Raw genomic sequence first — 56,299 nt, 5'->3', positions numbered from 1 at the left:
AATCTCGCGTTGATCCTTCGTCATGAACATCTCCTTCTTCCCAAACCTGGGAGATTAAAGGAAATGTCCCGCGAGTAACGGCATATCTACACTCGGGCCTGGGCATTACCGAGGCGTCGTTGGTCATGCAGGAGATCGGTCGCTACGGCGCGGCGGCCGGTTCCTCGGTGCATATCAATATCTTCGGGCTGCAACCGGTGGTTGGCTTCGGCACCGACGAGCAAAAGGCCCGGATGCAGCCGCCTCTGATCCGGGGCGAGCACCGCTCCTGCTTCGGCGTGACTGAACCGGACGCGGGCCTTGACACCACATATATCTCCACCTTCGCGCGCCGCCGCGAAGGCGGGGGATATGTGGTCAACGGGCGCAAGGTCTGGACCTCGACGGCACAGCGCGCAGATCACATCCTGTTGGTTACCAGGACCAGCCGATCGAGGAATGCAAGCGACCGACCGACGGCATGTCGGTATTCTACACAGATTTCGACCGCAGCAAGATCGACGTGCATGAAATTGCTGAGATGGGACGCAAGGCAGTCGATTCCAACGCCATCTTCATTGACGGGCTGGAGGTTCCGGAGGAAAATCAGATCGGAGCAGAAGGGAGGGTTTCAAGGTTCTGCTGCACGGGCTGAACGCCGAGCGGATTATTGTCGCCGCGGCTGCGGTCGGGTTCGGGATGCATGTTCTGGAGAAGGCGGCGGCCTATGCGCGCGAACGTGTCGTCTTCGGCCGTCCGATCGGTCAGAACCAGGCGATCCAGCACCCGTTGGCTTCGGTCTGGATGCGCCTTCAGGCGGTGGAACTGATGACCTACAAAGCCGCCGCGCTTTACGATCAGGGCAGGCCCTGTGGGCTGGAGGCCAATACCGCGCGCAACCTCGCAGGCTCGGTAGCCTACGAAGCGGCGTTCCGGGCGGTGCGCACCCATGGCGGCTTTGGCTTCGCGCAGGAATACCACGTCGAGCGCTACTTCCGCGAAAGCGTGCTGAACTTCATCGCACCGGTCAGCGAGGAGCTGATCCTCTCCTACGTGGCCGAAAAGGCACTGGGGATGCCCAAGTCCTACTGACCCTTCGCCCGTATCGCGATTCCGCCTAGTCGTGCCCACCCTCGACGCTGACGAGCGCCGACGGTGGGGCGGCCAAGGCCCTTTTCAGAACGCGTTCAACCCGGTCAGGTTTCGCCCGATCACCAGCTTCTGAATTTCGGTGGTGCCATCCGGGATCGGCATGACCTTCGCATTGCGGAAGTGCCGTTCAACGGGGAACTCCTTGGTGATGCCGTTGCCGCCGTGGATTTGCACCGCTTTGCCGGCGATTTCGACGGCCATCTCGGTCGCATACCATTTTGCCATCGAGGTCTGGGTGTCGCAGCGCACGCCCAGATCCAGAAGTTGCAGCCCGCGCTGGCACAAAAGCCGCCCGGCATCGAGATGGGTGGCCATGTCGGCCAGATAGCCCTGGATCAACTGATGCCCGCCAATCGGCTTGCCATGCTGCTCGCGTTCCTGCGCATATTCGACCGCACATTCCAGCGCCGCCTGGGCGATGCCGATGCTGGTCAGGCCAACAAATACTCGCGCGCTTTCAAACAGCTTCAAGGTCTGGAACAGTCCGCCGCCGGAGTTGCCCAGAACATGCGCCTCCGTGGTTTCGGCCTGATCAAAGAACAATTCGCAGGTCGAGGCACCGACAAGCCCCATCTTGCGCAACTCGCGGCTTTCATAACCGCCGGTGTCGCGGTCGACGATGACCATGGAAATCCCGTCGTCCAGATTGCAGACCACGATGGCAAAGTCCGACTGCGCCCCATTAGAAATCCAGAGCTTCTGTCCGGTGACGAAAATTTTGCCCCCCTTGCGTTCCGCGCGGGTCTTGACCTCGCGCACGTTCGAGCCGACTTCCGGCTCGGAAATGCAGGTGGCGCAAATGCGCTCGCTGCGCAGGAGCGGCTTCAGATAGGCTTCTTTTTGCGCGGCGTCGCCCAGAAGGTTGACCGCGAATACGGCGTGACCCTGGATCAGCACCGCAATCGCCAGATCGGCCCAGATGCGAGCCAGTTCCTCGTAGAGGATGCCATAGGTCATCCGGTCGATCCCGGTGCCGCCGTCCTCTTCGGGAATCAGGCCGCTGATCAGCCCGAATTCCTCGACCTTGGCGAACAGGGATTTCAGCGTTTCCGCATCGGGCGGGTGCCCGAGATCCTCGTATTTCTCGGCCAGCGGCGCGAACTCCGCCTCGGCCATCTTGCGGAAGTTTTCCAGCAACATGCTTTGCTCTTCTGTATAAATTGCCTGAGCGGCGGCGATCACATTTTCCATTTTCTTTTCCTTGTTTCAGCGGCCCAGAATGGTGACGCAAGCGACGGCTTCCTCGACGCCGTGCAGGCCGCCGCCGTTTTCGGCAATGGCGTTTTGCGCGCCGTCAACCTGGCGTGCGCCAGCCTCGCCGCGCAGCTGCGTGACCAGTTCAAAAACCTGGCCGATCCCGGTGGCACCGACCGGGTGTCCCTTGGATTCCAGCCCGCCCGAGGGGTTCACCGGGATCCGTCCGCCGATTTTGGTTTCACCGCGCAGGCTGGCCGGGCCGCCTTCGCCGAATTCGACAAAGCCGAGGTTTTCGATCTGAATCACCTCGCCCACGGCGGTGGCGTCGTGCACTTCCGCCACCGACATATCCTTGGGGCCAAGCCCGGCCTGTTCATAGGCCTGAAGCGCGGCAAGGCGGGTCAGGTGATTTTCGTAGTCTTCCGGCGGACGGTCGGTGCCGGAACGCAGGATCGCGGCCTTGACCTTGATCGCTCGGGCGGGAACGAGCCCCAGCCGCTTCAGCCCCTCACCAGTGCAGAGCACCGCTGCCGCCGCGCCATCGGAGATCGGCGCGCACATCGGCAGGGTCAGCGGGTAGGTGATGGGCGGCGCGTGCAGAACCTGTTCGATGGTCATCGCATCGCGGTATTGCGCCAGTGGATTATGCGCCGAATGCGCGTGGTTCTTGGCAGAAACGGCGGCGAACTGTTCCTGCGTGGTGCCGAAGGTCTTCATGTGGAGCCGCGCGAAGCCTGCATAGACATCCATGAACACGCTATAGGGTTTGGGCGATTTCGACCCTTCGGCTTCCTCGACCCCTGCGCCCAGATCGGCCAGACGCTGCGCGACCTCCTCGACGTTGCTGACGTCCCAGCCGCTGTCGAAGGCCGAGAACATCAGCACGCGGTCGTCGGAATACATTTTCTCGGCGCCTGCGGCCAGGCAGAAATCGCCGTTGCCCGCCTTGAGGAAATCCACCGCCAGCTTGAACCCGGTCGAGGCGCTGGCACAGGCATTTTCGACATTGACCACCGGAATGCCCTGAATGCCCATCCCGCGCAGCGCGATTTCGCCCCGGATCATGTGCTGGCCTTCCATATGGCCCTGCACGGCGTTCGAGAAGAACGCGCCGTCGATGCGATCAGAGGTCAGCCCGGCATCGGTCAGTGCGGCGGCGACGGCCTCGCCTGTCATGTCCTTGATGGATTTGTTCCGGTATTTCCCGAACCGCGTCATCCCGACGCCAACAACGTAGATATCCTGCATCTTGCAGTCTCCCTATTCAGTAGCCGCGAAACCGCGGTTTGCGCTTTTCATTGAAAGCCGCCAGCCCTTCGCGCATGTCCCAGGAACGCATATGCGCGCGCAGGTTCAGCATCTCTTCGGCCAGGGCGGCGGCTTCGTCCACGTTCAGCGACCGGTTCGCGACGGCCTTCATGCGGCGCAGCACGGTCGGGCTTTTGTCGGCCAGCCGGTCGGTGAAGGCCTGCACGGCGTCGCGCAACTCTGCGTCCGGCACGACCTTGTTCACCAACCCCCAGTCCATCATGTCCTGGGCCGAAATGTTCTCGCCCGAGAATAACAGGTATTTCGCGCGGTTCAGCCCGACCCGCCGTGGCAGGATCGCCGCGCCCCCCGCGCCCGGAAAGACGCCGAAATTGGAGTGAGCATCACCCAGTTGCGCGCTTTCGGCGGCAAAGACCAGATCGCAGGCCATCACCATTTCCAGACCGCCCGCCATGGCCAGCCCGTTCACGGCGGCGATCACTGGCTTGGGACCGTGACGCATCAGCCCGAAGGTGTGTTCGACGAGATCGAGAAGGTCGGGTTCGCCGGGTTCGTGCTTGGCACCGACCACCTCCTTGAGGTCCGCACCGGCGCAGAACGCCCGCCCCGAGCCGGTCAGGACGATGGCGCGCACCGCGTCGTCGGCAATTGCCGATTCCAGTGCAGCGGTCATCTCGCGCAGCATCTGCATCGACATGGCGTTCAACTGGTCGGTCCGCTGGAAGGTGATCCATTCGGTTCTCTCCACCCGTTCGACGGACAGGGTTTTTGGTGCTTCAGTCATGCTATCCTCCTGAAGAACAATAATAATTTTCAACTTCGGCTTGCTTTTTCCGACGGATCGAGTTGCTATGGACGGGACCCGCACGCGGGAAAAACGAGACATGGAGCCCGATATGAGCACTGCACCCCTGGCCGACCTGAAAATCCTCAGCCTCGCCGAACAATTCCCCGGTCCCTATGCGACGATGCTGCTGTCGGACATGGGGGCTGAGGTGATCATGATCGAACGACCGGGTGTCGGCGATCCGGCCCGTCAGTTTCCGCCCCTGTTTAGCGCCCTGAACCGCGGCAAGCGCAGCGTGGCGCTCGACCTGAAATCCGCCGAGGGGCCGGCGCGGTTTCGCGATTTGGCGAAAAGTGCCGATGTCATTGTCGAAGGGTTCCGCCCCGGCAAACTCGCGGCGCTCGGCATCGGCTTCGAGGACATGCGCAGGGTCAATCCGCGCCTCGTTTACGTGTCGATCTCGGGATACGGGCAGGACGGGCCTTATCGCGACAGGGCGGGGCACGATCTGAGTTATGAAGGCGTCAGTGGCCTGCTGGCCGATCAGGCGGACGCCGGACGCCCCGGACAGTTGCCCGCCATTCCCCTCGCGGATATTGGCGCGGCGCTGTTTGCGGCCATCGCGATTCTGTCGGCGGTCGTTTCCAGCCAGCGCACGGGGCAGGGGCGGTACGTGGACGTCTCGATGTCGGACGCGGTGGTCTCCATGCTCACGGCCTTCCTCGTTCCGGCGGCCAATGGTACGCCGCTCGGCGAGTTCATCTCCGAACCGGCCTATGGCGTTTTCACCTGCAAGGACGGCAAGCTGATGACGCTGTCCATCGCGCATGAGGACTGGTTCTGGAAGCCGTTCTGCGGAGTGATCGGCAAGCCGGACCTTGTCGGGTTGAAAGGCCGCGATCGTGTGGCGCAAAAGGACGCGCTGCGCGAAGAGATTGCGGCGGTGCTGGTCAGCAAGTCGCGCGCCGACTGGGGCGATCTGTTCGACAAGGCGGGCGTGCCTTGGGGACCGCTCAATTCGTTGGTCGAAACGCTGGAGGACCCGCATGTGCGCGCCCGCCGGTTGTTGCGCACCATCGCGCATGACAGCGGCAAGACAGAGACTTTCCTGGTCCAGCCGCTGAAGTTCGACGATTTTGACTCCGAGATTTCGGGCCTGCCGCCGGAGATCGGCGCCGACAATGAAAGCGTATTTGCGGGCGGCTCCGATTGATGGCCACCCTCCGCATTTGGCTCTAGCAGGCAAAGGAATACCCGCCATTCACCGGATAGGTCTGTCCGGTGATCCAGCTGGCGGCATCCGAGCAGAGAAACAGGATCATGCCAGCCGGGTCTTCCGGCTCGCCCAGCCGTCGAATCACATATTGCGACAGCGCCCGCTTCTCGGTTTCCGCATCGGGGATCAAATCGGCGACCGCCGGAGTTCTCGTGCCGCCCAGGGCGACGCAATTCGCGGTGATCCCGAACCGGCCACCTGCCTTTGCAATGGCGCGCATGAAACCCGCCGCACCGGCCTTGGCACCGGAGTACACCGCCAGATGCGGCTCGCCCACGCGGCCCGCGTCCGAGATGACCGTCACGATACGCCCATAGCCGCCCTTGACCATCAGCGGCATGGCGTGGCGGGTGCAATTCAGCACACCGTCGAAATTGGTGTCCATCCAGCGGCGCCATTCGGCGGGGTCGGATTCCCAGAACGGAACAAGATCGTCAAGCCGCGACGTCGGACCAGCGTTGCCCGCGTTGTTGACGAGGATATCCACGCTGCCGAAGGTTTCCTGTGCCTTGGCAAAGGCCGCGCCGACCGCTTCGAAATCGGACACGTCGAAAGCGAGCGGAAGCGCCTTTGCGCCCGCCGCTTTCACTTCCGCGGCGACGCTTTCGGCGCGCTCGGCGTGGAAATCGTTGACCACAACGGCGCCCGCGCCGTGCTGGGCCAGATACAGCGCAACCTGACGGCCCACGCCTTGCCCGGCCCCGGTTACAAATGCGGTGCGGCCCTTGATGTCGAGCAGTTCACTCATTGTCTTTCCTTTTCTATCCCAGCCACCTTTTGCGGCGCCGATAGTGTTTGATCTCGCGATAGCTTTTGCGTTCACCGGAGGCGGTGACACCGAGATAGAATTCCTTGATGTCCTCGTTATCGGCGAGCTTGTCGGCCGCGCCGTCCATCACGATACGCCCGTTCTCCATCACATAGGCATAATCCGCGATCGACAGCGCAGCGGCGCTGTTCTGTTCGACAAGGAAGAACGTCGTGCCTTCCGATTTGAGTCGCTTGAGCACCTCGTAGACATCCCGGATCATCATCGGGGCGAGCCCCAGAGACGGTTCGTCGATGGCGATGATTTTAGGGTTCGCCATCATGGCCCGGCCGATCAGAAGCAATTGCTGTTCGCCGCCGGACATGAAGCCGGCGGTGCGGCTGCGCAGCTCGGTCAGGCGCGGCATTAGTGTATAGACATGATCCAGCCGGCTTTTCAGCTCGGTGGAGTTGGACACCATATGCCCGCCGACGATCAGATTCTGCTCAGAGGTGAGATGCCGCAAAACGCGCCGACCTTCCATCACATGGATCAGACCGTTCTTGACCACGTTCGAGGCTTCCATGTTCTGAATCGAGGTGCCGTTCAGCATGATGGACCCCGCCGAAACGGTTCCGTCTTCGGACTTCAGCGTCCCGGAAATGGCTTTGAGCGTCGTGCTTTTTCCCGCGCCATTGCCGCCAAGCAGCGCAACACATTGACCGGCCTGGACAGACATCGACACGCCTTTGAGCGCCAGGATGACGTCGGAATAGGTCACTTCTACGTTGTTGAGTTCCAGCATGGTACTGCGCCCGGAGCTAAGGATCTGGACGGGCGCCGCAATTGCGGCGCCCGGTTGTGTTCACCACTTTTGAACGTCGGGAACATCGACACCGGTTGCTTCGATGGCGATCTTGCCGTCCCTGACGGTGCCGACATTCACCTTGAGACCCTCCAGAGGGAAGGGCGCTTCGGGGGTGAACGTCAGGGTCGGCAGGAACCCGTGCGTTTCCTCGGTGGTGATAGGCTCGGCAAAGAGCGCCTCGCGCACCTTCTCGCCGGTCAGACCATCGGCGCCGTACTCCTTGATCGCGTGCTCGATCACGGCCACGGTGTACAGACCTTGGGAAATGCCCATCGCGGTGACGACGTTCCACGGCGCTTCGAGGCCATAATTCGTAACCAGTGTTTCATAGAATTGCCGCGCGGGAGTTTCCTGGTCGGCCGCAACGGCCATACCGTAGGCTTCGTAATCGCCTTCGAGCTGCTCGAGTCCGCCAAGCGCACCGCCGGAGGCGGGCAGCCCGTTATGCGAACTCATCATGATCGGGATGTCGGCGCCGTTGGCCTGCAATCCACGTTTCGCCGCAACCACGATCGAGGTGTTTGTCTGGATGACCAAAGCCTCGGCTCCGGCCCGCGCGACGCGGCGCATTTGCGCTGTCAGATCGGTCGGTTGCACTTCGGTATAGATGACCTCGACCAGGTCGAGTTCGTCCGGATGCTCCTCGGCATAAAGTTCGAGACCTTTTGCCATGTCGACATAGGCAGGCGATGCTTCGGAGGCCAGGATCGCAACCTTGAGCGGTTCGTCTCCGCCCCGCTGTTCGCGCATCCAGCTCAGGAAGCCCGCGCTCTCGTGCGAATAGGTCGGACGCGGATTGAAAATCCAGGCATCGGGCTGCCAGGCATAGCCGTATGCGGCTGTCGCCATGAACATCGGGATCTTGTCTTCCGGAAGGCGTTCGGACAGGGCGGCAACGTCCGGTCCGCCAAGGCCGACAACAGCAATCGGGTCCAGTTCCGATTTGATCCCCGGCCAAAGGCTCGCGACCTGTGCCGCGTCATAGCGGGTTTCGTAGTTCTTGTAGTTCAGTGTCACGCCATGGCCCTGGCCGCTGGTTTCATTCCACCAGTCGAAAATGGCTTCCCGGCTTGCCGCCAGAATTGGCATGATATCGGCATACGGGCCCGAAAAGTCCGAAAGCAGAGCCAGATTGTATGTCGTTTCCGCCTGCGCCTTGAGCGGCATGGCTGCCGTGACTGCTAGGGCACCGGCTGCCAGCAGGCTGCGGAGCCCGTGTCTTGCCTTGTAGGTCATAGTTTTTTCCTCCCAGGTTGAAAGCCGCCCTGTTTATCAGTAGGGGAACGGCCAGATACGGTAAGATGATTTCAGGATATTCCAGCGGTGCATCAGCCCCTTGGGTTCAAGGATCATGAACAAGGCGATCACGCCGCCGAGAATGACATTCATGCCGGCGAACACGATGTCGCCTCCCAGAAAGGAGACCGAGTCGGCGATATAGGGGCCGACCGTGGCGATGATTTCCTGAATGATACGGATGACGAAGACACCGACCAAAGCGCCCACGATTGACCCCATTCCGCCGACGATGATCATTGCCACGAAAAAGATCGAGTGAAAGAGGGTGAATTGATCCACGCCGACAAAGCGGATCAGATAGGCCCAAAGCGCCCCACCGACACCGGCATAGAAAGCGCCGATCAGGAAGGCATTTGCCTTGGTCGCCGCGACATTAATCCCCATGATCCCCGCCGCCACGTCATCGTCCCTGACGGCCACGAAGGCACGGCCAAAACGCGACCGCACGATCCCGAAAGCGCCGGCGATCATGATCGAAGTAACCACGAGATTCATGTAAAATTGCGCTGTTTCGCCGACAATGCGCAGTCCGAAAAGTTCCGCAGGGGGAACTGTGATGCCGTTTGACCCACCCATCCAGGCCGATGGCAGGTTCAGGACCGCAAAGTGAAAGATGAACTGGGCCGCGATGGTAGTCAGGGCCAGGTAGAACCCCTTGATCCGTGCCGCAGTCAGGCCAAAGAGAAACCCGAACAACGCCGCCGAGCACCCGGCCAGCGGTATCGTCAGCAATAATGTAAGGCCGGTTTTCGAGGCCAGAATGGAGGCGGTATAGGCACCGACCCCCATAAACGCGGCTTGGCCGAGATTGATCTGCCCGGCATAGCCTGTGCAAATCTGAAGCCCGACGGCGATGACCGCACTGATCATCATCATGTTCAGCACCGCAATAGTGCGCCCGCTGAACATATAGGGCGCCAGCAGTATGAAAACGGCGAACAAGGCAAGCGCCAGCAGTTGCCAGCGGGTACGGACAATGCGTCTGTCGGCGCGATAGCTTGTCGGGAAAATGCCGGAAGGATCCATGGTTTACACCCGCTCGATTGTGCGCCAGCCGAACAGACCCGTGGGACGGATCAGCAAAATGGCAAGCATGATGATGTAAGGCACGACACTGCCCAGAGAGCCGCCGATCAGCGGATCAAGGTAGTTGGTGGTCAGGCTCTGGGCGACGCCGATGATCACCCCGGCCAGAATCAGCCCGCCGATAGACTCCAACCCGGCAAACAGCGCCACCGGCAGCGCCGCAAACCCGATGTCCGAGGCCAGGAAGGTCAGCGACTTGCCGCTGAGAAAGATCATCGCGCCGATGGTGGACAGGATCGCACCGAGCACCCAGGCGAAGGCAATCGAGCCCGTCACGGAAATCCCCATCGAGGAAGCGACAACATGATCCTCTGCCACTGCGGTCATTCGCAAGCCGGACCGGGTCCGGTTGAAGAACCACGACAGGCCGACGGCGGCGACAATGGTGATGATGCCGCCAATCAGCAGGTTCATCGGGATCAGCATATCGCCGAGGAACAGCGGCTTGAGCGGGAAAATGATCGGGAAGGGTCGGACGGCCGGGCCAAACAGCAGCAGTACAACCCCGCGCAACAGGATCAGCAGGCCAATCGTGACCATGACCATCGAAAACACCGATTCACCGATCAGCTTCGTCAGGAAAATCCGCTCGATCGCATAACCCACCAAACCGGCCAGAACCAGCGACAGCGGTACCGACAACCACAGGCTGAGTCCGAGCTGCATGGTCGTGAACCAGACGATAAAACCGCCGATAATGACGAGCTCGCCCTGCGCGAAATTGAAGACCTTACTGGCCCGGTAGATCACGACGAACCCCATGGCGACCAATGCGTAGAGCAGGCCGATCAAAGCCCCGGTTATGATGTCATTGATGAAATAAACCATTGTCGCCGGCCTCCTTCAAGTTTTGGACTGCCTGTTGGCAGCCTTCGATGCGTTTTCAACATCCGATACATGAACCGTGGCCTTGAGCACGCCCTGGCGGCCATCCTGATAGGTCACGGCGATTTCAAGGTCGGTCTTGTCATTGCCGGCATAAATCGCCTCGACAAGTTTCGCATATCGTTCTTCCAGAAAGGCGCGCCTGAGTTTCCGGCTGCGGGTCAGCTCGCCTTCGTCCGGGTCGAGTTCCTTTGGAAAGTTCGCAAACCGCGCCACGCGCGAACCCTCGGGCAGAAGCGCATTGATGCGTGCCACTTCGTCCTTGATGAGTTCGAGAATCTCGGGCTTTTGCGACAGATCGGTATAGGTCGAGAAACTGATCTTGTTCTCTTCCGCCCAACGGCCGAGAACTTCCATGTCGATATTGATCAGCGCGCTGACAAAGTCCCGGGTTTCGTCGCCCAGGGTCATGAGATCCTTGATGAAGGGGCTATAGCGCAGCCGCGTCTCGATGAACTGCGGCGGGTAGCTGTGCCCGTTTGCCAGTTGGCGCATGTCCTTGACCCGATCGAAGAACACGAGCTCTCCGTCGTCGGTCATCGAAACAGCGTCGCCGGTTGCGTACCAGCCGTCTTCGGTCAGCGCCTCGGAGGTCTTTTCGGCTTTGCCGTGATAGCCGCCGAAACCCGATCCGCCGCGGACCTGAAGTTCCCCTTCCGGCGAAACCCGGTATTCAAGCGGGTCGCCATAGGCGGGGTTGCTTTGCATCCAGCTGCCGCTTGTTTCAAGCTGATAGCTTTCACCTACATGGGCGGTCAGAAGCCCGATCTCGGTGGCCCCGTAAACGTTGCGCAGCTTGACGCCCATCGCGTGGAACATGCGAAAGACATCCGGCGCCATCAGGGCACCGCCGCTCAGGGCGTTCCTGGCCTTGCCGAGTCCGAGATTGTCGCGCAGGTGATGCAGGACCAGCGCCTCGGCAAAGGGGAGTTGCAGGCGCGCGGCAAGGCTTGGCTTGCGCCCTTCCAGCCGTTCGACATAGACGCCGCGGCCGACCTTCATACCCCAGTTGTACATCGCCTTGCGGATCTTGCCGGCCCCCAGCATCCGGGCCTGAACGATGGAGGCGAGATTTTCCCACTGGCGCGGGCTGAACACCAAGGCGTCAACCGCCAGTTCGCGGATGTTGTCCAGCACTTCCTCGGGACCTTCGGGAAAGTTCACGACCATCGGCCCGATCAGCCCGATCGACAGGCCGAAGATCTGTTCGGTCACCCAGGCCGGTGAAATATAGGTCAGGTATTCCGTGCCAGGCGCGATTTTGATCGCGCCCATCACCCGCGAGCAGTTGTCGAACAGATAGCGATGGCTGATGACGACGCCCTTGGGTTTTCCGGTGGTCCCGGACGTGTAGGACAGCAAAGCCGTGTCTCCGGCACGACCACGTTTCACATAATCTTCGAACCGGGAGGGGTTTTCAGCGTGTATTCGACGCCCCGCCTCGATCAAGCTTTCGAAGGAATGCAACAGCGGGTGATCATAGCCCCACAGACCCGAACTGTCCCAGTAAACGATAGCCAGCGCGCCCTGGAACCGATCCGCGATCTCGATGCATTTATCGACCTGTTCCTGATCCTGCGCCAGAAATACCCGAGTCTGGGAATCTTCTGCCAGATAGAGAATTTCCTCAGCGGTCTGATCGGGATAGACAGACAGGACCTTCCCGCCCAGTGACTGTACTGCGTATTCGGACCAGAAATGCTCGGGCTCGTTCTCTCCAATCATCATCACGGAGTCGCCGGCTTTCAGGCCTTTGCCCTCCAGCCCGAGCGCCAGAGCCCGGACCTTGTCAAGCACATCGGCCCAGGTGAATTCGCGCCAGATACCAAGGCGCTTGTGGCGCTGGGCAAGCGCGTCGGGCTCCGAAAGCGCGCGCGCCAGCAAGACCTGGGGCAGGGTTTCGCTCTGCGTGACGGCCGAGTCGGAATAGACCATTGCTGTTCGTTGTTTGACCATTCCGCTACCCCAGATATGCCTTGATCACAGCCGGGTTTTTCTGGATTTCCTCGGGCGTGCCTTCGGCGATCACCCTCCCGAAATCCAGCACCACGATCCGGTCGGCAAGATCCATCACAACGCCCATGTCGTGCTCCACCAGAACCACCGGCATCTTGCGCGCCTCGCGCACATCGAGAACGAAGCGCGCCAGGTCTTCCTTCTCTTCCGAGTTCATGCCAGCCATCGGCTCGTCCATCAGCAGGATCGACGGTTCCTGCGCCAGCGCCCGCCCCAGATCGACCCGCTTGCGCAACCCGTAGCCCAATGTGCCCACGGGCCTGCTCCGGATCGCCTCGATTTCCAGAAAATCAATGATTTCCTCTGCCGCTTCGCGATGCTCCGACTCTTCGCGCATCACAGGGCCAAACTGGAAAAAGGCCTGAATCACATTCGATTTCATCAGCATGTGTCGGCCGATCATGATGTTTTCCACCACGGTCTGCCCGGCGAACAGATGGGTGCCCTGAAAGGTACGCGCCAGACCTCGTCGGGCGATCTGGTCGACACGCAGTCCCGTGACGTTCTTGCCGGACAGTTCGACACGTCCCTTCTGCGGGCGATAAAACCCTGCGGTAACGTTCAGAAGAGACGTTTTCCCGGCACCGTTCGGGCCTATGATCGCAAGCAATTCGTCGTCATTCACGGTGATGCTCACATCGTCGAGCGCAGTCACACCGCCGAATTTCAATGTCGCGCCACGAACCGCCAGCGGCGCCAATCCTGAAGCTGTGGTCATGACGTGATCCATGCCTGGTCTTGGCATGCTGTGCGGTCAATCACCGCGGCACGGACTGCCACCCGATTGACGTCGAGGTCTCCCCGCATCAACGCTCCTCCCCGCGATCTTCACAGAATTTGCCTGGCCCCTTTTTTCCAGGCCCTTCTCTGAAACTAACACACGTTAGAAAAATAAATCAACAACTGACTCCCGTGCCCTCACAGAAATATTCAGGTCGCAGAGTAGTCGGCGGAAAAACAGCACAGGCCGGTTTCGTCCTGACACCAGACTGTCCCCGTGGCACCATCTTGGCGGCAGTTCAGCTGCATCTCGCAGGGCAGCGTCAACGGAGCGAGGCCCCGGAAGGAAAATCCATGAGGGGTCTCGTTCAAGGCATCTGCCGCAAGATTTAAAAGCAGCGTCGCCTGCAAGGGGCCATGCACGACAAGCCCAGGATAGGCTTCGGCCTCGGTCGCGTAGATGTGGTCATAGTGGATGCGATGTGCGTTGAACGTCAGCGCCGAATAGCGAAACAACAGCACCGAATCCGGGGTAAGGCGCGATCTGAACGCCGTCGGGTCCGGCGCGACGGGCGTGCGCATTTCAGATTGGGATCGGGTGATGTCCCGATAAACAATGGTCTGCTTTTCCCGAATGCAGACCTTATTGCCATTCGAATACTCGTGATTTACGACAACAAAGACCAACGCTCCACTGCGGCCTTGCTTGGGCGTTATGTCCCCGATTGTCGAACGGCGAGTGACGGTTTGCCCGACCGCGAGCGGCGCGAAATACGTGAGGTCGCCACCGGCCCACATCCGGGCGGGGAGCGGGACAGGCGGCAGAAACCCGCCCCGTGCGGCATGGCCATCCTCCGAGAGAGAGGAACCTGGCGCGGCATAAAGCGTCAGACACCAATGGATCCCCAGCGGGACATCGCCCGCCCCGTCCCAAAGATGCGCGCCGAACGTGGCACGGAACCTGTCGATCAGGCCTGGCGTCAGGATGTCTTCCCTGGTCTCGGTCCGTCCCAGCCAAGGCTTGAGCGACTCAAGATCGACTTGTATCACGGTCGCTCCTCAGAAAGATCGCGGCATACCCAGGATATGCTCGCCGACATAAGACAGGATCAGGTTGGTCGAGATCGGAGCCACCTGATACAGCCGCGCCTCGCGGAACTTGCGCTCGACGTCGTATTCGCGCGCGAAACCAAAGCCACCGTGGGTCTGGATACAGGCATTTGCCGCTTCCCAACTGGCCTCGGACGCCAGAAGCTTGGCCATATTCGCCTGGGCCCCGCAATCCTGCCCCGCATCATAGCGCTTGCAGGCCTCGAAGCGCATCAGGTTGGCGGCCTCGACATTCACGAAGGCCTTGGCGATGGGAAACTGCACACCCTGATTCTGCCCGATGGGGCGGTCGAAAACGATGCGCTCACCGGCATAGGCGCGGGCCTTGTCCACGAACCAATAGCCGTCGCCGATACATTCCGCCGCGATCAGCGTCCGCTCGGCGTTCAGACCGTCAAGGATATGATAGAAACCGCTCCCCTCGGTGCCAATCAGATTCTCGGCGGGGATTTCGAGGTTGTCGAAGAACACTTCGTTGGTCTCGTGGCCGGGCATGTTGGCGATGGGGCGGATTTCCATGCCATTGCCGATGGCCTCTTTCAGATCGACCATGAAGATGGACAAGCCCTGGGATTTCTTCTTGACCTCTTTCAGCGGCGTGGTGCGCGCCAGCAGGATCATCAGGTCCGAATGCTGGATACGGCTGATCCAGACCTTCTGACCGTTGATCATGTAACGGTCGCCCTTCTTGACCCCCGTGGTCTTGAGCTTGGTGGTGTCCGTTCCGGTCGTCGGTTCGGTCACGGCCATGGATTGCAGGCGCAAGGCGCCACTGGCGATGCCGGGCAGATATTTCTGCTTCTGTTCGTCCGAGCCGTGCCGCAAAAGCGTGCCCATGTTATACATTTGACCGTGGAAGTGACCGGCATTTGCGCCACAGCGATTTGCCTCTTCCATGATGATCGAGGCCTCGGTCAGGCCAAGGCCCGAACCGCCATATTCCTCGGGGATCATCGCCGCTAGCCAGCCTTCGCGGGTCAGCGCATCGACGAACTCTTCGGGATAGGTTTCATCCTCGCCGAACTTGCGATGATACTCCGGCGGGAACTGCGCGCAAAGCGCACGCAGCGCGTCGCGCAGATCGTTATGGGTGTCGGGTGCGGATGTCTGCATCGCTCATGCCGCTCCGGGGCCGGAGGTTTCGAGGATTTCCTCTTCGGTGCGCTGCCACAGTTCATAGGAAATCGGGTTCTCGCTTTCCTCGAGGATATGACCGACCAGCCCGATGGCGCGCGCCATGACGCCAAAACCGCGCACGATCTTCCAGGGAAAGCCGAACTCGCAGCAGATCGCGCCGATGGCGCCGGTGGCGTTGATCGGCAGCATCTTGCCCGACTTTTCCTCGGCGACGGCCTGGATCTTCTGGATCAGTGCGATGTATTCACCGGACTTGCCATTCTCGGCCGCGATTTCGAACAGGCGCGGGGCGCGCGGATCGACCGGCTTGTGCACCGGATGGCCCAGGCCGGGCACGATGGCCTTTCCGGCGCGGCACTTCTCGACCGTCTCTAGCGCGATGGCGTCCAGATCGGCGCCGGTGCCCAGCTTGTCCTCGGGAAGCGCTTCGTAGAGCATCTTCGACGCGCCTTCCATCGAGCCGACAAACACCGTGCCCAGCCCGCAAAGCCCGGCCGCGACAGCCGCCTGAAGCGATTCCGGCGCGCCCATATAGGTCATCCGCGCGGCCAGGGCCGACGGCGTGATGCCATGTTCGACCAGGGTGATGATGATGGCGTTGAAGACATGGCTTTCCTCGGGCGTGGCCTTGCGGCCCGTCAGTTGCAGAAAGGCAAGATCGCCGAGGTTCATGTGCCCCAGTATCTCGTTGGGCAGGTCGAGCCCGCGTACGCTGATCTTGTCGGGGGTGCTCCAGCCGATGTCGGAGCTGATTTTCTTCTTGCGCTTGGCCATCAGACCGGATCCCAGGAAAAGACATCCGCCGAAACTTCGAGCGGTGTGAATTGCGACTTGAGCGCGGGAATGGCGCGCTCGGCGATTTCATCGGCGGTCCAGCCCTCGCCGGAGTGGACGGAACGCAGCGGGCGGGGCTGGTTGAACAGGAAAATCTCGTTCTTGCGCACCGCGAAGATCTGCCCCGACACATCCGCCGCGCGGTCGCTCATCAGGAAACAGGCCATTGGCGCGACCTTGGCCGGGGTCATCTCCTTGATCTTCTCGACGCGGGCCTGCTGTTCCGGCGTGTCGGTCTTGATCGACGAGATCATCCGGCTCCAGGCGAAGGGCGCGATGCAGTTCGACCGCACGTTCCAGCGCTTGAGGTCGAGCGCCACCGATTTCGAGAAGGCGGCGATGCCCAGCTTGGCGGCGGAGTAATTCGCCTGGGCGAAATTGCCGATCAGCCCCGAGGTCGAGGTCATGTGCACCAGCGCGCCGCTTTCCTGTTCGCGGAAATGGTCGGCGGCGGCGCGGCTGGTGTTGAAGGCGCCGTAAAGATGGACCTTCACCACCGCGTCGAAATCCTCGAAAGACATCTTGTGGAAGAAGCAGTCGCGCAGGATGCCGGCGTTGTTTACCACGGCGTCGATGCGACCGAACTCCTTCACCCCGGCCTCGATCATCGCGCGCGCGGCGTCGGGATCGGTGACGCTGCCGCCATCGGCAATCGCATCGCCGCCAGCGGCTCTGATTTCCTCGACCACCTTCTGCGCTGCGGTCTCAGTCTGGCCGGTGCCCTTCAGCGATGCGCCCAGATCGTTAACCACCACGGCGGCGCCTTCGGACGCGGCCATCAGCGCGATATCGCGACCGATTCCGCCGCCCGCGCCGGTGACCAGAACCACCTTTCCATCAAGTGCCTTTGCCATCTTCATCCTCCCTCAGCTTGCCTTGCGGTACTTGTCGAGCCCGCCTGTGTGCATGACGCGACCCATGAGCGGCGCGCCGATGATCTCTTCCGCCTTGAGGGCCGCCGCGATCAGCTTGTCCAGATCGATGCCGGTCTCGATGCCCAACTCGTGACACAGGAACACGGCGTCCTCGGTGCAGACATTGCCGGCGGCGCGCGCGTGGCCGTGGCCCGCGAAAGGACAGCCGCCAAGTCCGGCGACCGAACTTTCGAACATGTCCACGCCCATTGACAGGGCAGCATGGACATTGGCGATGCCCAGCCCGCGCGTGTCGTGAATGTGCATGCCTACGCGGGCCTCTGGTGCCAGGTCGCGCAGCGCGCCGATCATCCGCTTGACCGCCTCCGGGTTGCCCCAGCCCATCGTGTCGGCGACCACGAGGATCGGCACCGGAATCTCCTCTTCCTCGCAAAGTTGCAGGATGAAGCGGAAATCGTCCAGGATGCGCTCTTGCGGGATGGGGCCTTCGAAATTGCAGCCGAAGGCCGTCATCACATAGGCGGCGTCCACGGTGTAACCTTCTTCCTTGTAAAGCCGGACCCATTCGCGCTGTTTCTCGCGCATTTCGGCGGAGGAACAATTGTTGTTGGATTGCGCAAAGGCCTCGGAGGGGTAGAACAGCAGGCGCGGGTCGATATCGACCTCATGCGCCGTCAGCGCCTTGCGAAAGCCCTTGTCGTTCAGCCAGAGCGACGTGTAGTTGACGCCGGGCTTGCGCTTGATGCGCTGGAACAGTTCACCGGTGTCGGCCATTTGCGGCACGTATTTCGGGCTGACGAAGCTGCCGACCTGAATGCGTTTCAATCCGGTCTCGCTGAGCATGTCGATCAGTTCGATCCGCTCCTCGATCGGATAGATCTTCTTTTCGATCTGGAAGCCCTCGCGCGGGCCTTCTTCGCGAAACTCGACGAATTTGGGAAAGTCGTTCATCTCATCACTCCTCGGGTGGCAGGATCTCGGCGATGACCTGGCCGCGATCGACCATGTCTCCGTTCGAGACGGATATGTTGCTGCTGATCCCGGTCGCGGCCGCGCGGATCGAGATCTCAAGTTTCATCGATTCCATGACCGCAATCACGTCGCCTTCGGTGACGGGCTGACCCTCGGTCACCTTGATCTCGACGATCATCCCGGTCAGCGGAGAGGCCACGGCACGGTCCGCCGCAGCATCGCCGCCGGCGTAATCCAGAGGCGCGGCCGGATGGAAGATCAGGCGGCCCTCGGGCGTGTCCAGCTCGATCACGCCCGCATGAAGCCGCGCGTCGATGAGGTGGACCGTGTCACCCTCGCTCACACGCCAGCGGCCCGGCGTGGTTTCACGCACCGACAGGGTCGCCGCGTCGCGGTTTTCCGCCAGGACGGTGTATCGGTCTCCGTGCTTGACGGGTCCGACCAGCAACTCCTCGGAGGCCCCGGCGGAATCGGTCAGCGTCACAGGCTGTCCCGCTTCGATTTGATCGCCCCCCAGTCCAAGCCGCCAGCCGGTGAAGGTGTCGCGGTTGGTCCAGGGGTCGGCATCGGTATCGCGGCGCGACGTGGCCACGAAAAGGATGGCGGCAGCGGCCTTCCATAACTCGGGGCGGGCAAGGGGGCCTGCCTGTGTCAGCGCGTCAAGCCTGCCGTCGATCCAGCGTGTGTGAACCTGCATCCGCTCGAATTCAGGATTGCGCGCCAGCGCGGTTAGAAAGGCGCGGTTGGTTTGCACCCCCTCCACCGCGACGTGATCCAGCGCCGTGGCCAGCCGCGCCAGCGCGGTTTCCCGGTCGGGCGCGTGAACGATCAGCTTGGCGATCATGGGATCGTAATAGGGCGTGACCACGTCGCCTTCTTCGACGCCGCTGTCAATGCGCAGACCACCCGGCAGGCTGAGCGTGGTCAAAGTGCCGGTCGAGGGGGCGAACTGCATCGCGGGGTCTTCGGCATAGAGACGCGCCTCGACCGCGTGGCCGCTGATCTTTAGATCCTCCTGCACCAGGCCAAGGCCCACGCCTTCGGCAATGCGCAGATGCAGCGCAACGAGGTCCAGGCCGGTGATCACCTCGGTGACGGGGTGCTCGACCTGAATGCGGGGGTTCACCTCAAGAAAGAAGTAGTCCTCGCCCGCGACCAGAAATTCCACCGTGCCGAGGCCGCGATAATCGAGCGTCTCGCCCAGACGCACCGCATCCTGCGCAATTTGGTCCAACAGCGTGCGGGGCAGGCCCCAGGCCGGGGCTTCTTCGATAACCTTCTGGTGACGGCGCTGAAGCGTGCAGTCACGCTCGAAGAGGTGCACCACATGCCCCTTGCCGTCGCCGGCGATCTGCACTTCGACATGGCGCGCCTCGGGCAGGAACTTTTCCAGCAAAAGCCCTTCGGAGCCAAAGGTGGATTTTGCCTCGCGTAGCGCGCCTTCGATGTCTTCGACAAGCGTGGTCTCGTCGGTCACCAGACGTTGACCACGTCCGCCACCGCCGCCGATCGCCTTGAGCAGGACGGGCAGGCACATTTCGCGCACCACGTCTGCGATTTCCTGCGGATCGGACCGCGCGCCTTCCGCGCCCGAGATCACCGGGACGCCGGCGGCCACGGCGGCCTCCTTGGCGCTGGCCTTGTCACCGAAACTTTCGAGCGTTTCCGGCGTCGGCCCCATGAAGATCATGCCGGCGGCCTCGACCGCGCGGACGAAATCAGGGTTCTCGGCCAGAAAGCCGTAGCCGGGATGGATTGCATCCGCGCCGACCGACCTTGCGGCGGCAATCACAGCGGCGATATTCAGATAGCTTTCCGCAGCAGGGCCGGCACCGATGCAGACGGAGTGACCGATCTCGCGGACATGAAGGGCATTGGCGTCGGCCTGGGAATGCACGCCGACAGGGGTAATGCCACTGGCCCGCGCGGTGCGCGCGATCCGGCAGGCTATTTCGCCGCGATTGGCGATGAGAAGCGTTTTGATTTTCATGACTCGCGCCTCACATCCTGAACACGCCGAAATGGGTTTCGACCTTGGGCCTGCGCGACGTCACATCCAGCATGAGCGCCATGACATCGCGCGTCTCGCAAGGCTCGATCACGCTGTCGATCCAGAGATTCGAGGCAAAATTGTAGGCCCCTTGGAAATCTTCGTATTCCTTGCGGATCGGGGCCTTGAAGGCGTCCTCCTCCTCGGGCGTCCAGCTCTTGCCTTCGCGTTCGTTGATCTGGGCGCGGACCTGCGCCAGCACGCTGGCGGCCTGCTCGGGGCCCATGATGGCGGCGCGGCCCGTGGGCCAGGCAAAGGTCGCATCCGGCTGGAACGGACGGCCCAGCATGGCCAAGTATCCCGCGCCGTAGGACCCGCCGGTGATGATGGTGAACTTGGGCACCCGGGCCGAGGACATGGCGGTGATCATCTTGGCCCCGGCCTTGGCGATGCCCATCTGCTCGACCTCGCGGCCCACCATGAAGCCGTTCACATCGGCCAAAAACAGCAGCGGAGTATCGCGCTGGACGCAGAGATTGATGAAATGGGAGGCCTTCAGCGCTGCCTCCACGAACAGCACGCCGGTATTGGCCAGAATGCCTACTTCGTGTCCGTGCATACGGCCCCAGCCGGTCATGATGGTGTCGCCATAAAGCGGCTTGAACTCGTGAAAATCGCTGTCATCTACCAGTCGCGCTACGATCTCGCGGTTGTCGGTCGGCACCTTGGGGTCGCGGCTGACAATGCCGTAGATTTCTTCGACTGGATAGGCTGGCGTGCGCGGTGCGGCAGGCGTCTTGCGGGGCAGTGGCTTTTCGCCCAGATGACTGACAATCTCGCGGGTGATGGCCAGGGCGTGCGCGTCATCCTCGGCCAGATGGTCGGTCACGCCGGACACCGACGAATGCATCTTTCCGCCACCCAGCGTCTCGGCATCGACCTTTTCGCCTGTCGCCGCGAAGGTCAACTCAGGCCCACCCAGATACATGAAGCCCTGACCGCGCACGATCACCACCTCGTCGCAGAGCGCAGGAATATAGGCGCCCCCCGCCGTGCAGGGCCCCATGACCACGGCGATCTGCGGCACGCCGTCGCCCGACATGCCGACCTGCTGATGGAAGATCGAGCCGAACTGGCCCTCGTCGGGGAAGATATTCTCCTGATCGGGCAGGAACGCGCCGCCGGAATCGACCAGTGTGATCACCGGAAGACGGTTCTTCCAGGCGATTTTCTGGGCGCGCACATGCTTGCGCGAGGTCAAGCCGAAATAGGTGCCGCCCTTCACCGTGGCATCGTTGGCGATGATCATGCACTGACGACCCTCGATCACACCGATGCCGGTGATAATGCCTGCACCCGGCGGCACGCCATCATATTTGTTCAACCCGGCAAGCTCGCCGAGTTCGAGAAAGGGCGTGCCTGGGTCAATCAACCGTTCAATTCGCTCACGTGGCAGGATCTTGCCTTTTGATTTGTGGCGTTCGCGCGCGTTTTCAGGGCCACCAACGCGCTGCGTCAGCCGAAGGGCATGCAGTTCGTTGATTTTCTCGCGATACAGCGCATCGTTTTCCCGGAAGTCGTCGGACCCGGTGTCGAGGAGGGACTTAAGTTTTGTCATGGCAGATATGGATATTCTCTCAGAACAAAGGCGACCTTGGCGGCGCCGGGTTTTTCAAAGGTGTCGGGGGCCACCAGCTGAACGTCGGCCTTGAAAACAAGCGCGTCGCGCAAGCGCTGTTCGATTTTCCTCTTGAGGGCATCGTCATCGGCTGGATCGCGGTCGGGGCCGCGTTCCACGATCACCTTCAGCGCGCCCTGCGTGGTATGGCCTTCGAAATCGGCCACGATGCGCATGATGCCGTTGGTGTCCGGCACCATTTCGGCGATCACGCTGTTGATCGCGGAGGGGAATACATTGGCCCCGCGCACGATCAGCATGTCGTCGGTCCGGCCGGTGCAGCGGATTTTCGGCCCGGTGCGCCCGCAAGTGCAGTCGGTGTCGAGGACCTCGATATAATCGCCAGACCGGAAGCGCACGACCGGGCTCGCCTGACGGCCAATCGCGGTATAGATCATCTCGCCCTCGGCACCCCTTTCCCAGGGAATGATTTCGCCGCTTTCAGGATCCAGCAGTTCGGTGATGATATAATCCATGTTGACCATATGCATCCCCGACTGTGCATCGCATTCGGCCCAGTAGGTCACGCCCAGATCGGTGCCGCCCAGCATTTCACAGCATTTCGCACCCCAGGCCGCTTCGATCTTGGCACGAATGGCCGGGATGCCGCCACCAGGCTCGCCACCGACGACGACCTGTTCAACGCCCAGTTCGGTGGCCTCGCAGCCAAGCACTTCCGGCGCTTTCTCCGCTAGGTGCAGAACGAAGTTCGGAGCTCCCACGATACATCGCGGGCGCGTGTCGGCACAGGCCCGGAGCAGCCGTTCCGCGCCGCCATCCGCCCCCACAGGCACGTCGATCGCGCCCATGTACTGCAGCCCCTGCATCACCGGGATGCCGCCGACAAAGCCCTTGGCCAGCGAAAACGCGTGCAGCACAATATCGCCGGGACGTACCCCATTGGCAAAGAAACAGCGCGCCGTCATCTCGTGCCACATCTCCGTATCCGCTTCGGTCAGCGCCACATAGGACGGGCTGCCGGTCGTGCCCGATGAGGCCTGCATCTGGATAATGTCCGCCATCGCCGCCGCCCGGTGCTTGCCAAAGGGCGGCTCTGCCGCGAGGCTTTCGCGGATCTCTGTTTTGTAGGTGAAGGGCAGTTTTTGCAGATCTTCGATGCTGCGGATGTCGTCGAAATCGACACCCGCCTCGGCCAGCTTCTCCTGATAGAAGGTCGAGTTCCCCTTTAGATAGGCCATCTGATTGCGCAGCCGCTCTTCCTGAATGCAGCGCACCTCGTCGAGCGGCAGGCCCTCGATCTCGTGCCAGAAGCGATCATTCGCCTTGCCAGCGGCGTCCTGACGCCGGAAGCGCATTCCAAATTGCATGTCGTCCTCCCTTCCGGGCCGCGCGATCAGTAGGATCGCGGCAGGCCCATGACCTTTTCGCCGATAAAGCTGAGGCACAGTTCGCGGTTCACGGGTGCTGTGCGCAGCAGTCGTACCAGCGGATACATTTCGTAGAGCCCCGTATCTTCGGTAAAGCCCGACCCGCCATGGGCCTGAAGCGCCGCGTCCACGGCGTCGATCCCGGCCTCGGCAGCGGCGTATTTGGCCATGTTCGAAGACGCCCCTGCCGGCAGCTTGTTGTCGAACTCCCATGCCGCGCGACGGGTCATCAGACTGGCCATCTCTACCGCCGTATGGGCCTTGGCCATCGGATGCTGCACGCCCTGATGCGCCCCGATCGGCTGGCCGAAGACGTTGCGCTCGGAGGCATAGGCCACGCCCTTGTTCAGGGCGAACCGGCCGATGCCGCAGCACAGCGCGGCGAGGATGATCCGCTCGGGGTTGAGGCTGTCGAACAGGATCGAGAATCCTTCGTCCACCTCGCCGACAATATCCTCGGGGCCCAGGTCCACCTCGTCGAAGAACAGCGTCCATTGCTCCTCTGGCAGGGGGATCGAGATCTTCACCCGCTGCTTGTCGACGCCCTTTTTCTTCAGGTCGACAGCAAAGAGGGTGAAGCCGTCGGTCTTGCGGCTGACCTCGGTATGCGGCTTGGTCCGTGCCACCACCAGGCAATAATCCGACACCTCGGCGCCGGTGATGAAGGTCTTTTCGCCCGACAGGCTGAACCGGTTGCCCCTGCGTTTGGCCAGCGTGGTGGCCTTCATCGTGTTCGATCCGGCCCCCGGTTCGGTGATCGCGAAGCAGAACTGGATATCGCCCCGGCAGGCGGCCGGCAGCAGCTCTTTCTTTTGGAACTCGGTGCCGTGGCTGGCGATATGGGCCAGCGACATGGTCGGACCGACCACCATCATCAGCAGCGGGATGCCGTGATTGGCGGTGCCTTCCATGAACAGCGCCATTTCGGTCATGCCAAGACCGGCACCGCCGTATTCCACGGGCACCATGATCCCCAGAAAACCGTCATCGGCAATCTTCCGGAACATCTCTTGCGGGAATTCATGCCTGCGGGCGTGATCCAGCCAATAGGCATTGTCGAATTTCTGCGCCAGCTGGCCGCCATAGTCGTAAATCTGGCGTTGTTCGTCGTTCAGAATGAAATCCATGGTGTCTTCTCAGCCCTTGAAAGCGGGGGTCCGGCGGTTTTCGAAAGCATCAAGCCCTTCGGCGACATCATCGCCGGGCAGGGCGCGCACGGCGGCGTCGCGCTCAAGCCGCATCTGCTGGTCGATGCCAAGGTCTGTCCCTTCCCGTGCCAGACGCTTCATCTCGGCGATACCGGGGCGCGACCGGGTGGCGATCTTCTGGCAATACTCCAGCGCGGCCTGATGCAGATCCGCATCCGGTACGACATAGTTGACCAGGCCGGCCTCCCTGGCCTCGTCCGCCTTGAGCCAGCGGGCCGAGAACATCAGATCGAGCGCCCAGCGCTGACCCATCAATCGTGTCAGCCGCTGCGAGCCGCCCCAGCCGGGGATCAGACCGAATTGCGCATGCTGATCGCCGAATTGCGCGGTCTCGGCCCCGAAGCACACGTCGCATGCCAACATCAGTTCGATCCCGCCGGCCAGACACAACCCCTGCACCGCCACGACGACAGGGAGGGAGGAGGTTTCGAGCGCGCGCAGGTTATTCATGCCGAAAGCAATGAAATGGTCCAGCGCGGCGGGATCGTTCAGTTTGCCTTTCACCTCGGTCAGGTCGGCGCCGGTGCAGAAGTGCTTTCCTTGCGCCCGGATCAGAATCGACCGGATGTCCCAATCGGCCTCGAACCTTTCGCGCGCGGCAGCGATGCACTCATGCACTTGCAGGGACAGGCAATTAAATTTCTCGGGGCGCGCCAGCTCTATAATGCCGACGTTGCCTTCGGTAGTTACTGCGACCGGATCACTCACTTCGCCGCTCCCTTCGCCTTCTTATCGTATTGCAGTGCCATCCGTCCGGCTTTTTCGCGGGCAATCACCAGCTTCTGGATCTGCGCGGTGCCGTCGCCTATTTGCAGCCCGAGAACGTCGTTGTAGCGCTGATGGTGCGGCAGGTCGGTGGTATAGCCATAATGCCCGTGCAGGATCAGGCACTGGTGCAGGATCTCGCAGGCAGTTTTGGGCAGGTACCATTTGCACATCGCCGCCTCGGAGGTGTGGGGCAGGCCGCGGTCGCGCAAATCCAGCGTATAATAGCAAAGCTGGCGCATCATGGTCAGCTGGGTTTCGGCCTCGGCCAGCGGAAAGCTGACGCCCTGATACTGCACGATGGGCGCGCCGAACGCCTCGCGTTCCTGGACATAGGCCCAGGTCTCGTCCACCGACGCCTGCGCCGCGCCAAGGCATTCCAGCCCGATCAGCGCGCGGGAATAGTCGAACCCCGCCATGATCGTGCCGAAGGCGCGGTCCTGTTCGGCCATCATGTTTTCGGCCGGCACGAAGACATCGTCGAAGAACACCGATCCGCGCCCGACGGGCTTGGTGCCGATGTCGTCGAAATGGGTGCGCCTGATGCTGTCCTGATTCAGGTCGACGAAAAAGGCGCTGACCCCGCGCGCCCCGCCGTCAGGGTTGCCGGTGCGTGCGAACACCACGGCGGCATCGGCCTGACTGGCAAAGCTCATGGAGGTCTTCTCGCCATTCAGCCGCCAGCCGTTTCCGGACTTTTCCGCCTTCAGGATCAGGTTCGCCGCATCCGATCCGCCGCGCGGTTCGGTCAGGCCCAAGCCGATGACGGCGTCCCCCGAAACAACCTTGGGCACCCATTCCGAAGCGATGTCCTTGGAGGCGTGCTCGGCAACCATCCCGCCCATCAGAGAGCCCAGAAGCTGGATATAGCTTGCGTTGAAATCCGCGTAGGCGATCTCTTCGACGATCAACCCGGAGGTGACCGATGTTTCGCCAAGCCCGCCGAATTCTTCGGGCAAATCGGCGCCGATCAGACCCAGTGCACCCATCTCCTTGATCAGCGCACGATCAAAATTGTGGCCGCTTGCGCGCTCCTGATAGCTTGGTGCCAGTTTCTCGGTGGCAAAGCGCTTCGCGGTTTCGCGAAACGCCTTTTGATCTTCTGCTGGCTGGAATTGCATCGGCACCACTCCCCATGACCGAAATTTTGTTCTTCCCATAAATCTAACAAGTGTTAGAATGCAGATCAAGCGAATTTGTGAGGAGGATGTTCATAATGACAGACACTCAAGAGGAAAGCTTCGGGACCATGCTTTCGCCGATCCGCGCGGGCCAGCGCATGTTGCGAAACCGGGTTATCATGGGATCGATGCATACCCGGCTGGAGTCCGAGCCTGACGGCATTGCCAAGCAGATCGCCTTTTACGCCGAACGGGCGCGGGGAGAGGCGGCCATTCTGGTCACGGGCGGGTTTTCTCCTAATGCCGACGGCATATTCGATCCCGAAGGTCCACGTATCGACGATCCGGAGGAGGCGGAAAGCCTGCGCCCGATCTGCGAGGCGGTCCAGGCCGAAGGCAGCCTGCTCTGCGCGCAGATTTTACATGCAGGGCGCTATGCCAAGATCGAAGACTGCGTCGCCCCAAGCCCGATTCGCGCGCCGATCAACCGTTTTGTCCCACGAGAAATGACCGATGCCGACATCCGCCGCACCATCGAAGATTTCGCTAATGCGGCCGCCAATGCGCAGGCAGCGGGGTTCGATGGCGTCGAAATCATGGGCTCCGAGGGCTATCTGATCAACGAATTCACCGTCACCCATACCAACAAGCGTGACGACGACTGGGGTGGCAGCGCCGAGAACCGCCACCGCTTTCCGGTCGAGATCGTCCGCGCGGTGCGCGAACGCTGCGGGCGCGACTTTCTCATCATCTACCGGATTTCGGCCGCCGATCTGGTCGAGGGCGGCGCGCCCGCCGGTGAAATCGCAGACCTGGCCCGCAAGATCGAGGCAGCGGGCGCGGATATTCTGAACACCGGGATCGGCTGGCACGAGGCGCGCGTGCCGACCATCGCCTATCCGGTTCCGCGCGGCGCCTGGCGTCAGGCGGCGGCCAACGTAAAGGCTGCGGTGTCCATCCCGGTGGTCGCCTCAAACCGAATCAACACGCCCGCGCTTGCAGAGGATATCCTTGCCTCTGGCGAGGCCGACATGATCTCAATGGCCCGGCCCTTTCTGGCCGATCCGCATTTCGTGAGAAAGACACGCGAGGGCGGCGCCGACGAGATCAATACCTGTATCGCCTGCAATCAAGCCTGTCTGGACTTCATCTTTTCGGATCGGCCGGTCAGCTGTTTGGTCAACCCGCGGGCCGGGCGCGAAACCGAATTCCGCGACACGCCGACAGACTCTCCGCAGAAGGTCGCCGTGGTCGGCGGCGGAGCCGCTGGCATGGCCACGGCCGCCGAGGCCGCCAGGCTGGGCCATGACGTTACCCTGTTCGAAGCGCAAGACAAGCTGGGCGGTCAGTTGACGCTGGCGCGCGCGGCACCGGGCAAGGACGAATTCGACGAAACCCTGCGGTATTATTTCGGCCAGATGGAAAAGCACAGCGTCAAGCTGCGCCTAGGGCAGCGGGCCGGGCCGGACGATCTGACCGGCTTTGACCATGTCGTCATCTCCACCGGGGTCACGCCGCGTATTCCCGATCTGCCGGGCGTCGATCATCCCAGTGTGGCGACCTACGCCGAGATTCTGTCCGGCGCGCACCCGGCGGGCGACACCGTCGCGGTGATGGGGGCAGGGGGCATCGGCCATGACGTGGCCGAGTTCTTGGTGACCAAACCGGCCGAGGCCCACGACACCGACGCGTTCTGCAAGACATGGGGCGTGGACCCGGAGTTCGCCACGTCGGGCGCTCTGGCGGGCGATCCGCTGGCCCCGAAATCATCGCGTCGCAAGGTTGTGATGCTTCAGCGAAAAACCTCGAAACCGGGCGCGGGGCTTGGCGTCTCCACGGGCTGGATCCTGCGCAACGCACTGCGCAAGCATGGAGTCGCGGCTCTGGGCGGCGTGGTTTATGAACGCATCGACGACGCAGGGCTGCATATTCTGATGGACGGAGAACCGAAGATCATTGCCGCCGATACGATCGTGCTCTGCACCGGGCAGGAACCGGAGCGCGCCCTGGCCGACGAACTTGGCGCGCGCGGCGTCACCGTCACGATGATCGGCGGGGCGAAGGAGGCCGCCGAACTCGACGCGCTGCGCGCGATCGATGAAGGGGTGCGTCTGGCGCAAAGTCTCTGAAACATCAGAGCGAGGGAGGATGCGATACCGCCCGAGGCCATGCGGGCTGGGCGCGCCATCTTCAGAACGATATGGCCGGGCGACAGTTCGGCAATGCCGATCCCCAGGATGTGCATCACCCTCTGGCGGTTGAAACTGACGCGCGCGCGTCAAAGTCGGGGTTCTTGGGCTCGAATTGCGTCACGGCGTGATGTCATTTCTTGAGTCGGAACCCCGGAACCCGAATGGATAATCGCCCAGGGCGCCTGCATTCGCAGACCGGGCAGGTTCGCGGTATCGCGGCGCCGCCGTTAGGTCACTGGACGAAAGCATCCCGATTCTCGGCGACGAATTCGCGCAACCGGAGCGCCGGGCGTCCGAGCACGTCGCTGACCGTGGTCTCGATGCTCCCGAGGTAGCCTTTGGGCGCGATGGAAGCCAGTTCCACCATGGCCGCGGCGACCTCGTCCTGCATCCGGTTCGCGACCATCGCTGCTTTGGCGTCCTCAGGCGCGAGAGGCGCAGAGGTGATGGATCGGCCTGTCACTTCGGACAGGACAGCGGCGATATCCTCGCCGGTCAGGGCTTCGGGGCCGGTCAGGCCATAGCCCTTGCCCACGTGGCCCGCGCAGGTCAGCGCCTCGGCGGCGACATCGGCTATGTCGCGGGCGTCGATCCAGGCCACGGGTCCGCCCAGATCGTCGTAATACACCCCGTCCCTTGCGATGCTGTCGGCCTGCCACAGCAGGTTCTGCATGAAATAGGTCGGCTGGATGAAGGTCCAGTCAAGGCCGCTTTCCTTCAGCAATTCCTGGGTTTCGGAATGCCACTTGCCGAAGGTCAGCCCCGCCTTGGGCGACGCCCCAAGCCCGGTGGCCAGAACGACATGGCGAACGCCTGCGGCCTTGGCTGCAGCGATCGCATTGGCTTTCCAGCGGCGCATGTCCAGATGCGCGGGCGTCACCAGATAGATCCTGTCCGCCCCGGCACAGGCCCGTTCCAGCGCAGCGGGGTCGGTGAAATTCGCTAGGACGGCCTCGCATCCCTTGGCCTTGAGTTTTTCGAGCTTGGACGGATCGCTGGTGACGGCACGCGTTTTCCCGCCCTTTTCCAGTAGCCTATCGACAAGGGGGGCACCGGTGGTGCCGGTGGCTCCGAAGACAGTAATCATTCCGTTTCCTTTCCAAGAGCAGCGATGGCAACCATCGTCTCGGGATTGCTCACCGCTGACAGATTACCCGGGTCTTCACCCAGGAAGGCCGCGCGCACGATCCGGCGCATCGTTTTCATGGTGCGGGTTTTCGGCAGCGCGTCGACAAAATGGATCTCGCGCGGGCGGAAGGGCTTGGAGACGACCTCTCCGACCCGGTCCTTGAGCTGTTCGACGAGGGCAGCGTCGGGCGACACACCCGGAGCCGCCACACAGATACAGATCACGGCCACGCCCTTGATCTCGTCGGGCGCGGCAATGGCGGCGGCATCCACCACCCGTCCCGTCCCGGTCAGGGCCGCCTCGATCTCGGGCGGGCCGATGCGTTTGCCGGCGATGTTCAGCGTGTCGTCGGAACGCCCCAAGATATACCATGTGCCGTCCGCATCGCGGCGCACCCAGTCGCCGTGCCGCCAGATGCCGGGGAAGGTGGACCAGTAGGTCTCGATATACCGCTCGCGGTCGCCCCGGATGGCCGGGGTCAGGCCCAAGGGCGGCTGCGTCACCACCAGTTCGCCCACTTCGCCCGGCGCGGCTTCGCTGCCGTCCTCGCGCAGCACTTTCGCTCCGACACCCAGCGCCTCGGCGGAGAACCCGCCGGGTTTGATTTCGTGCAGCACGGTCGAGGTCAGGATCGCGCCGAAAAGCTCGGTCCCGCCGGAGATATTCAGCGGCACCGCGCGGCGGCGGCAAATATGGTCAAGTTGCCAAAGCCAGGCGTCATCGGTCCAGGGCTCGCCGGTCGAGCCGACAATGCGCAGCGCCGACAGGTCATAGTCAGCCAGCGGTGCGCGATCCTGCGTCATGAACTGCCGCACCAGGGTCGGGGCGACGCCCATGTGGGTCACCTCCATATCCGAGGCGAGCCGCAACAACCGAAACGGATCGCCGGGCATCGACGGCGCGCCCTCGGCCAGCACCAGCGTCGCGCCCGACAGCAGCACGGACAAAAGGGTAAGCGGCCCCATCACCCAGCCCATGTCGGTCATCCAGAGGTGCCGGTCATCCTGTTTCATGTCGAGACACAGCAGGAAATCGGCCGTGGCCTTGGCCTGCACACCCAAATGGGTATGCACGACGCCCTTGGGCCGACCCGTCGTACCCGAGGTATAGGTGATCAGGAAGATGTCTTCGGACGCGACGGGAACAGCCGCAAAATCCGGGCTGGCAGCCCCCACGGTTTCGGTCCAGTCGAGATCGCGGGCAGGATCGGCCACGGCACCGCCGAACCGGCGCAGGCTGAACACCGTATGAACCGAAGGCACCTCTCTCAACGCCTCGGTCAGCCTGGCCTCCATCCAGACCGGCTTGCCCCGTCTGGGGGTTGCATCCGTCGTCAACACCGCCACCGCCCCGGCATCGTTCAGACGCGACACGATGGCGGGGGGCGAGAAGCCGGAAAACAGCGGCACGGCGATGGCGCCAAGCCGCGCGATGCCCAGAAGCGCGGCCTGAATCTCGGGGATCATCGACATGTAGATACCCACCGCCTGACCCGGCCCTACCCCCCGCGCGGCAAGGGCTGAAGCGACGCGCGCGGCTTCGGCGGCGAGTTCGGCATAAGTCCAGCGGCGGCGGCTTCCATCCTCGCCGACCCAGTCGATCGCGGTCTTGTCGCCCAGACCTGTCTCGATGCGGGCATCGAGACAGGTCTCCGTCAAGTTCAGGGCAGCGCCGACGGCCCATCGGATCGATTCCGGCCCCTCGGACATATCCCGTAACCGCGTGTAGGGGCGATTGAACCGGATGCCGGTAAAGTCGATGATCCGGCCCCAGAACCAGTCCGGGTCGGTGTTGGCCCGGCTGGCAAGATCCTCGTAACTGTCCGTATGACAATCTTTCAGGAAAGCGGCCAGTGTGCTTGAACGCCGAATGTCAGTGTCTGGTCGAAACATTCATCACCTTTCTTCACCGCAAAAAGGGCCGCACCTTGGGCACGGCCAGTCAGGGAGGTAACTTCTGGCCGGCCTGGCGGCGGCGCCTTGTGACAGACGCTGCCACCAGCGTTCAACCGTGCATCGACAGGCCACCCGAAACCGAAATAACCTGGCCGGTAATGAACCCGGCGTCGTCAGACGACAGGAAGCAGATGATACCAGGGTAATCCGTTGGCTGTGCCAGGCGCTTCATCGGAATGGCCCGCTTGAGGCCCTCGGCGATCTTTTCACCGGCGTCACCCTGGGCCACCTGGGCAAACAGCGGCGTATCGGTCGGTCCGGGCGCCACAGCGTTCAACTGAACGCCCTTGCGCGCCAGTTCCCGCGCCACGGTCTTGGTGAACGAGATGATGCCGCCCTTGCAGGCCGAATAGACCGCTTCGCCGGATGACCCGACACGCCCGGCATCGGAGGCGATGTTGACCACCCGGCCTCCACCGTTCTCGACCATGCCCGGAAGCACCGCGTGATGCATGTTCAGCGGGCCGTAAAGGTTGATGTCGATGACCTTTTTCCACAGATCGGCATCGGTATCGAGGAACGGCTTGATCACGTCCCAGCCGGCATTGTTCACCAGTACGTCGACCGGACCCCAAGCCTCGAACTCGGCGACAGCCTTGTCGACCTGGGCACGGTCGGTGATGTCCACCTTGAAGGCCTGCGCCTTGCCGCCGGCCTCGGTGATCAGGCGAACCGCTTCCTTCGCCCCGTCTTCGCTCATGTCAAAGATCGCAACCTCGGCGCCTTCTTCGCCGAACCGTTCGCAAACCGCGCGCCCGATGCCGCTGCCGCCGCCGGTCACGATCACGCGTTTTCCACTCAACCCTCGCATATGGAGGACCTCCTCTTCCGCTATCATCTTGGCAAAGATCTTGATTCGACGCCTTCGATGGACTCTTCTAACATTTGTTAGATTTATTGCAATAGACAGTCTCGGTGCTTACAGGTAACAAAGTTCATGATGAGACAATCCGACGCCATCAAGCAATCCGACGATGATTTGAGCAAGTCGGAGAGGACCCGCCGCAGCATCCTCGCTACGGCCGCTCGCCTGTTCCGGTATGAAGGATATTACGCGACGACGATGCGCGACATAGCGCAGGAATCCGGCATCGAAGCGGGGAGCATTTATTACCATTTTCAATCCAAAGACCAGATTCTGAGCGAAGTTCTCGATCTTGGTGTGAGGCAACTTTACGAGAAGGTTCGTGAAATTGTTCGGATGGCAAAGACAAATCCAGAGGATTTCCGCAAGACCTTCGCATTGCTCATTGAAACGCATCTGACCTATCTGTTGACCGAGAGCGACTTTACATCGGCCAATATCCGCAACTATCCGATGTTGCCGGATGAGGCACGCGCGCCGCACCGCGATTTGCGGGCGTCCTATGCGGGCGTCTGGAGCGATTTTCTGAACGAGGCGAAACGTTCCGGCCAACTTCGAAGTGACATTTCGGTAACCGTGATCCGCCAGTTCATACTGAGTGCCATGAACTGGACCGTGGAATGGTATGATGTGGACCGGTATTCGGTGAGCATCCTCGCGGAACGGATGAGCAAACTGATCCTCGACGGGATGTGCTCGCGGTACGTCGTTGATACGGAAGGCCTGAAGGCCGTTGCCACCATTTCCGTCAAGACCCCCGAATCTTTCGGCAAGGCCGAAAAAACCCGCGCGGAGATATTGAGGGCTGCAGCCTACATGCTCAGGGAGAATGGTTACAAGGCTACGACGCTGAGACAGATCGCGGAACAAGCGGATATGAAGGCGGGCAGCGTCTATTACCACTTCAAGTCCAAAGAGACGATCGTGGACGAGGTCCTGAACGCCGGGTTGCACGACCTGCTATCGGGTGTCAGCGCCGCGGTCCAGGAATTCAAAGCCCCGTATGATCACCATACGAGGATCGCGACGGCAATCTGGACGCATCTGGACTTTCTTTTCAAGGCAAGTGAATTCACGTCCGCGAACATCAGAAGCTACGGAATGCTGCCCAATCACTTCAGGAAGAGACACGGGCGTATTCGTCACGAGTACGGCAGGCTCTGGGACAGAATCCTGCGCGAAGCGCAGGAAGACGATGCCATAAGATCGGATATCAAGATTGTGCCGTTGCGTCAGGTCATGTTGGGTGCCCTGAATTGGACGGTGGAATGGTTTGACCCGAACAAAGCGGGCGACGAGGGGTATCTTTCCCTGCCCGAATTCTCCGGCATGCTTGTCAAGTTGCTTTTCGAAGGGATTTGCGACAGGCAGAATGCCACCTGCGCCGAACGTGCCGAGGCTTGCTGATCGCAGCCACCATCACGATCAAACCAACAGGAAATGATACAGCCCTTCCGCAACCGGTTTCTCGCGGGCGGTCTGCCAGGACATCACGCTGACGCTCGCGATGCGTTTTCCCTTGCGCGTTACATTTGCGCAGGCAAACAACGGTCCCCTGGTGGCGGGTCTGAGGTAATCCACTGTCAGATTGACCGGCTTGGCCGGGACTTCTGCGAATTCGGGATGAACCGCGATGGCGGCCGTGGCTTCCATGAAGCTTGCAATGATGCCGCCATGATAAAGCTCCATGACAGGGTTTCCGATATGGCGTGATTCGAAGGTCATCTCCGTGTTGGCACGGAGGCTATCCACGCCCTGAACCTCGAAGTTTAGAAATCGAAAGAACGGCACCCGGGATACGTTGGCATTGACGGTTTGCAAGTCCATCACGAGGCGACTCCTGTCCATCACGAGGCGTCTCCTTCTGTCATCGCGCCAAACAGGCCGGTCTCGCCGCGCGTCAATGCAAACGAGGCGGTTCCGCGGGCGATTTCCGCTTCTTCATGACCATCGAACCAGATGCTGCCGGCATTGAAGGCAATGTGGCGGGTTTGCCGAAAGCAATGCGCGCGCACGATGACATCCGCGCGCGACCGTGCCGCGCGCAGATAGTCAACGCGGAGGTCAAGGGTCGCCATGGTGCTGATCCCCTCTATGGCCACGAAGTTCGCCAAACCGAAAACACTGTCCAGAAGGGCGGTCAGGATACCGCCATGAAGCAGGGTCTGGTCTTCATCGATGCAGAAGTCCGGATTGAACGGCATCCGGACCCGCACGCCGTCGCGCGATACGTCTTCGATATCAAGTGCCATGTGGGTAATCAGACCCTTGCCGCGCGCATTCCACAGCCGCGCGATCTGCGCCATCTCCTGTTTGGTGACTTCTGCCATGCGTTCTTTTCCTCAGCGCCCCGTAAAGTTGGGTTTTCGCTTCTCGATGAACGCAGCGACCGCCTCGTGGTGGTCTTCGGTCTGATGCATCAGGGCCTGATAGGCCGCCGCGGAATTCAGGAAATCCGGCAGATCCATCCGCTCGGCGTTGCGCATCAGGCGCTTGGCGACGCGCACCGCGCGCGGTGCTTTCGCGGCGATCACAGCTGCCCGTTCCCGCGCCCGTTCCATCAACCTGTCATCGGGCACGACCTCGAGCACCATGCCAAGTTCCAGCGCCTCGTTTGCCTCGACCATGCGGCCGGTAAAGGTCAGATCGGCGGCCTTCTGATGGCCCAGACGGCGCAGCAGGAACCAGCTGCCCGCATCGCCCGGGATGATGCCGAGGTTCAGGAATACCTCGCCGAACTTCGCCTTCTCCGACGCGATGCGCATGTCGCACATCATGGTCAGATCACATCCCGCGCCGACCGCCGGGCCGTTGACCGCCGCGATGGTCGGGATGTCGAGGTTGTAAAGCGCCAGTGGCAGACGCTGCACGCCGTCGACATAGCTCTGCGCCGCCGCCAGTGGCTCCTTGCGGAAGATGCTCTCGGGGTCGTGCATTTCCTTGATGTCGCCGCCGGCACAAAAGGCCGTGCCGGCACCTGTCAGGATCATGACGCTGACCTCCGGGTCCGCCTGCACCTTGGCGAAGGTGTCCAGAAGGGCGGCGATCATGTCGTTGCCGGTGATCGGGTTGCGGCGTTCCGGATCGTTCAGCGTAACCGTGGCGATGCGATCGGAGATATCCAGAAGGACATGTGGCTCACTCATTTATACCGTCTCCGCGTTCGCGTTTGTCGAACATGTCGGGATTGATCATGTCACGGGCATCGTGGCCCATATGCAGGGTTTCCCCGCCGTCTACATAGATGTCTTCGCCGGTTATGAAATCTCCCAGATCGGATGCAAGGAAAATAATCGTGCCGGCGATGTCTTCGGCCAGGCCCATCCGGTTCAGGACAGAGCGGTTCAGTTCTTTCCACCGTTCCGGGGGAATGGGATAGCGGCCAAGCGCCTCGGTCTTGATCGTTCCCGGCGCAACGCAGTTCAGACGGATGCCGTATTCGCCCCATTCGGCGGCCAGCGTTTTCATCATCCCGGTCACCCCCGCCCGCGCGGCAACGGTGTGGGCAAAGCCGGTCAGCGCCGTCCGCCCCGAAATGGCGGTGACGAAGACCACCGAACCGCCATTGTCATACATGAAATGATCCGCCGCCGCGCGGGTCATCTGCCATGATCCGACCAGGTTGTTGCGGATCACCGCCTCGAAGCCCTTGTTGGTGATGTCACGCGCAGCGGCGATATACTGGCCACCCGCATTGTTCACCAGAACGTCAAGCTGCCCGTAATGGTCCTTGATGCGGCCCATCGCGGCTTCGATGCTGTCCTCGTCACGGGTGTCGCCGGGCACGACGAACGCCTCGCCCCCAGCCGCGCGGATCATTTCGGCGGTTTCTTCCAACGGCTCTTCGCGGCGCGCGAACAGCGCCAGCCTGGCCCCGCAAGACGCCATTTCAAGCGCCGTCGCCCGCCCCATTCCCGAACCGGATCCGGTCACAAGGGCCACCTGGCCCGCCATCAGATCCGGAGCATAACGCGATGTTCTTTTCTCGCTCATGGTTCCCCCCTCAGTTTTTCAGAAGTTCGCCGGAGATGATCAGCTTGCGCACCTCCTGAGTGCCCGCACCGACCTCGAGCACACGGCCGGTCCGGTAAAGCCGGTTCACTTCCGTGTCGCGCATGTACCCCGACCCGCCGTGGATCTGGACGGCTTTGTCCAGCACGAATGAGGTCACCTCGGCGGCCTTGAAGATCGCCGCCGCCGTCAGCTTGTGAATTTCGCCGCGCCCGCCTTCGCCCTCTTCCAGACCCTCGCACATGGCGACCGTCTTGAGCGACAGGCTGCGCGCCGCCTCGATCCGCGTGTACATGTCGGCCAGCATCGCCTGCACCATCTGGAAGCTGGCGATGGGCTTGCCGAACTGCTGGCGCGTCTTGGCGTAATCGACGGAGATATCCAGCGCGCGCTGCGCAATGCCGAGCGCGTTGAAGCAGACGATGGCCCGTTCAAGGTCGAGCCCCGACATCGTGACCGCCACGCCGCCGTCCAGCTTGCCGACCATGTTCCTGGCGGGCACGCGGCAATCCTCGAACACCAATTCGCCGGTTGGCGAGCCGCGGAATCCCATCTTGTTGAGCTTCTGCGCCACCTTGAAGCCGGGCGTGTCGGTTTCCACTATGAAGGCGGAAATGCCCTTGGCGCCTTTTTCCGGCGAGGTCTTGGCATAGACCAGCACCAGATCGGCAATCGGCCCGTTGGTGATATAGATCTTGGGGCCGTTCAGGATGTAATCGTCGCCATCCTTTTTCGCCGTGGTCCGCATCGAGCCAAGCGCATCGGACCCCGCGCCGGGTTCGGTAAGACCCAGAGCCCCCACCAGCGTGCCGTTGCACAGGCCCGGCAGATACTTGCGGCGCAACGCGTCATTGGCGTTGCGATAGATGTTGTTGACGCAGAGGTTGTCGTGGGCCACATGGGTCAGCCCGATCGCGGCGGATGACCGCGACAACTGTTCGGTGATGATGCAGGCCGAGGTGAAGTCGAGCCCCGCACCGCCGAATTCCGGCGGCACGTTCAGGCCGAGATAGCCCATTTCTCCCAGCTTGGGAAAAACCGACGGCGGAAGGTCGTCGGTGTCGTCCATTTCCGCGTTCAGATGGTGGAACTCGGACATGAAGAACTTGCCGGCCTGATCGGCCAGAGCCTGCTGTTCATCCGTCATGAAATGTGTCGGAAGGTCGATGTCGTTGCGCAATTGTTTGTTCATGGTCTTGCCCCCCTCAGGCGCGCAGCAGTTCTTCAGCGATGATGATCTTGCGCACCTCGCTGGTGCCCGCGCCGATCTCCAGAAGCTTGTTGGCGCGGAACAGCCGGTTGATCTCGGTGTCCTGCATGTAGCCGGAGCCGCCGTGGATGTGGCAGGCTTCGGTCACGGCCTTGTTGAAGGCCTCACCCGCATAAAGGCAAGCCGCCGCGGTCAGCTTGTGGATTTCGCCGCGCCCCCCGGCCCCCTTGGGCAGGCCGACACAGGCGGCCAGCGCGCGATAGCTGAAGGCGCGGGCGGTTTCGACCTCGGTATAGATCTCGGCCAGTTTCGACTGCACCATCTGGAAACTTGCGATCGGCTTGCCAAATTGTTCGCGGATCTTGGCGTATTCCAGACCCAGTTCCAGCGCGCGGTCGGCAATGCCCACGCAGACCGAGGCGACCATCGCCCGTTCCAGATCCAGCCCGCTCATCACCACCGATACGCCGCTGTTTTCGGCACCCATCATGGCCGACGCCGGCACCCGGCACTCCTCGAACACCAACTCCCCCGTGGGCGAGCCGCGAAAGCCCATCTTGTCGAGCTTCTGCGCCACCTTGAAACCCGGATTGTCGGTTTCGATGAGGAAGGCCGAAATGCCCTTGGCCCCTCTGGACTTGTCGGTCTTGGCATAAAGCAGGATCAGATCGGCGATCGGCCCGTTGGTGATGTAGATCTTGGAACCGTTGATCACGTAGTCGTCGCCATCCCGGCGCGCCGTGGTGGCCATGGACCCAAGCGCATCCGACCCGGCGCCGGGCTCGGTCAGCCCCAGGGCCCCGACCAGCTCGCCGGAACACAGCCCCGGCACATATTTCCTGACCTGTTCTTCGGAGCCATTGCGCAGCAGGTTGTTCAGACACAGGTTGTCATGCGCCCCGTGCGACAGGCCCACCGCCGGGTTCCATTTCGAGATCACCTCGGACACCAGCGCTTGGGTGAATTCGTTCTGGCCCGATCCGCCCAGCTCTTCGGGCGCGGTGATGCCCAGAAGGCCCAGCTCGCCCATCTGCCGGAACAGATCGTCGGGCCACCAGTCCTCCGCGTCCATGCGCGCCTGAAGCGGATGAAGCACCTCGCGCGACACCCGATCGACATGATCAACGATCTGGCGCTGTTCATCAGTCAGCGAATAGTTTGCCCTTGTGGCGTCCACATCGGCCATCCTCGTACTGTCTTGACTGTTCATGGTGTTCCTCCTGAGCAGAATGTGAGACCGAGCTATTGACCAAAATCAAACACATGTTAGAAAACTTTGCAAGACGCGCTTTTTGCGATTTGACGTTGTTGATTGCGTCGTGAAGAAGGGGGGATTTCGGAAGTGTTCTTAGGAATGGTTCTTTCGGGGGGTTCTGCGGATACGAGCGTTGCTTACGGCTGTTCGGGCCGAACGGTGGCGCTTCGTGATACAAGACGCGCGCCGAGATGGACGGGCAGATAGGGAGGGGGATATGACTAGGGAGGTGGATATGACGGATCGACAATTGCGGCTCGGGTGCGCCTCGGGTTTCTGGGGTGATACGCCCGAAGCCATTGGCCAGTTGGTATCCAAGGGCGATATCGACTACCTGGTGTTCGATTATCTGGCGGAAGTGACGATGTCTTTGATGGCCCGCGCGCGGGCCAAGACGCCGGAAGCGGGCTTTGCGCCGGACTTCGTCAAGGCGCTGGAGCCGTGGTTGCCCGAGATCAAGGCGAGGGGGATCAAGGTTGTGGCCAATGCCGGCGGGGTGAACCCGCGCGGCTGCAGCGATGCGCTTGCCAGGGCGGCAGAGGAGGCCGGGATCGACCTGTCCATCGGTGTCGTGCTGGGCGACGACCTGCTGGACCGCGCGGACGAGATCCGCGCCCGCGGCGTGACGGAAATGTTCTCTGGCGCCGATTTCCCGGACGATATCTGGAGCATGAATGCCTATCTGGGCGCCCGCCCCATCGCCACGGCGCTGGACGGCGGCGCCGAGATCGTGATCACCGGGCGCTGCGCCGACAGCGCCGTGGCGCTTGGCCCCTTGATGCACGAGTTTGGCTGGGGCGATGACGATTGGGACAAGCTCAGCCAGGGATCGCTGGCGGGCCATCTGATCGAATGCGGCCCGCAGGGAACGGGGGGCAATTTCACCGACTGGCAGGACGTCCTGGGCTGGGACGACATGGGCATGCCCATCGTCGAAGTCTCGGCAGACGGCAGTTTCGTCATGACCAAGACGCCCGATACCGGCGGGCTGGTTGTGCCGGGCTCGGTCGGCGAACAGATGCTGTATGAAATCGGCGATCCGCGCGCCTACCTGCTGCCGGATGTGATCTGCGACTGGTCCGGCGTCACGCTGGAACAGGTCGGCCCGGACCGGGTTCTGGTCAAGGGTGGCAGGGGGCTGGGGCGCACCAGCAGCTACAAGGTCTCGGCGACCCATGCTGACGGTTGGCGTGCGGTCACCACGCTGACGCTGGCCGCCATCGACGCGCCAGCCAAGGCCAAGCGTGTGGCCGAGGCGATCCTGACCCGCAGCCGGCGGATTTTCCGCGACAGGAACCTGGGCGACTTTCGGCAGGTCAGCGTCGAGGTTCTGGGGGCCGAGGCCGCCTATGGCGCCAACGCCCGCGCCCGGACGCGCGAAGTGGTGCTCAAGATCGGCGCGGTGCATGACGACCGGGGCGCGCTGAATATCTTCGCCGGAGAAATCGCGCCGATGGCCATTTCCACCGCGCAGGGTCTGACCGGGTTCTTTGCCGGGCGGCCCAAGGTGCAGCCGGTCGTGCGGCTGTTCTCGTTCCTGCAGGACAAGGCCGACACCCCCGTCGCGGTCGAGGTGGATGGCACCGATGTGCCGGTCACCGTTGCCACCAAAGAGCTGCGTCTGGATCCGCCCGCCGCGCCGCCAGTGGAAAGCCGCGAGGCAGGTCCCGAAGCGGTCAAGGTTCGGCTGGTCGATCTGGCCTGGGGGCGCTCCGGCGACAAGGGCGACATCGCCAATATCGGTATACTGGCACGCAAGCCGGACTACCTGCCCTATATCCGTTCCGCCCTCACCGAAGACAGGGTGAAGGCCTATTTCACGCATCTGTGCGACGGCCCGGTCGAACGTTTCGACCTGCCCGGAAGCCATGCGCTGAACTTCCTGCTGCATGAATCGCTGGGCGGCGGCGGCATCGCCTCGGTCCGCATCGACCCGCAGGGCAAAGGCTTTGCGCAGATGCTGCTCGACATTGAAATCCCCGTGCCGGCCGATTTGGCGGCGCAAGACGGGCTGCACTCCGCCGAGAGAGCATGAAAGGAAGGATGATGGGTATTTCCAAACTTCTGGTCGCCAACCGGGGCGAGATCGCGGCCCGCGTCCTGCGCACAGCCAGGGCGCGCGGCCTTGCGACCGCCGTGCTGCGACATAGCTCCGAACAGGAGGGGCCGGCGCATCTGATTGCCGACGAGGTGGTGACCATCGAGGGTCCGACGCCCGTGGCCGCCTATCTCGACATCCCGCAAATCGTCGAGGCGGCGCAACGGATCGGCGCGGACGCTGTGCATCCGGGCTATGGCTTCCTGTCGGAAAACGCGGGCTTCGTGGCCGTGCTGGACAAGGCCGGCGTGACGTTTGTCGGCCCCACATCCGAGGTTATCGACCTGATGGGCGACAAGGTCCGCGCCCGCGCCTTTGTCGAGGAGCGCGGCTTTCCGGTTGCCCCCTCGGCCATCGAGGATGACGACCCCGCGAGTTTTGTCGAACGCGCCCGCGCGGTGGGCTACCCGCTGCTAATCAAGCCCTCGGCGGGCGGCGGCGGCAAGGGGATGCGCGTCGTGCCCGAGGGCGGCGCGCTGGAGTCCGAAATCGAGACCGCCCGCCGCGAGGGCGAGCGCTATTTCGGCGACGGGCGGCTGTTCGTCGAACGCTATATCGAGCGCCCGCGCCATATCGAGGTACAGGTGATGGGCGACGGTCAGGGCAATGTGGTGCATTTCTGGGAACGCGAATGCTCGATCCAGCGCCGGTTCCAGAAGATCATCGAGGAAACGCCGTCCCCCGCGCTGACCCCCGAACAGCGGGGCGAGATTTGCGAAACCGCCGCCGGGATCGCCCGCGCCGTCAATTATCGCGGCGCCGGCACGGTCGAGTTCATCTATGCCCAGAACGGGGCCTTCTACTTCCTGGAGATGAACACCCGGCTTCAGGTTGAACATCCGGTGACCGAAATGGTGACCGGCTTCGACCTTGTCGCCGAACAGCTGCGCATCGCGGCGGGCGAGGGGCTGAGCGCGGCGCAGGCCGACATTCCGCAGAATGGTCATTCGATCGAGCTGCGCATCTGCGCCGAGGATGCGAGGGAAGATTTCCGCCCCGCCATCGGCGACATCCTTCTGCTGGACGAGCCGCGGGGCGAAGGGGTGCGTGTCGACAGCGGCATTCTGGACGGCGGCGAGGTGACGACCGATTTCGACGCGATGCTGTCAAAGCTGATCGTGCATGGGCCGGACCGGGCAGAAGCCATCGCCCGCGCGCGTCAGGCGGTGCAGAACTATGTGATCCTCGGGTTGACGACCAATACCGGCTATCTGGATGCGATCCTTGCGCATCCCGATTTCGCGTCTGGGGATGTCTCCACCGGATTTCTGGCCGAGCAGGCCGATACACTGACCGCGCCGACCGAGGATGTGAGCGACATGCTGTTGGCGGTCGCGGCCCTGTCGGACGAACGGCTGGTGGATGAGGTGATGCAGGTACCCCAGATGCACCGCAAGATGGGCGGATGGAGAAACTGATGCGAAGGATATTCCAGATCAACGGCGAAGAGACCGAATGCTGGCTGTCCCACGATGGCAACCGCTTTATCCTCAACACCCCCGATGGCGCGCATCCCTGCCGGTTGGACCCCGCCGGTGCGCCGGGTGGTCATGTGCTTCGGACGAGGGGGCGTGTGCAGGATTTGCGGCTGGCCGTCGGGCCCGATGCGACGTTCGTGCATATGAATGGCCGGACCTATGCGATCGGGCGGGTCGATCCCGCCGAGCGGCTGGCCGGACGCGATGGCGGGGCCGCCGATGACCGTATCGTCGCGCCGATGCCCGGAACGGTTGTGTCCGTGAACGCCAAACCCGGCGATCACGTCAGGGAAGGCCAGCCGTTGCTCGACATTGAAAGCATGAAACTCGAAACCAGCCTGACCGCGCCGCGCGACGGGGTGGTCGCCGAAATACCATTTGCCGCGGGCGACAGTTTCGGGCTGAAGGCCACGCTCGCCCTGCTGGCTCCGGAGGAGGACTGACCATGCGCCGGATCGAAAGTCAGATCGACACCAATTCGCCCGACTTCAAGGCCAACCATGCGGCCATGTCCGAGCGGCTGGAAGAGTTCCACGCCCGCCAGCACGCGGCACGTTTCGAGCGGCCCCAACGCGACATCGACCGGCTGGCGCGCCAGAACAAGCTGGGCGTGCGCGAGCGGCTGAATCTGCTGCTGGACCCCGGCACGCCGTTTCTGGAGTTCTCGACGCTCGCCGCTTGTCGCGAATATGACGGCGCGGTGCCCGGTGCCGCGGTGGTGACGGGCATCGGCATCGTGCAGGGCCGCGAGGTTGCCATTCATGCCAACGATGCCAGCGTCAAGGGCGGCGCTTGGTATCCTCATACCGTCAAGAAGATCGTGCGGCTTCTGGATGTCGCGCTGGAAAACCGCCTGCCGGTCATCCACATCTGTGACAGCGCCGGCGGCTTCCTGCCGTTGCAGCACGGCGTCTTTCCCGACCGCTATCTCGGCGGGCGGGTCTTTCGCAATCAGGTCAAGCTGAGCCAGGCCAACATCCCGCAGATCGCGGTGGTCGGCGGGCATTGTACGGCCGGCGGCGCCTATGTGCCGACGCTAAGCGACTATAACATCATCATCGAAGGCACCGGTGCGATTTTCCTTGGCGGTCCGCCGCTGGTCAAGGCGGCCACCGGCGAAGAAGTCGGCGTTCAGGAGCTGGGCGGGGCGGTGATGCACACCTCGGTCTCGGGCACCGGCGATTACCGCGCCGCCACCGAAGAACAGGCCTTTTCACTGGCGCGCGAAATTGTCAGCCAATGGACGCGCCCGCCGAAGACGATCATCGAAACCGCCGCCTTTGAAGAGCCTTACTACGACCCCAAGGAACTCTATGGAATCATCCCCAAGGACCGGAAAACCCAGTTCGACATGCGCGAAGTTCTGGCCCGGATCGTGGATGGCTCGCGCTTTCACGAATATCAGCCCGATTACGGCACCACGATGGTCTGCGGCTTTGCCCATATCTGGGGCTACAAGGTCGGGATCCTCGCCAACAATGGGGTACTGTTCAACGACAGTTCGCTCAAGGCGGCGCATTTCATGCAGCTGTGCAACCAGAACGGCACGCCTCTGATCTTTTTCCAGAACATCACCGGCTACATGGTGGGCCGCGAATACGAGGAACGCGGCATCGCCAAGGACGGCGCCAAGATGCTGATGGCGCAGGGCGGCTCGGTCGTGCCAAAATTCACCGTGATCGCCAATGCCTCTTACGGCGCGGGCAATTACGGCATGTGCGGGCGGGCCTGGGATGCCCGCACGCTGTTCATGTGGCCGCAGGCCGAAATAGGGGTGATGGGGGCGGATCAGGCCGCCAACACCATGGCCGACGTCAAGATCCGGCAGCTTGAACGCGAGGGCAAGAAACTGAGCGAAGAGGAAACCGCCGCGATCCGCGATCCGGTGCTGGAGAAATTCCGGCGTGATGTCGAAGCCTATACCTCGACCTCGGAATTGTGGGACGACGGCATCCTCGACCCGGCGGATACACGCAATGCGCTTGGCATGTCGATTTCCGCCTCGCTGAACGCGCCGATCGACGATCCGCATTACGGGATATTCCGGCTGTGACCGTCCAGGATCCGGCGCGGCCTCCATGATCGGGCCGCATCCGAGTCCGGCGCATCAGGTCGTCTGCTGCCGCGCCTCCTGAATGGACACCACATCAGAGGCCGCCATCTCGGGCCGGTCGGCCTCGACCGCTTTCAGCGGGTTGGCGGGTCTCAGCCCGGCCAGACAGTCGCGCGCCAGTTGCTGATATTCGGCCGTTCCGCGGGTTTTCCATGCAACTTCCTTCTCGGTGACCTCGCGGATCACCCTTGCCGGCGCCCCGACCACCATAGAACGCGGCGGGATCACGGTTTCGCCCCGCACAAATGCCTGCGCGCCGACAATGGATTCCGCGCCAAGCTCCACGCCGTCCATGATGACGGCATTCATCCCGACCAGCACATTCCGGCCGACGGTGCACCCGTGCAGAATCGCGCCGTGGCCAATATGACCGTCGGTTTCGACCACCGCATCGCGGCCCGGGAAGGAATGGATGATGCAATTGTCCTGAACATTGGCCCCGTCGCCGATCACGATCCTGCCGAAATCACCTCGCAGGCTTGCGCCGGGTCCGATATAGCACCCCTGACCGAGTATGACGTTTCCGATCAGCACCGCCTGGGGATGAACGAATGTCCCCTCGGGAACAACGGGAACGAAGCCTTTGAATTCATAGTAATTCGCCATGTGTTTCTTCCTTTCTTTCATAGGCGAGAGGTCTTTTAACGCCGACCCAGGGCCCCGATGTTCAATAACCGCGCGCCCATTCCCGACCCGACTCGCAAGCCGGATTTAGACTAACAACCAAGACCACGCCGCAGAATATTCAAACATATGTTAGAAAATTCGGCAAGCACAGCCGCGACGTGTCGTTGTTGACACTGCCTTCCCACGGGATGTAAAATCTAACAAATGGTAGAAAATGCATTGGCGCTCGACTCATGGCGTCCGGATCGAATCTGGGAGAGAGAAATGAAAGACAAAGCCTATGTCGTCGGCGTCGGGATGGTCCCGTTCCAGAAGCCGGGAAAATCCGAAAGCTATGATGTCATGGCTTCCACGGCCACCTGCTCCGCCCTGGCGGACGCGGGACTGGACTATGACAAGGTTCAGCAGGCCTATGTGGGCTATGTCTACGGCGATAGCACCTGCGGCCAGCGCGCCCTGTACCAGGTCGGCATGACCGGCATTCCGGTCGTGAACGTCAACAACAACTGCTCGACAGGGTCGTCTGCCCTGTTCCTGGCCCGCCAGGCCGTCGAAAGCGGCGCGGCAGACTGCGCTCTGGCTCTCGGGTTCGAGCAGATGCAGCCCGGCGCAATCGGCGCGATGTTCAACGACCGGGTCAGCCCGTTTGCGTCCTTCGACGAGGAAACCGAGGAACTGGTCGGCAACTCGGAGATCCCGCTGGCGCTTCGGTATTTCGGCGGCGCGGGCCAGGCGCATATGGAGGAATTCGGGACACCGCTGGAAACCTTCGCGAAAATCCGCGCCAAGGCCAGCCGGCATGCGGCTAGGAACCCGGTTGCCTTGTTCCGGCAGGAGATGACGCCCGAAGAGGTCATGGCGGCTCCGGTCGTCTGGCCCGGCGTCATGACCAGGCTGATGGCCTGCCCGCCGACCTGCGGCGCCGCCGCGGCAATCGTCTGTTCCAAGGAATTCGCAGACAAGCACGGCCTCGACAGTTCGGTCCGGATTTCGGCTCAGGCCATGACAACGGACGGCCCGGAAACCTTCGAAGCGCACGACATGCGCGAGGTTGTCGGCTTCTCGATGGCCAAGAACGCCGCCGATCAGGTTTACGAGGCCGCGGGCATCGGACCCGAAGATGTCGACGTGGTCGAATTGCACGACTGTTTCGCCCAAAACGAGCTGATCACCTATGAGGCGCTTGGCCTGTGCGGGCGCGGCGAGGCGGCGAAATTCGTCGACGACGGCGACAATACCTATGGCGGCAAATACGTGACCAACTCGTCGGGCGGTCTGTTGTCCAAGGGCCATCCGCTCGGGGCGACCGGGCTTGCGCAATGCACCGAGCTTGTTCAGCAGCTGCGCGGCCAGGCCGATGCGCGTCAGGTCGACGGTGCGCGCCTGACGCTTCAGCATAACCTGGGCCTCGGCGGGGCCTGTGTGACCACACTTTACGAAAAAGTTTGACAGCGCCATTCGGAAGGATAGACCATGACTGACAAACTCGATGGGCGCGTCGCGCTGGTCTCCGGTTCAGGCCGGGGCATCGGACGTGAAATCGCACTGAAGCTGGCCTCGGAAGGGGCCCGGCTGGTGATCAACGATCTGGATGCCGACCCGGCCAATGAAACCGCCGAGGCCATCCGCGCCGCCGGCGGCGAAGCGGTGGTCTGCGCCGGCAGCGTGACCGAAGACGGCTTTGCCGAACGGTTCATCAGGACCGGCGTCGACAGCTTTGGAGGGCTGGACATCATCGTGAACAACGCCGGCTACACCTGGGACAGTGTCATTCAGAAGATGACCGACGAACAGTGGCAGGCGATCATCGACGTTCACATGACAGCGCCCTTCAAGATCCTGCGCGCCGCCCAGCCGGTGATCAGCGCCAGGGCCAAGGAAGAAGCCGCCGCCGGACAGGAAGTGTTCCGCAAGGTTGTGAACATTTCGTCCATCTCCGGGACCGGCGGTAATGCCGGCCAGATCAACTATTCCGCTGCCAAGGCCGGGATTCTCGGGGTCACCCGGACGATGGCCAAGGAATGGGGCCGCTACAAGGTCAATGTCAATGCCGTGGCCTTCGGCCCGATCCGCACCCGCCTGACCGAAGGCAGCGCCGACGGAGACAGCACGATCAAGGTCGAGGAAAAAGAGATCAAAGTCGGCGTGAACCCCGATCTTCTGTCCCAGATGGAACGGATGATCCCGCTGGGCCGGGTCGGCACCCCGCAAGAGGCCGCCGACGCGGTCTATCTGTTTTGTGCGCCTGAATCGAACTTCATCTCGGGCCAGTACGTCATCTGCGGCGGCGGCTTCGTGATCTAGCACTGGCCGCCTTGGCCGCGAAGTGGGGTCCTGGCTGGCAACTGACATTTCCGGGCAGCCGCATGACGGTTGCCCGGATGGCAACAGGATATCCATTCCATGGCGCGTCTTGAAACGACAGTACTGACCGCATCCGACACCTACGCCCGCAACCACGCGGCGCAAAGCGACCGCGTCGAGACCTTGCGCGCACGGATTGCCGAGGCCACCTCGGGCGGGCGCCCCGACATGGTCGAACGTCACCGCAAGCGGGGCAAACTTCTGGTCAGCGAGCGGATCGACCTGCTGGTCGACCCGGGCACCGCGTTTCTGGAGCTGTCCTCGCTGGCGGCATATGGCCAGTACGGCGGCGAGGTTCCCGGCTCCGGGATCGTGACCGGCATCGGCATCGTCCACGGGCTGCCCTGCGTCGTGATCGCCAATGATGCGACGGTAAAGGGTGGGTCCTTCTATCACGAGACGGTGCAGAAACACATCCGCGCCCAGGAAATCGCGGCGGAAAACCGGATGCCCTGCCTTTATCTGGTGGATTGCGGCGGGGCCTATCTGCCCGAACAGGATAGGGTCTTTCCCGATGCGCGTCATTTCGGCAATTCCTTCTATCGCCAGACCAACATGTCGGCCAGCGGCTTGCCGCAGATCTCGGCCGTATTCGGCGGCTGCACGGCGGGCGGGGCCTATATCCCCGCGCTGTCGGACGAGGTCATCATGGTGCGCGGCAATGCCCGCATCCATCTGGGCGGACCCTCGATCGTCAAGGTGGCGATCAACGAAGAGGTCGATGGCGAAACGCTGGGCGGGGCCGAGATGCACGCCCGTGTCTCGGGCGTCTGCGACCATCTGGCCGAGGACGAATACCATGCTCTGGCGCTGATGCGCGACATTGTGGCCGAGTTAGGTCTATCGCGCCCGATGCAGCCCGACGCAGCCCCTGCGCCGCCCGCGCATGACCCCGAAGAACTGCTCGGCGTCATCAGCGCCGACCGCAAGGAACCCTACGACATGCGCGAGGTTCTGCTGCGCATGATCGACGCTGGCGAGTTCCGCGAATTCAGGCCCGGCTGGGGCGAAACCCTGGTCTGCGGCACAGCCCGCATCCACGGCTATCGCGTCGGTATCCTCGCCAACAACGGTGCGCTTCTGTCGGACAGTTCGCTGAAGGGCGCGCAGTTCGTCTCGATGTGCGATCAGCGCAAACTCCCGCTTCTGTTCCTGCACAACATTTCGGGCTTCATGGTCGGGACCGAGGCCGAACGCGGCGGCATCGCCAAGGACAGCGCCAAGCTGGTCTATGCCATGTCGGTGGCAAAGGTGCCGCGCCTGTCGGTCCTTCTGGGCGGCTCTTACGGGGCGGGCAATTACGGCATGTGCGGGCGCGGGTTCGCGCCGAACTTCCTGTTTGCCTGGCCCACGGCGGAACTGGCCACCATGTCCGCCGACATCGCCACCAACGTGATGCTAGAGCTGCGCCGCCAGAAGGGCGGCGAGCCTGCGAAGCTGGAGGCCGACCTGGCGCAGATCGAGACGCAGGTGCGCACGCAGTACGGCGAACAGTCCGACCCCTATTATGCCACCTCGCGCCTCTGGGATGACGGGCTGATCGAGCCCGGCCAGACCCGCGATATTCTTGGCCTGTGCCTGGCCATTGTCTCATCGGTGCCCGGGGCAGGCCGCCACACGCCGGTTTTCAGAATGTGAGGCCCTTGATATGACAACCTATGAAAGCATCCTGCTTGAGACCGACGCGCGCGGTGTCGCCACCGTCACGCTGAACCGACCCGACAAGCACAATGCGCTGAACGGCGGTTTGATCGCCGAGTTGATGGACGCCGCCGAAAAGCTGGCCGCCGACGACAAGGTGCGCATCGTGGTTCTCACCGGCAACGGCAAGAGCTTCTGCGCTGGGGGGGATTTCAACTGGTTCTCGTCGAACATCAACAAGCCCCGTGCCGAGCGGGTCGACCAGAGCGCCACCCTGGCGCATTTGCTGCGCCGCCTCGACACGCTGCCCAAACCGCTGATCGGGCGGATCAACGGTCCGGCCTATGGCGGCGGGGTCGGCATGATTTCGGTCTGCGACTACACGATCGGCGCCGAAGGCGCGCGCTTTGGCCTGACGGAGGTGAAACTGGGCCTGCTGCCGGCCAATATCTCGCCCTATGTCGTGGCCCGTATCGGCAAGGTGCATGCGCGCGAAACCATGCTGTCGGGGGCGCTGTTCGACACAGTGCGCGCCGAACGGATCGGCCTCTTGAGCGAGGTCGTCGCCGCCGATGATCTGGACGCGGCCATCGAGCGCGTCGTGCATAATCACCTTCAGGCCGCGCCGGGTGCTGTGGCCGACACAAAGGCGCTGATCGCCTATGTCGCATCCCACGATCTGGAAACCAACATGATCTACACCGCCGACCGACTGGCCGACGCCTGGGAAACCGAGGAAGGCGTCGAAGGCATCGACAGCTTCCTGAAGAAAACCACGCCATCATGGCGGGTGAAATGAGCTTTGCCCGCGTCCTGATCGCCAACCGGGGCGAAATCGCCCGGCGCATCCAGCGCGGGTGCCGCAAGCTGGGGCTGGAAACGGTCGCGGTCTTTTCCGAGGCCGACCGAAATGCGCCCTTCGTGGGCGAGGCCGATCACGCCGTCTGCATCGGCCGGGCCGCGCCCTCGGAAAGCTACCTGAACATCGACGCCATTCTGGGCGCCGCCCGCGCGACCGGCGCCGGCGCGGTGCATCCCGGCTATGGCTTCCTGTCGGAAAACGCCGGTTTCGCGGCGGCGGTCGAGGCGGCGGGCCTCGTGTTCATAGGGCCCGAACCCGGCGCCATGGCCATGATGGGATCGAAGATCGAGGCCAACGCCGCCGCAGAAGCCGCGGGCGTGCCCGTGCTGCCCGGCTATCGCGGCGAAGACCAGTCCGACGCGCGACTGCTCGAAGAGGCGCGGGCGCTTGGCACGCCGTTTCTGGTCAAGGCCAGCGCAGGCGGCGGCGGGCGCGGCATGCGCCTTGTCACCGATCTGGCCGACGCGCCCGAGGCCATCGCCTCTGCCCGGTCCGAGGCGAAGGGTGCCTTTGGCGATGCGGCGGTCTTTCTCGAACGCTACGCGCCGTGTGCGCGTCACGTCGAGGTGCAGGTGCTGGGCGACAGTCACGGCACGGTGTTGCATCTGGGCGACCGCGACTGTTCGTTGCAACGCAACCACCAGAAGCTGATCGAGGAGGCGCCTGCCGCCGATCTGCCCGAGGCCCTGCGCGATGACATGCGCTCGGCGGCGGTGCGGCTGGCACAATCCATCCACTATCGCTCGGCGGGGACGGTGGAATACCTTTATGATCCGGCGCGTGGCGAATATTACTTTCTCGAAATGAACACACGCCTTCAGGTGGAACATACCGTGACCGAGGCCATCACCGGCATCGATCTGGTGGAATGGCAGTTGCGTATCGCGCGGGGCGAGGCGCTGTCGCAATCCGATGTGCAGTTCGACGGACATGCCATCGAGGTTCGCATCGCCGCCGAGAGCCCTGCCGAGAACTTCCGTCCCGAGACAGGCCGGATCACCCTTTGGGCCCCACCCGCAGGCGTCCGGCTGGACAGCGGTGTCGCGGCGGGCTCAATCGTCGGCCACCACTACGATTCCATGCTGGCCAAGCTGATCGTCCATGCGCCCGACCGGGCCGGGGCGATCCGGCAAGCCGTGGCCGCGATTGATGCCTTCGCCGTCGGCGGTGTGGGGCTGAACCTGTCCTATCAACGCGCGCTGCTGACCCATCCCGAATTTCAAGCGTTCCGGCACCATACCTCAGGACTTGCCGAACTGTTTCCCGATGGCTGGGCAAAACCCACCCCAGCGGCGCAGGACATGGCCCTTACCGCCGTGGCGCTGCATCAACATCTCAGCCCCTCGGGCGCATCGCCTTGGGAAAGGCTCGGGTCTTGGCGGCTCACGGATCCTGCCGGACGGCCCGGCGCGGCCTCCTATTGGAACTCCTCCGAGGACGAGCCGATCCGTGTGACCGGGGCAGGGGCGCTCCTTTCTACCATACTGCCGGACGGTCAGAGTATCGAAACCGAGGCTGCCGCCCTGACCGGCGACCGCCTGAGCGGACGCATCGAAGGCGTTCCTTTCTCGCGCGTCGCCCACATCGAACGCGCCGGTGATCATTGGCGGGTGCATTTGCAGACCCCTGCGGGAATGACTGTGACAGACCTGCGCACTCTGGAAGATCAGCACCTTGCCCGCGCCGGCGTCGGCGCCGGCGGCGCCGACCTGCTGACGGCCCCGATGCCGGGCGCCGTTGCCGAGGTACGCGTCACCCCCGGCGACCGCATCGCCGCCGGTGATACGCTGGTGGTGCTGGAAGCCATGAAGCTCCTGCAAAGCCTGCCCGCGCCTTGTGCGGGCGTAGTAACCGAGATTTTTTGCGCGCCGGGCGATACAGTCGCCGGCCATGCCCCACTCGTCAAACTCGACCCGGAGGAACAGACATGACCAGACAGGACACAATCGCCGCGGCCAACGGACCGTTCAACAAAGACCTCGACATGGTCCGCGACCAACTGCGCCGGTTCATCGAATCCGAGGTGACCACCAAGGCCGACGCCTGGGAAGAGGCGGGCATGGTGCCCCGCGACGTGCTGCGCAGGATGGGCGATCTGGGCGTGCTGGGCATGCGCTATGACGAGCAATACGGCGGCGCCGGGCTGGATGTGATGTCCAGCGTGGTTCTGGCCGAAGAGGTCGGGCGCTCCACCTTTGGCGGGTTCTCGGCCACGGTGCTGGTGCATACCGACATGGCCTCGCCGCATCTTGAAAATGCCGGCACACCGGAACAGAAGGCCCGCTGGATGCCCTCGATCACCTCGGGCGAAAAGATCGCCGCCGTCGCGGTGACCGAACCCGGCGCCGGGTCGGACGTGGCGGGCATGCGCACCCACGCGGTGCAGGACGGGTCGGACTGGGTGCTGAACGGCACCAAGATGTTCATCACCAACGGCGTGCATGGCGATATCTATTTCGTCGGCGCCAAGACCGATCCCGATGCCAAGGGATCGCGCGGGATCACCATGTTTGCGATCGAAAAGGGCACGCCGGGATTCTCGGTCGGGCGGGCGCTGAACAAGACCGGCTGGCTGTGCTCGGACACCGCCGAGCTGATCTTCGAGGATGTGCGCGTCCCCGCCGGCGACGTGCTGGGCGAGGTCAACAAGGGCTTCTACTCGGTGATGAAGAACTTCCAGAACGAACGCATCGTCCTGGGCGCGATGGCCTGCGCCGAGGCGCAGACCGCGTTGGACATGACCGTGGACTACGTCAAGCAGCGCAAGGCTTTCGGCGGTGTGCTCTGGGACAAGCAGGCGATCCGCCAGCGGCTGGCCGATTGCCAGACCCGGATCGAGGCAGGTCGCCAGCTTGTCTATCATGCGGCCAGGCTGGACGCCGCGGGCCACGACTGCGTGAAAGAGGTCTCCATGGTCAAGGCCTATTGCGGCGAGCTGGTGAACTCTGTGCTCTACGATTGTGTGCAGTTCCACGGCGGTATGGGCTATATGCGCGAAACGCCCGTGGAACGCATGTCGCGCGATGCCCGCGTGCAGGCCATTGGCGGCGGGGCGAGCGAGGTCATGCTTGAAGAAGTTGCCAAGCGTATGTGAGCCAGTACTCTAGGAAAGTCGAAAATCTGCTGACACGAGGACCAACGACATGAATATGGAAACCACCCAACGTCGACCAATCGCAAGATCGACCCGAGAGTTCTCTATAATACTCATTGGCACAATTCTTCTGACACTCTCGGCGAAAGTCGCGGTGCCTTTCTACCCGGTCCCGATGTCGACCCAAACGCTGGTGGTTCTGAGCCTCGGGCTGTTTCTGGGGCCGGTACGCAGTGGTCTTGTCGTTACTGCTTATCTTCTGGAAGGCCTGCTTGGCCTTCCGGTTTTCGCGGGCGCGCCGCCCGCACCGGCAGGACTGGCCTATATCATGGGCCCTACCGGCGGCTTCCTGATTGGGTTCGCGCTCGCAGCGGTCGCGGCAGGCTGGGTGGTTCAAAATCTGGGCGCGGTTCAGCCATTAGTTAGAGCCACTGTCGCTGTATGTCTCGGGTCGATACTCATGTATGGTACCGGGCTCCTCTGGTTGGGTGGTTTTGTCGGGTATGGCCAGGAATTGCTGAGCGCGGGGCTCTACCCGTTCCTGCTCGGGGACCTTGCGAAGGCGGCTATCGCAGTTGTGCTGTTCACACGTTTCCACAATCGCTGCGCTATGTGACGACTGGGCGCTTGGCTTCCATTTCCGAGCTGCGGGCTTGACCGGCACTGGATCCTGTCTTGAGGTGATTAGATCGATGCGAAATCCAAAAGCAGAGAAACATATCTTCTTGTTTCGTCGGACACGTATCCGTTCAGCGGAACTTATTCCACATCTTGCTGCGACAGGGGCGATGTCTTTTCTGCAGGCCGCGGATCGGTCGCTGTCAAAAAGTGGTGATAGCCAATGACGAAGAGCAGCATGTTTTTCACAGAGTCGGAACCTCCCCGCGCGCAATGCATACAGGTGTCCGAGGGCATGCAGAGGATTGTCGCGAACAATCCCGGAAAGATGACCTATCATGGTACGAATACCTATATCGTCGATACATCCGAGGGTCGGTTCGTTATCGACCCTGGTCCGGTAGAAGACAGCCATCATCTCGACACGATTATCGGGAATCTGGGAGCCAACCCAACCGGGATTCTCGTCACCCATCACCATTCCGATCACTTCGGCGCGGCCCCGGTATTGCGCGAAAAGACAGGTCTGCCCGTTTATGTCTCACGGGCATTTCCGGATGACGCGTTTCAACCTGACGGGTTCTTGGAGGACGGAGAGGTAATCGCAGGTCTTACTGTCCTGCACACACCGGGTCATGCGAGCGATCACCTCTGCTTTGCGCGTCAGGGCGGGATTCTATTTACCGGCGATCATATAATGAGTTGGAACAGCTCGATCGTGAGCCCGCCCGACGGCAACATGCACGATTACTGTGCCCAGCTTCAGCGGCTGATCGAGCGTGACGACAAGATTTGCTTGCCGGGTCACGGTCCGGTTCTCCGGGATCCGCAACCCTATGCCGAACGGCTGCTCGCCAACCGGATGCGTCGGGAAGCGGAGATTCTTGCGCACCTGAGGAACACCCCGGATACAGTCAAGAATATTGCCGCTTCGGTCTACAAGAAGTCCGATCCGCATATTGCAATGGCCGCCGAACGAAATGTTACGGCACATCTCGAGAAGCTTCTCTCGGAATCGAGAGTGGTCCAGGATGGAAAAATTTGGACATATATCTGAGAGGCTGGTCGGAAATGAGTTGAGTGAATTCAGCAGGTTGTGATTCTGTTCGGTTGCGAAACAGAACGGAGATCACGATGGCCTGGAGTGTAGATATGCCGTTACTCGCGGGACATTTCCTTTAATCTCCCAGGTTTGGGAAGAAGGAGATGTTCATGACGAAGGATCAACGCGAGATTCAACGCAAGTTGCGGATACTGCGGCATGCGGAGGAGAGTAAGCGCAAGCTGGACGGCACGTCGCTTTTAGCTTGACGGCTGGAAGTTCCATGGCAGCAGGTCGTCGATGCGGTTCTGGGGGTGACCGGCTGCGATGGCCTCGAGGGTAGCCTTTAGATAGGCGAACGGTTCGACGCTGTTGATCTTGGCGGTCCCGATCAGCGACGCGATGCGGCCCCAGGCCTTGCCACCCTCGTCGTGGCCCGCGAATAAGGCGTTTTTTCGGTTCAGCGCGATCGGGCGGATCAGGTTCTCGACGCTGTTGGAATCGATCTCGACGCGGCCGTCATGGAGAAAGGTCTGCAACCCGTCCCAGTGGCGGTGGATATAGGCAAGCTTCTCCCCGAGCCGGGATTTTGCCGATACGCGCAGGCGCTGCTTCTGCAACCATTCGCCAAAGGCGGCGACCAGGGGTGCCGTTCGCGCTTGTCGGGCCGAGAGCCGTTGCCCAGGGGCACAGCCGCAGATGTCAGCCTCGACCTTGTAGATCTCGGCGATGCGGCGCAGGCCCTCGGCGGCGATCTCGGAACCGTCGCGGTCGAAGACTTCCTTCAGCTTGCGTCGGGCGTGCGCCCAGCAATGGGCCACGCGGATGGGGTCGCCGCCCTTGCGGGAGGGGCGCGTCAGGCGATTGTAGCCCGTATATCCGTCGAGCTGGAGGATCCCGTCGAAGCCGCGCAGGAACGTCTCAGCGTTCTGCCCGCTCCGGTCCGGGGCGTAGAAGAACACCACCCCTGGCGGGTCGGCGCCGCCCCACCTGCGGTCATCACGGGCCAGCGCCCAGAGATAGCCGGTCTTGGTTCGACCGCGTCCAGGATCGAGCACCGGTGCCGTGGTCTCGTCCATGAACAGCTTGGTGGATGCCTTCAGGTGCTCGGCCAGTCGATCAACGACGGGCCGCAAGTGGAACGCTGCAACGCCAACCCAGTCGGCCAGGGTGCCACGGTTGATCTCAACACCCGACCGGGCCAGCATCTGGCTCTGGCGGTATAACGGCAGGTGGTCGGCATACTTGCTGACCAGCACGTGGGCGATGGCGCCCTCGGTTGGCAGGCCGTGACCTGCCCCTTTTTTCAGGGCCACCCTTAAGTCGAGCCTGTTCTCCTTCTGTTTGCCATCATTCGGCGGCGTGAGCAATGGGCGCAGGCGCGG

49 protein-coding genes and 1 pseudogene are annotated in these 56,299 nt (G+C 62.3%); 18 read left to right on the top strand and 32 right to left on the bottom strand.

What is annotated here, in order from left to right; translation table 11 throughout:
• Window positions 1-125: 125 nt before the first annotated feature.
• From G568_RS20710 to G568_RS20700, 3 genes and pseudogenes are all read left to right on the top strand, one after another.
• A pseudogene (locus G568_RS20710) lies at window positions 126-371 on the top strand (acyl-CoA dehydrogenase family protein); the annotation flags it as partial.
• An 89-nt stretch (window positions 372-460) separates the two neighbouring features.
• Window positions 461-634 (top strand): hypothetical protein, encoded by a 174-nt coding sequence (locus G568_RS20705; RefSeq protein WP_245582946.1) that lies wholly within the window; start codon window positions 461-463, stop codon window positions 632-634.
• A complete protein-coding gene (locus G568_RS20700; protein ID WP_342664621.1) occupies window positions 619-1,071 on the top strand; it encodes an acyl-CoA dehydrogenase family protein in 453 nt (150 codons plus the stop codon). The genes G568_RS20705 and G568_RS20700 overlap by 16 nt, the downstream gene beginning before the upstream one ends.
• Window positions 1,072-1,155: 84 nt before the next feature.
• On the opposite strand, the gene G568_RS0113170 is transcribed toward G568_RS20700, so the two are convergent.
• The 3 genes from G568_RS0113170 to G568_RS0113160 are packed head-to-tail and all read right to left on the bottom strand — an operon-like array spanning window position 1,156 to window position 4,381.
• Complete coding sequence (locus tag G568_RS0113170) at window positions 1,156-2,322, bottom strand: acyl-CoA dehydrogenase family protein (protein WP_037374144.1); 1,167 nt, start codon at window positions 2,320-2,322, stop codon at window positions 1,156-1,158.
• A gap of 15 nt (window positions 2,323-2,337) precedes the next feature.
• Complete coding sequence (locus G568_RS0113165; RefSeq protein WP_026758480.1) at window positions 2,338-3,576, bottom strand: thiolase family protein; 1,239 nt, start codon at window positions 3,574-3,576, stop codon at window positions 2,338-2,340.
• Window positions 3,577-3,592: 16 nt separating this feature from the next.
• Window positions 3,593-4,381, bottom strand: coding sequence for an enoyl-CoA hydratase/isomerase family protein (locus G568_RS0113160; RefSeq protein ID WP_051202993.1), 789 nt, complete (start codon window positions 4,379-4,381; stop codon window positions 3,593-3,595).
• 112 nt (window positions 4,382-4,493) lie between these two features.
• On the opposite strand from G568_RS0113160, the gene G568_RS0113155 reads away from it, so the two are divergent.
• Entirely contained in the window at window positions 4,494-5,597 is a 1,104-nt protein-coding gene (locus G568_RS0113155) for a CaiB/BaiF CoA transferase family protein (RefSeq protein ID WP_037374153.1), read from the top strand.
• A gap of 22 nt (window positions 5,598-5,619) precedes the next feature.
• Here the strand turns inward: G568_RS0113155 and G568_RS0113150 are convergent, their stop codons facing one another.
• From G568_RS0113150 to G568_RS0113065, 18 genes are all read right to left on the bottom strand, one after another.
• Window positions 5,620-6,408, bottom strand: coding sequence for an SDR family NAD(P)-dependent oxidoreductase (locus G568_RS0113150; RefSeq protein WP_026758477.1), 789 nt, complete (start codon window positions 6,406-6,408; stop codon window positions 5,620-5,622).
• A gap of 13 nt (window positions 6,409-6,421) precedes the next feature.
• A complete protein-coding gene (locus G568_RS0113145; protein ID WP_026758476.1) occupies window positions 6,422-7,213 on the bottom strand; it encodes an ABC transporter ATP-binding protein in 792 nt (263 codons plus the stop codon).
• Window positions 7,214-7,273: 60 nt separating this feature from the next.
• Window positions 7,274-8,512: an ABC transporter substrate-binding protein gene (locus G568_RS0113140; protein ID WP_026758475.1), complete on the bottom strand. Its 1,239-nt coding sequence runs from the start codon at window positions 8,510-8,512 to the stop codon at window positions 7,274-7,276.
• A gap of 36 nt (window positions 8,513-8,548) precedes the next feature.
• On the bottom strand, window positions 8,549-9,601 hold the full coding sequence (locus tag G568_RS0113135) for a branched-chain amino acid ABC transporter permease (RefSeq protein WP_026758474.1): 1,053 nt from the start codon (window positions 9,599-9,601) through the stop codon (window positions 8,549-8,551).
• Between the two features lie 3 nt (window positions 9,602-9,604).
• The gene (locus G568_RS0113130) at window positions 9,605-10,453 is read right to left on the bottom strand and encodes a branched-chain amino acid ABC transporter permease (RefSeq protein WP_245582944.1); all 849 of its coding nucleotides are present in this window, start codon (window positions 10,451-10,453) and stop codon (window positions 9,605-9,607) included.
• 51 nt (window positions 10,454-10,504) lie between these two features.
• A complete protein-coding gene (locus G568_RS0113125; protein WP_026758472.1) occupies window positions 10,505-12,481 on the bottom strand; it encodes an AMP-binding protein in 1,977 nt (658 codons plus the stop codon).
• A gap of 25 nt (window positions 12,482-12,506) precedes the next feature.
• A complete protein-coding gene (locus tag G568_RS0113120; RefSeq protein ID WP_026758471.1) occupies window positions 12,507-13,280 on the bottom strand; it encodes an ABC transporter ATP-binding protein in 774 nt (257 codons plus the stop codon).
• A 212-nt stretch (window positions 13,281-13,492) separates the two neighbouring features.
• Window positions 13,493-14,332: an HTD2 family dehydratase gene (locus G568_RS0113115; protein WP_026758470.1), complete on the bottom strand. Its 840-nt coding sequence runs from the start codon at window positions 14,330-14,332 to the stop codon at window positions 13,493-13,495.
• Window positions 14,333-14,341: 9 nt separating this feature from the next.
• The gene (locus G568_RS0113110) at window positions 14,342-15,505 is read right to left on the bottom strand and encodes an acyl-CoA dehydrogenase family protein (protein ID WP_026758469.1); all 1,164 of its coding nucleotides are present in this window, start codon (window positions 15,503-15,505) and stop codon (window positions 14,342-14,344) included.
• 3 nt (window positions 15,506-15,508) lie between these two features.
• Window positions 15,509-16,303, bottom strand: coding sequence for a citryl-CoA lyase (locus tag G568_RS0113105; RefSeq protein WP_037374137.1), 795 nt, complete (start codon window positions 16,301-16,303; stop codon window positions 15,509-15,511).
• On the bottom strand, window positions 16,303-17,217 hold the full coding sequence (locus tag G568_RS0113100; RefSeq protein ID WP_026758467.1) for an SDR family NAD(P)-dependent oxidoreductase: 915 nt from the start codon (window positions 17,215-17,217) through the stop codon (window positions 16,303-16,305). Before G568_RS0113100 ends, G568_RS0113105 begins: the two co-directional genes overlap by 1 nt.
• 12 nt (window positions 17,218-17,229) lie before the next feature.
• Window positions 17,230-18,189, bottom strand: a complete 960-nt coding sequence (locus G568_RS0113095) for a hydroxymethylglutaryl-CoA lyase (RefSeq protein WP_026758466.1) — start codon at window positions 18,187-18,189, stop codon at window positions 17,230-17,232.
• 4 nt (window positions 18,190-18,193) lie between these two features.
• Window positions 18,194-20,200: an acetyl/propionyl/methylcrotonyl-CoA carboxylase subunit alpha gene (locus G568_RS0113090; RefSeq protein ID WP_026758465.1), complete on the bottom strand. Its 2,007-nt coding sequence runs from the start codon at window positions 20,198-20,200 to the stop codon at window positions 18,194-18,196.
• A 10-nt stretch (window positions 20,201-20,210) separates the two neighbouring features.
• Window positions 20,211-21,818 carry an acyl-CoA carboxylase subunit beta gene (locus G568_RS0113085; RefSeq protein WP_026758464.1) on the bottom strand — a complete coding sequence of 536 codons (1,608 nt, stop codon included), beginning with the start codon at window positions 21,816-21,818 and terminating at the stop codon, window positions 20,211-20,213.
• Window positions 21,815-23,206, bottom strand: coding sequence for a phenylacetate--CoA ligase family protein (locus G568_RS0113080; protein WP_026758463.1), 1,392 nt, complete (start codon window positions 23,204-23,206; stop codon window positions 21,815-21,817). The genes G568_RS0113085 and G568_RS0113080 overlap by 4 nt, the downstream gene beginning before the upstream one ends.
• A 26-nt stretch (window positions 23,207-23,232) precedes the next feature.
• Window positions 23,233-24,393, bottom strand: a complete 1,161-nt coding sequence (locus G568_RS0113075) for an acyl-CoA dehydrogenase family protein (RefSeq protein ID WP_026758462.1) — start codon at window positions 24,391-24,393, stop codon at window positions 23,233-23,235.
• Window positions 24,394-24,402: 9 nt separating this feature from the next.
• On the bottom strand, window positions 24,403-25,182 hold the full coding sequence (locus G568_RS0113070; protein WP_026758461.1) for an enoyl-CoA hydratase/isomerase family protein: 780 nt from the start codon (window positions 25,180-25,182) through the stop codon (window positions 24,403-24,405).
• Complete coding sequence (locus G568_RS0113065) at window positions 25,179-26,360, bottom strand: acyl-CoA dehydrogenase family protein (protein ID WP_026758460.1); 1,182 nt, start codon at window positions 26,358-26,360, stop codon at window positions 25,179-25,181. Before G568_RS0113065 ends, G568_RS0113070 begins: the two co-directional genes overlap by 4 nt.
• A 95-nt stretch (window positions 26,361-26,455) precedes the next feature.
• Here G568_RS0113065 and G568_RS0113060 point away from each other — a divergent pair, with 95 nt between their 5' ends.
• Window positions 26,456-28,489 carry an FAD-dependent oxidoreductase gene (locus G568_RS0113060; protein ID WP_026758459.1) on the top strand — a complete coding sequence of 678 codons (2,034 nt, stop codon included), beginning with the start codon at window positions 26,456-26,458 and terminating at the stop codon, window positions 28,487-28,489.
• A 295-nt stretch (window positions 28,490-28,784) separates the two neighbouring features.
• On the opposite strand, the gene G568_RS0113055 is transcribed toward G568_RS0113060, so the two are convergent.
• The 3 genes from G568_RS0113055 to G568_RS0113045 form a co-directional block, all read right to left on the bottom strand.
• A complete protein-coding gene (locus tag G568_RS0113055; protein WP_026758458.1) occupies window positions 28,785-29,639 on the bottom strand; it encodes an SDR family oxidoreductase in 855 nt (284 codons plus the stop codon).
• Window positions 29,636-31,573, bottom strand: a complete 1,938-nt coding sequence (locus tag G568_RS0113050; protein ID WP_026758457.1) for an AMP-binding protein — start codon at window positions 31,571-31,573, stop codon at window positions 29,636-29,638. Before G568_RS0113050 ends, G568_RS0113055 begins: the two co-directional genes overlap by 4 nt.
• Before the next feature lie 112 nt (window positions 31,574-31,685).
• Entirely contained in the window at window positions 31,686-32,447 is a 762-nt protein-coding gene (locus G568_RS0113045) for a glucose 1-dehydrogenase (protein WP_026758456.1), read from the bottom strand.
• A 126-nt stretch (window positions 32,448-32,573) separates the two neighbouring features.
• On the opposite strand from G568_RS0113045, the gene G568_RS0113040 reads away from it, so the two are divergent.
• Window positions 32,574-33,908 (top strand): TetR/AcrR family transcriptional regulator, encoded by a 1,335-nt coding sequence (locus tag G568_RS0113040; protein ID WP_026758455.1) that lies wholly within the window; start codon window positions 32,574-32,576, stop codon window positions 33,906-33,908.
• Window positions 33,909-33,926: 18 nt separating this feature from the next.
• Here G568_RS0113040 and G568_RS0113035 read toward each other — a convergent pair whose 3' ends face one another.
• The 6 genes from G568_RS0113035 to G568_RS0113010 are packed head-to-tail and all read right to left on the bottom strand — an operon-like array spanning window position 33,927 to window position 38,932.
• Entirely contained in the window at window positions 33,927-34,328 is a 402-nt protein-coding gene (locus G568_RS0113035; protein ID WP_026758454.1) for a PaaI family thioesterase, read from the bottom strand.
• Between the two features lie 20 nt (window positions 34,329-34,348).
• Window positions 34,349-34,831: a PaaI family thioesterase gene (locus G568_RS0113030; RefSeq protein WP_026758453.1), complete on the bottom strand. Its 483-nt coding sequence runs from the start codon at window positions 34,829-34,831 to the stop codon at window positions 34,349-34,351.
• 12 nt (window positions 34,832-34,843) lie between these two features.
• Window positions 34,844-35,647: an enoyl-CoA hydratase-related protein gene (locus G568_RS0113025; protein ID WP_026758452.1), complete on the bottom strand. Its 804-nt coding sequence runs from the start codon at window positions 35,645-35,647 to the stop codon at window positions 34,844-34,846.
• Entirely contained in the window at window positions 35,640-36,494 is an 855-nt protein-coding gene (locus tag G568_RS0113020) for an SDR family NAD(P)-dependent oxidoreductase (RefSeq protein WP_026758451.1), read from the bottom strand. The genes G568_RS0113025 and G568_RS0113020 overlap by 8 nt, the downstream gene beginning before the upstream one ends.
• 10 nt (window positions 36,495-36,504) lie before the next feature.
• Complete coding sequence (locus G568_RS0113015; protein WP_037374134.1) at window positions 36,505-37,704, bottom strand: acyl-CoA dehydrogenase family protein; 1,200 nt, start codon at window positions 37,702-37,704, stop codon at window positions 36,505-36,507.
• Window positions 37,705-37,717: 13 nt separating this feature from the next.
• Window positions 37,718-38,932: an acyl-CoA dehydrogenase family protein gene (locus G568_RS0113010; protein WP_084627401.1), complete on the bottom strand. Its 1,215-nt coding sequence runs from the start codon at window positions 38,930-38,932 to the stop codon at window positions 37,718-37,720.
• Window positions 38,933-39,212: 280 nt separating this feature from the next.
• Here G568_RS0113010 and G568_RS0113005 point away from each other — a divergent pair, with 280 nt between their 5' ends.
• The 4 genes from G568_RS0113005 to G568_RS0112990 are packed head-to-tail and all read left to right on the top strand — an operon-like array spanning window position 39,213 to window position 44,606.
• The gene (locus tag G568_RS0113005) at window positions 39,213-41,012 is read left to right on the top strand and encodes an acyclic terpene utilization AtuA family protein (RefSeq protein ID WP_026758448.1); all 1,800 of its coding nucleotides are present in this window, start codon (window positions 39,213-39,215) and stop codon (window positions 41,010-41,012) included.
• A gap of 11 nt (window positions 41,013-41,023) precedes the next feature.
• Window positions 41,024-42,493, top strand: a complete 1,470-nt coding sequence (locus tag G568_RS0113000; RefSeq protein WP_037374150.1) for an acetyl-CoA carboxylase biotin carboxylase subunit — start codon at window positions 41,024-41,026, stop codon at window positions 42,491-42,493.
• The gene (locus G568_RS0112995) at window positions 42,493-42,996 is read left to right on the top strand and encodes an acyl-CoA carboxylase biotin carboxyl carrier protein subunit (RefSeq protein ID WP_245582943.1); all 504 of its coding nucleotides are present in this window, start codon (window positions 42,493-42,495) and stop codon (window positions 42,994-42,996) included. Before G568_RS0113000 ends, G568_RS0112995 begins: the two co-directional genes overlap by 1 nt.
• Before the next feature lie 2 nt (window positions 42,997-42,998).
• Window positions 42,999-44,606 carry an acyl-CoA carboxylase subunit beta gene (locus tag G568_RS0112990; protein ID WP_026758445.1) on the top strand — a complete coding sequence of 536 codons (1,608 nt, stop codon included), beginning with the start codon at window positions 42,999-43,001 and terminating at the stop codon, window positions 44,604-44,606.
• A gap of 54 nt (window positions 44,607-44,660) precedes the next feature.
• On the opposite strand, the gene G568_RS0112985 is transcribed toward G568_RS0112990, so the two are convergent.
• Window positions 44,661-45,272, bottom strand: a complete 612-nt coding sequence (locus tag G568_RS0112985; RefSeq protein ID WP_026758444.1) for an acyltransferase — start codon at window positions 45,270-45,272, stop codon at window positions 44,661-44,663.
• A gap of 285 nt (window positions 45,273-45,557) precedes the next feature.
• Here G568_RS0112985 and G568_RS0112980 point away from each other — a divergent pair, with 285 nt between their 5' ends.
• From G568_RS0112980 to G568_RS0112940, 8 genes are all read left to right on the top strand, one after another.
• A complete protein-coding gene (locus tag G568_RS0112980) occupies window positions 45,558-46,742 on the top strand; it encodes a lipid-transfer protein (protein WP_026758443.1) in 1,185 nt (394 codons plus the stop codon).
• A gap of 24 nt (window positions 46,743-46,766) precedes the next feature.
• Window positions 46,767-47,597, top strand: a complete 831-nt coding sequence (locus G568_RS0112975; RefSeq protein WP_026758442.1) for an SDR family NAD(P)-dependent oxidoreductase — start codon at window positions 46,767-46,769, stop codon at window positions 47,595-47,597.
• A 99-nt stretch (window positions 47,598-47,696) separates the two neighbouring features.
• Window positions 47,697-49,295: an acyl-CoA carboxylase subunit beta gene (locus G568_RS0112970; RefSeq protein ID WP_026758441.1), complete on the top strand. Its 1,599-nt coding sequence runs from the start codon at window positions 47,697-47,699 to the stop codon at window positions 49,293-49,295.
• Between the two features lie 10 nt (window positions 49,296-49,305).
• A complete protein-coding gene (locus G568_RS0112965) occupies window positions 49,306-50,097 on the top strand; it encodes a crotonase/enoyl-CoA hydratase family protein (RefSeq protein ID WP_026758440.1) in 792 nt (263 codons plus the stop codon).
• A complete protein-coding gene (locus tag G568_RS0112960) occupies window positions 50,082-52,091 on the top strand; it encodes an acetyl/propionyl/methylcrotonyl-CoA carboxylase subunit alpha (RefSeq protein ID WP_026758439.1) in 2,010 nt (669 codons plus the stop codon). The genes G568_RS0112965 and G568_RS0112960 overlap by 16 nt, the downstream gene beginning before the upstream one ends.
• Window positions 52,088-53,254: an acyl-CoA dehydrogenase family protein gene (locus tag G568_RS0112955; RefSeq protein ID WP_037374132.1), complete on the top strand. Its 1,167-nt coding sequence runs from the start codon at window positions 52,088-52,090 to the stop codon at window positions 53,252-53,254. Before G568_RS0112960 ends, G568_RS0112955 begins: the two co-directional genes overlap by 4 nt.
• A 49-nt stretch (window positions 53,255-53,303) precedes the next feature.
• Complete coding sequence (locus G568_RS0112950; RefSeq protein ID WP_026758437.1) at window positions 53,304-53,870, top strand: biotin transporter BioY; 567 nt, start codon at window positions 53,304-53,306, stop codon at window positions 53,868-53,870.
• A 240-nt stretch (window positions 53,871-54,110) separates the two neighbouring features.
• The gene (locus G568_RS0112940) at window positions 54,111-54,929 is read left to right on the top strand and encodes an MBL fold metallo-hydrolase (protein ID WP_026758436.1); all 819 of its coding nucleotides are present in this window, start codon (window positions 54,111-54,113) and stop codon (window positions 54,927-54,929) included.
• A gap of 245 nt (window positions 54,930-55,174) precedes the next feature.
• Here G568_RS0112940 and tnpC read toward each other — a convergent pair.
• Window positions 55,175-56,299 (bottom strand): IS66 family transposase (tnpC, locus tag G568_RS18825; protein ID WP_245582942.1); only part of this gene is annotated, 1,125 nt, incomplete at its 5' end.

This window comes from Sediminimonas qiaohouensis DSM 21189, assembly GCF_000423645.1.
GTDB classification, from domain to species: domain Bacteria; phylum Pseudomonadota; class Alphaproteobacteria; order Rhodobacterales; family Rhodobacteraceae; genus Sediminimonas; species Sediminimonas qiaohouensis.
The sequence above is the reverse complement of the archived record's forward strand: the minus strand, read 5'-3'. Positions and strand labels throughout refer to the sequence as shown.

What these genes read in the sequence shown, in the direction of transcription:
- G568_RS20705 (WP_245582946.1), top strand. Translation starts at nt 461, where the DNA reads ATGTCGGTATTCTACACAGATTTCGACCGCAGCAAGATCGACGTGCAT.
- G568_RS0113170 (WP_037374144.1), bottom strand. Translation starts at nt 2,322, where the DNA reads ATGGAAAATGTGATCGCCGCCGCTCAGGCAATTTATACAGAAGAGCAA.
- G568_RS0113165 (WP_026758480.1), bottom strand. Translation starts at nt 3,576, where the DNA reads ATGCAGGATATCTACGTTGTTGGCGTCGGGATGACGCGGTTCGGGAAA.
- G568_RS0113160 (WP_051202993.1), bottom strand. Translation starts at nt 4,381, where the DNA reads ATGACTGAAGCACCAAAAACCCTGTCCGTCGAACGGGTGGAGAGAACC.
- G568_RS0113155 (WP_037374153.1), top strand. Translation starts at nt 4,494, where the DNA reads ATGAGCACTGCACCCCTGGCCGACCTGAAAATCCTCAGCCTCGCCGAA.
- G568_RS0113150 (WP_026758477.1), bottom strand. Translation starts at nt 6,408, where the DNA reads ATGAGTGAACTGCTCGACATCAAGGGCCGCACCGCATTTGTAACCGGG.
- G568_RS0113145 (WP_026758476.1), bottom strand. Translation starts at nt 7,213, where the DNA reads ATGCTGGAACTCAACAACGTAGAAGTGACCTATTCCGACGTCATCCTG.
- G568_RS0113140 (WP_026758475.1), bottom strand. Translation starts at nt 8,512, where the DNA reads ATGACCTACAAGGCAAGACACGGGCTCCGCAGCCTGCTGGCAGCCGGT.
- G568_RS0113135 (WP_026758474.1), bottom strand. Translation starts at nt 9,601, where the DNA reads ATGGATCCTTCCGGCATTTTCCCGACAAGCTATCGCGCCGACAGACGC.
- G568_RS0113125 (WP_026758472.1), bottom strand. Translation starts at nt 12,481, where the DNA reads ATGGTCTATTCCGACTCGGCCGTCACGCAGAGCGAAACCCTGCCCCAG.
- G568_RS0113120 (WP_026758471.1), bottom strand. Translation starts at nt 13,280, where the DNA reads ATGACCACAGCTTCAGGATTGGCGCCGCTGGCGGTTCGTGGCGCGACA.
- G568_RS0113110 (WP_026758469.1), bottom strand. Translation starts at nt 15,505, where the DNA reads ATGCAGACATCCGCACCCGACACCCATAACGATCTGCGCGACGCGCTG.
- G568_RS0113105 (WP_037374137.1), bottom strand. Translation starts at nt 16,303, where the DNA reads ATGGCCAAGCGCAAGAAGAAAATCAGCTCCGACATCGGCTGGAGCACC.
- G568_RS0113100 (WP_026758467.1), bottom strand. Translation starts at nt 17,217, where the DNA reads ATGGCAAAGGCACTTGATGGAAAGGTGGTTCTGGTCACCGGCGCGGGC.
- G568_RS0113095 (WP_026758466.1), bottom strand. Translation starts at nt 18,189, where the DNA reads ATGAACGACTTTCCCAAATTCGTCGAGTTTCGCGAAGAAGGCCCGCGC.
- G568_RS0113090 (WP_026758465.1), bottom strand. Translation starts at nt 20,200, where the DNA reads ATGAAAATCAAAACGCTTCTCATCGCCAATCGCGGCGAAATAGCCTGC.
- G568_RS0113085 (WP_026758464.1), bottom strand. Translation starts at nt 21,818, where the DNA reads ATGACAAAACTTAAGTCCCTCCTCGACACCGGGTCCGACGACTTCCGG.
- G568_RS0113080 (WP_026758463.1), bottom strand. Translation starts at nt 23,206, where the DNA reads ATGCAATTTGGAATGCGCTTCCGGCGTCAGGACGCCGCTGGCAAGGCG.
- G568_RS0113075 (WP_026758462.1), bottom strand. Translation starts at nt 24,393, where the DNA reads ATGGATTTCATTCTGAACGACGAACAACGCCAGATTTACGACTATGGC.
- G568_RS0113065 (WP_026758460.1), bottom strand. Translation starts at nt 26,360, where the DNA reads ATGCAATTCCAGCCAGCAGAAGATCAAAAGGCGTTTCGCGAAACCGCG.
- G568_RS0113060 (WP_026758459.1), top strand. Translation starts at nt 26,456, where the DNA reads ATGACAGACACTCAAGAGGAAAGCTTCGGGACCATGCTTTCGCCGATC.
- G568_RS0113055 (WP_026758458.1), bottom strand. Translation starts at nt 29,639, where the DNA reads ATGATTACTGTCTTCGGAGCCACCGGCACCACCGGTGCCCCCCTTGTC.
- G568_RS0113050 (WP_026758457.1), bottom strand. Translation starts at nt 31,573, where the DNA reads ATGTTTCGACCAGACACTGACATTCGGCGTTCAAGCACACTGGCCGCT.
- G568_RS0113045 (WP_026758456.1), bottom strand. Translation starts at nt 32,447, where the DNA reads ATGCGAGGGTTGAGTGGAAAACGCGTGATCGTGACCGGCGGCGGCAGC.
- G568_RS0113040 (WP_026758455.1), top strand. Translation starts at nt 32,574, where the DNA reads ATGATGAGACAATCCGACGCCATCAAGCAATCCGACGATGATTTGAGC.
- G568_RS0113035 (WP_026758454.1), bottom strand. Translation starts at nt 34,328, where the DNA reads ATGGACTTGCAAACCGTCAATGCCAACGTATCCCGGGTGCCGTTCTTT.
- G568_RS0113030 (WP_026758453.1), bottom strand. Translation starts at nt 34,831, where the DNA reads ATGGCAGAAGTCACCAAACAGGAGATGGCGCAGATCGCGCGGCTGTGG.
- G568_RS0113025 (WP_026758452.1), bottom strand. Translation starts at nt 35,647, where the DNA reads ATGAGTGAGCCACATGTCCTTCTGGATATCTCCGATCGCATCGCCACG.
- G568_RS0113020 (WP_026758451.1), bottom strand. Translation starts at nt 36,494, where the DNA reads ATGAGCGAGAAAAGAACATCGCGTTATGCTCCGGATCTGATGGCGGGC.
- G568_RS0113015 (WP_037374134.1), bottom strand. Translation starts at nt 37,704, where the DNA reads ATGAACAAACAATTGCGCAACGACATCGACCTTCCGACACATTTCATG.
- G568_RS0113010 (WP_084627401.1), bottom strand. Translation starts at nt 38,932, where the DNA reads ATGAACAGTCAAGACAGTACGAGGATGGCCGATGTGGACGCCACAAGG.
- G568_RS0113005 (WP_026758448.1), top strand. Translation starts at nt 39,213, where the DNA reads ATGACGGATCGACAATTGCGGCTCGGGTGCGCCTCGGGTTTCTGGGGT.
- G568_RS0113000 (WP_037374150.1), top strand. Translation starts at nt 41,024, where the DNA reads ATGGGTATTTCCAAACTTCTGGTCGCCAACCGGGGCGAGATCGCGGCC.
- G568_RS0112995 (WP_245582943.1), top strand. Translation starts at nt 42,493, where the DNA reads ATGCGAAGGATATTCCAGATCAACGGCGAAGAGACCGAATGCTGGCTG.
- G568_RS0112990 (WP_026758445.1), top strand. Translation starts at nt 42,999, where the DNA reads ATGCGCCGGATCGAAAGTCAGATCGACACCAATTCGCCCGACTTCAAG.
- G568_RS0112985 (WP_026758444.1), bottom strand. Translation starts at nt 45,272, where the DNA reads ATGGCGAATTACTATGAATTCAAAGGCTTCGTTCCCGTTGTTCCCGAG.
- G568_RS0112980 (WP_026758443.1), top strand. Translation starts at nt 45,558, where the DNA reads ATGAAAGACAAAGCCTATGTCGTCGGCGTCGGGATGGTCCCGTTCCAG.
- G568_RS0112975 (WP_026758442.1), top strand. Translation starts at nt 46,767, where the DNA reads ATGACTGACAAACTCGATGGGCGCGTCGCGCTGGTCTCCGGTTCAGGC.
- G568_RS0112970 (WP_026758441.1), top strand. Translation starts at nt 47,697, where the DNA reads ATGGCGCGTCTTGAAACGACAGTACTGACCGCATCCGACACCTACGCC.
- G568_RS0112965 (WP_026758440.1), top strand. Translation starts at nt 49,306, where the DNA reads ATGACAACCTATGAAAGCATCCTGCTTGAGACCGACGCGCGCGGTGTC.
- G568_RS0112960 (WP_026758439.1), top strand. Translation starts at nt 50,082, where the DNA reads ATGGCGGGTGAAATGAGCTTTGCCCGCGTCCTGATCGCCAACCGGGGC.
- G568_RS0112955 (WP_037374132.1), top strand. Translation starts at nt 52,088, where the DNA reads ATGACCAGACAGGACACAATCGCCGCGGCCAACGGACCGTTCAACAAA.
- G568_RS0112950 (WP_026758437.1), top strand. Translation starts at nt 53,304, where the DNA reads ATGAATATGGAAACCACCCAACGTCGACCAATCGCAAGATCGACCCGA.
- G568_RS0112940 (WP_026758436.1), top strand. Translation starts at nt 54,111, where the DNA reads ATGTTTTTCACAGAGTCGGAACCTCCCCGCGCGCAATGCATACAGGTG.